This is a genomic window from Flavobacterium jumunjinense (assembly GCF_021650975.2).
GTDB lineage: Bacteria > Bacteroidota > Bacteroidia > Flavobacteriales > Flavobacteriaceae > Flavobacterium > Flavobacterium jumunjinense.
On record NZ_CP091285.1, the window covers coordinates 286,343 to 344,013 of the forward strand.

Here is a 57,671-nt window from a genome sequence, read left to right on the forward strand (position 1 = left end):
CTGCTCCACCTATAGCTATGAAATGTGTTCTCATTAAATCAGACTTTTATAGTTTAAAGAAATAGCTCTCGAAACTTAATTTATTGGTTGTATTTTTTTGATTCTTCCTCTGCGCTTTTTGCTTTTTGAGAAAGTTCCATTTTATTGTATAAATCAATTAAACGTTTATAAGCAGTTTTTGAATGGGTCAAATTCACCCCTTGCAAATAGTATTTTTCTGCGGAATTATATCTTTCAAAATACTCATCGATATGTCCTTTTGCCATAACACCATCAATTTTTGAAATCGCCATTAATTCATCCGCATATTTTTGCGATTTCTTTTCGCTTCCGCCAATTATAGCTGGCAATTCAAGATATAAAATAAGCAAAGCCCATCTTGTATCTGTGTGTTTCGAATCTAATTTTGCCGCTAACTTAAAAGCATCTTCAATATCATCTATCATACCTAAAGCAGTAAACTTATTACTTTCTTTAGCTTTCATTCCCATTGCTCCTCCAAATTTGTAATGATAGTTTGCTGTTTGCGGGAATTTTTCTTTTAGATATTTATATTTTTCAATTGCTTCGTCCCATTTTTTATAGTAACCTGCAATATCTCCTACATATTCCATTGCTTTATAATCGTTTGGACTACTTTTTAAATGTGCTTCAAAATAAACTTTAGCATCATTATATTTTTTCTGATTAAAAAGCTTTTCTCCTTTCTCAAAATTACTTTGAGAAAAAATCACAAATGGTAAAAAAAACAAAATGATTTTATACATAGCAGTAAAATTTATTCAAAATTAAGAAAATACTATGATTTATCCCGAAGTAAAAAAATATTTATCTTAGCAGAAGATTTTTTTCACAAAGTAATCCAACCTTTATCCTTTATTTACACTCTATACTAGTAAAGCTTATTCCATGAAAAAATATTTTATCCTTTTATTTCTTCTTATTTGTACAACTTTATTTTCACAATCCAATTATGATAATGAATGGAAAGAAGTCTATCAACACGAACTAGATGGAAAAACACGTTCTGCTTATGAAAGTGTACAGAAAATTTACAAAAAAGTAAAGCGTAAAAAAGACGATATCCAAATTATAAAGTGTTTTTTCTATACTTCAAAGTTCACACTTGCACTTGAAGAAGAGGCTCAATCTAAAGTAATTCAAAACATTACAAGGGAAATAAATGACGCTAACGGAAACTCGAAAGCCATTTTGAATTACATTTATGCCTCCTTACTAAAAGACTACTACAATCAAAATAGCTATAAAATTAGACAAAGAACGAGCATCGAAAATGAAAACAATGCTAATTTTTTACTTTGGAATGAAGCAAAGTTTGAATCAGAAATCATAAAACAATTTGAATCTAGTTTGCAAAATAAAAACCAATTACAACAGCAAACTATTACTGACTACAATGAAACTTTTATTATTTCTCCAGATATAGATGGTAAAAACTATACCTTATATGATTATTTATGGAATGAATATTTCGACTATTTAAAACGTGAAAATAGAAATTGGGAAATAAAACGTACTGTCGAAAACAATGCTATTATTGAAAAACTATATAGTACTACAGAACACTTTATTACTCTTTCCGCTACTCCATTCAATGAATCAAACTTCAAAAGAATTATTGAATTATTTCAAGAAAAAGAGAAATTGTATGCCATAGATAACATAAAAAAAGCGAATAATACCTATGCTGTCCGATTGAGTTACATTCATACTATTTTCCAGAATAATGATTTGTATATTCAAAATTTAAAATTCCTTGAAGCAATAACGAATAATCAATTCCTTAAACAACAACTTAGAATTGACAGAGCTAAATTTTTGGCTTCAATTACAACTAAAAACAGTACAATTAATCATTATGACGAAGTATTGACTATTTGCGACTCTGTTTTGCAATCGATAACTAACAACAATGCTTTAGCCGATGCGGAAAACTTAAAAAACACCATTCTTCTCAAATCATTTAACTTAAAAATAAAACATACACTTTATGAGAATGAGAACACCAGAGCCTTTGTAGAATACAGAAACATTGATACGTTAACTATTTATTATTATCGTATTCCAAAAGGTATAAATTTCGAAAAAAACTATAATAAAACTGACTCAACTGTAACCGATTACATTTCGAAAAACAAACCATTCAAACAGTTCTTTCGCATTTTACCTAATAAAAAAGATTATTTTGAGACTTCTACCGAAATACTTTTGGAAAATTTACCTTTGGGTGATTATTTAATGGTTATTCAACCCAATAATAAAAAATTAGATAGTACTATCTACAAGTACGAAATGATAACCGTTTCTAATATTATTCACTTAGAAGATGAAAATGAAGAAGAAGATTTGTTCTATGTTTTAGACAGAAGAACTGGAAAACCTTTACAAAATATAATTGCTAAAAATGATGAAGAAACGAAACGGACAGATCAATTAGGTAAGGTTGGATTCAAAAAAAAGAAATATGAAAAGAACACATCCTATTCATCCGATGCCTATTTTATACATAAAAACGATACGCTAGTTGAAAAATACAGTAAAGGATTGCTTCAAGACGAAAGCTACACTACTAATGAAGATGAAGATTTTGCAGCAAAACCTATGCTCTACTTAGACAGAGCCATTTATAGACCAGGACAAAAAGTCTATTATAAAGGAATAATTGCACAAACCAAAAACGAAAAAAGGAGTGTTGTTCCTTTTGTAACGGTTTTAGTAACTATTGAAGATACTAATAACAATACTTTGAAAGAGTATGAAGTGCAAACCAATGATTTTGGCTCTTTTACAGGTGAGTTTGATATTCCTAAGAACATATTAACAGGTGAGTTTACTATTACAATTGATGAACCCGATAATTATGAAAATGACACAAAATATTATAATGAAGAGGAAGATGAACATTCTTTTTGGGACAATGTAGATTTTGACAGCGATGAATTTACCTTTCAAGTAGAAGAATACAAACGACCGACATTTGAAGTTGACTTTAATACTATAAAAGAAAACTATACCATTGGCGATACCTTAAAGATTGTAGGAAATGCAAAAACATTAGCAGGAAGCAACCTAACGAATGCTAAAGTAAAATATACAATTTCCCAAACAACAATGGGTAATAAATTCAACAATAACAACATTGATGATGTAATTGGAAATACTGAAACAAACGAAAAAGGAGAATTTACAATTATAATAACAGCAAACGATAGTCTAATCGAAAACAAAGACATCAATAAAATCACTTACTACATTAAAGCAGAAGTAATAGATAGTAATGGAGAAACTCGAACAACGTCTATCAGTGTATATGTTGGCAAAGAGACATTAGTCCTTAATCTATATACTAATTCTAAACTCTACAAAGAAGACCAGAATACTCTTGAAATTTCAGCCAAAACTTTGAATCATTTTCCAATAGATGCAAAAGGTAAAATTGAAATTTATTATATAGAAAAGAAAAATTTCCTAAAACCTCGATTATTTTATTTTCCTGAAAACCAAAACATTAATGAAGCTACATTTAGAAAACTATTTCCGAATGAACCTTATAATAATGAAGATTCAGAAACTAAAGAAATCCTAGTTAAAACCATAGATTTTAACACTAAAAACGAAAAATCAATAGCCTTTAATTTTCTTAAAGATTATAAAAATGGTAACTATAAAATTACAGCAAAAGCCTTTGATTCCAAAAACAATGCAATAGAAAAAACAACCACAATTCAACTAAAATCGAGAACTGATATTTTTGACGAAACAAAACTTTTTACATTTAAAGACATTACCACAATACAAAGTGATTATTTCGAATTTGAGTTTTTTTCTACAATTCCTAATTTAATCATTTTCTCAAGATCTTACTTAGGTAAAAAACTAGACAATGAGCAAATAATTGAGCTAAAAAAAGGAATTGGAAAAGTTAGAATCAAAAAAGATACAAACACAAAAGAAGACTTTTATTTTCATTTTTCAACATTCTATGATGATGAAATTCAGAATGAAAATCACGAAATCAAAAAAGAAACTGTTGAGAAAAAATTAGAATTCGAAATCCTTAGTCTTCGCAACAAAATAGAACCTGGAAGTAAGGAAAATTGGTCTTTCAAAATTGCTAATCAGGAAACTGAAACAGAAGTTTTAGCGAGTATGTATGACAGCTCATTAGATCAATTTACAGAAAAAAACTGGAACACTAATTTATATTTTCAAACTAATAATTATGGTCCAAAATATCCAAATTATTACAGAAACAAAATCAATACTGTTTATTTTAATAATTTCAGCAAGACACCTAAATACTATCATTACTACATTACAAATCCAAAATTAAACACATTTGGTTTAGATTTTAATAATCGCAACAATCAATATAGTAACGAAAAATACGTAAAAGACATAAAAAGCAAACTGGAAATTCCAAAAAACGCAGTATCTATAACTGGAAAAATTGTTAACATCAATGGGCAATCTTTATCAGGTGTTATCATAATTGTACAAGGAACAAATAGAAGCGCTGAAAGTGATTTTGATGGTAATTTTAGCATTCAAGTTGAAGAAAACGAAACACTAACTTTTTCCTACATTAGCATGATTGATGCTTATTATACCATAAAGAATAAAAATGAGGTGCTACATATAATAATGGAAGAAGATAATACAATACTTGACAATGTAGTTGTAGTAGGTTATGGCATGAAAACTAAAAAAAGCTTAACCGGCTCTTCTTATAAAATCATGAGAATACAAAACAGTTCTTTTTCTAGTGAAGCCGAAACCTTTGCTTATGAAACACTCAATGGACAACATGGCATACAAGTGGTAAATGATAGTGCTCAACCTGGGAGCGCTCCAATAATTAGATTAAGAGGTCCAGCTTCTTTAAAAAACACGAATGAACCCTTGTATATAGTAGATGGAGTTTCTATGAGTACAGAAAATTTTGCCAAAATCAAAACTGAAGATATTGATAACGTTTCCGTTCTTAAAGGAGAATCCGCAACTGCACTATATGGCAGTAAAGCTTCAAATGGAGTAATTATCATTACTACAAAAAAAGCATTACAAGAACTAACACAAGTAAAAACAAGAACTAACTTTAACGAAACCGCTTTCTTTTTCCCACAATTACAAACAGATAAAGAAGGTAAAATAAGCTTCAATTTCACTACTCCTGAGTCTTTAACACGCTGGAAATTGCGTTTATTAGGTCATAATAAAAACTTTGAAACAGGTTATTTCCAAAGCGATATTGTTTCTCAAAAAGACATTATGGTCATGCCAAATTTACCTCGTTTTGTAAGAGAAAAAGATACATTGACTATTACTACAAAAGTAGTAAACATGACCAATGAAACAAAATCAGGTCTTGCAATGCTTCTTTTATTTGACGCAACCAATGGTGTAGCAATAGACAGCATTGCCATGAACAGAAATAATACAAAAAAATTCATCTGTAAACCAAAGGAAAGTGTTTCTGTTTCATGGACAATTACAATCCCTGAAAACCTACAAGGGCTACAGTATAAAATCGTAGCAAAATCGGGCAATTTTTCTGATGGAGAAGAAAATATTTTACCCGTTTTAAGTAACAAAATTTTAATCACTGAAAGTATTCCACTTTGGGTACGAGAAAACAGCACAAAAGAATATGTCTTTGAAAACTTAAAAAACAATACTTCAACTACGCTACAACATCATTCATTCACATTAGAATATACTTCAAATCCAGTTTGGTTTGCATTGCAATCGTTACCTTATTTAATGGAATACGAACATGAATGTGCTGAACAAACTTTTTCTCGTTATTATGCAAATACGCTTGCCTCAGAAATAATCAACAAAAACCCGAACATTGCTGCTTTGTTTGAATCTTATAGAAAAGAAGAAAGTCCAAAAAAAAAATTAGAAATTAATAAAGAATTAAAATCAATTTTATTAGCCGAAACACCTTGGTATTTTGATTCTGAAGATGAAACAACAAAAAACAAACAATTGGCTTACTTGTTTGATTCAGCTACATTAAAAAACACGCAAAACAAAACTTTAGAAAAACTAGAAACTAAACAATTATCTTCAGGTGGTTTCCCTTGGTTTGATGGTGGCGAAGAGAACACATTCATTACACAACATATTCTTTCTGGTATTGGTCATTTAAACAAATTAATTCCAAATACGGAGACAACGTATAAAAACATAACGTCAAAAAGCATTCCTTATTTAGATAGTAATTTTATTAACCGATTTAAAAAAAATAAAAAGCATTTTACTAACTATTCCTATACGGATGTCCATTTTTTATACACAAGAAGTTTTTTTATTGACCAATATCCTTTATCTAAAAAACTAGATTCAATAGTACAACAGCAATTGAAAGAAGTAAAAGAACATTGGCTTAGTTATTCTTTATATCAAAAAGGGCAATTGGCTTTAGTTTTTAATCGCTTTGGTGATGCTAACATGGCTCAAAAAATGATAACTCATTTAAAAGAAACTGCTTCTTTAAATGAAGATTTAGGAATGTACTGGATAGAAAATACTAAAAGTTGGTATTGGTACCAATCGCCTATTGAAACTCAATCAATATTAATTGAAGCTTTTAATGAAGTAACTAAGGACATTACTTCGGTTGATTTAATGAAAGTGTGGTTGTTAAAAAACAAGCAGCATAAAAATTGGTCTACAACCAAAGCAACTACTGAAGCTATTTATGCTATTTTATTACAAGGTAAGAATTGGACAACCATAGAAGAAAAAACCAAATTTAAAATTGGCAATGAAAAAATCTTAAGTCAAAAATTATCTAAAAAGGAAAAAGAAGCTACAACTGGTTATATTAAGATGCATTGGAAAGCAGATGAAATAACAACAGATATGGCAAACATTAGTATTCAAAACAAATCAGACGTTCCAAGTTATGGTGGTGTATATTGGCAATACTTTGAGAATTTGGAAAACATAAAAGAAAGTACAAATGCGGTTTTAAATATTAAAAAGGAATTATTTAAAAAAGAGAATACTCCAAAAGGATCTGTTTTAAAACCAATTGCAAAAAAAAATATAATTATTGGGGATATAATTACAATTCGACTAGAGATTAAAGCTATTGAAGATTTAGAATTTGTTCATCTAAAAGACTTAAGAGCTTCATGTTTTGAGCCAATAGATGTTATTTCTACTCACGAAAGAAGAGATAATCTTTATTTTTATAAAAGTACAAAAGATGTAGCTACACATTTCTTCTTCGACAAGATAAACAAAGGAACATATGTTTTAGAATATGATGTTCGTGTAAATAATTCCGGAAATTTCAATGATGGTATTGCAACTTTACAAAGCATGTATGCTCCTGAGTTTTCAGCTAATTCTAAAAATAATGTCATAAAAGTCTCAAAATAATAACTTTAACATAGTTCTAAAAACTCATTTTTTTTATATATTTGAGTATTAACATTAAAACGAACAACACTATGGGATTATTTTCATTTGTAAAAAATGCTGGAGCAAAACTATTTGGTAAAAAAGAAGAAGAAGCACCAGTTGAAGAAAAAGCAGTATTAAAAGCAGGAGCTTTACTTGCACACATTAAATCCTTAGGATTAGAATATCAATCTATAAAAATTCGACTTACAGGTGATGATGTAATTGTTGAAGGTGATGTTGCACAACAAGCAGATGCAGAAAAAATTGTATTAGCAATTGGAAATGTAGATGGCGTTGACACTGTAGACAATCAAATGACCGTCGTAGAGCCTAAACCAGAAGCAAGATTCCACACTGTTGAAAAAGGTGAATGGTTATCTAAAATCGCTAAAAAATACTATGACGATGCTAACAAATACAATGTTATTTTTGAAGCAAACAAACCAATGTTAGAGCATCCAGATAAAATATATCCAGGTCAAGTTTTACGTATTCCTAATTTAGACTAATTAGTTTTATATAGAAAAAAAGGAACGCAAATGCGTTCCTTTTTTTCTATATAAAACTATTGAATTAGCTACCTTCTTCTTCTACCAAAAAAACTAGTTCCTAAGTTAGATAAGTTTATATTGGACTTTCTTACTGTATCATCTTTATCATCTAAACTATCAACCTCTTGAAGAATTAATTCTTCTTCTTTATCATCAATCTTTTCTTCAACATGACTGTCTTCAATAATTTCATTTTTAATTTCAATTAAATCATTTTCAGTCTCATCAACAACATTATTTTCATCTTTAACATCTATATTTCCGAATCTAATTTTATTAAAAACCTCTAATTTCATTGCTAAAGCATATTGCAAAACTTCAATATCTTTTTGATTTTCCATCCTCATTTATTTTTTACAAAAGTATAGAAATTTTAGCATTAATTACAGAAAAATTATACTAGTTTTAACATTAAAAAAAAAAAACACCCTATCTTTGTAATAATAAATATATGAATTATAATATGTTACAAAAACTAATTGAGGAAACTGCAATCGAATCAGCCTTAATCTTCGACAAAAATGGAAAACTCATTGATTCCTGTAATATTGAAAAACCACAAACTATATCTGCAATGTCTAATACAATATTAGAAATGTGCCAAGGACTAGTTGAGGAATTAAATGAAAAAAAAATAAATCAAATTATTATAAAAGGGAATTCTCTTTTATTAATTGGAAGTACTATAAATAAAAATCAATATCTCATTTCTATATGTAATGATATTAGTAAACTAGGACTATTATTAAAAGTCATAGATAATTTAGAAAAATAATTTAACCCAAAATAACTTAATTTAACATTTATGTCAGATTTTTTAACCCAGTTCGGTGAGGACTTAAAAACCAATATTTCAGGTTTCATTGCTGTTAGTGTAACAGAAATAAAATCAGGAGTTTCTTACTTCTCTTTATCTGTTGATCCTTCTTTCGATCCTGAATTAGCTTCTGCTTATAACCTTGAAGTTGCAAAAGCTAAACTAAGTGCTATTAAAGCATTAAATTTAGATCAAAAAATAGAAAACATTATGATTAACCTAACTTCGCAAATTCATATTATTGATATTTCTGAAGACGGTGAATACTTTATTTACTTAGCAGTTGATTCAAACAAAGCTAACTTAGGAATGACTAAGTCAGTCTTAAATAAATACAAAAAAGATATTGTAGGAAAACTTTAATTTCTTCTTTTATATACAAAAAAAGGAACGCATTAGCGTTCCTTTTTTTGTATATAAAACTATTGAATTAACTATTCAACATTTTCCATAATTTATCTTTTAACTCTTGAAGACCTTGTTGAGCTACTGAAGAAATAAACATATAATCTGTTCCTTTAAAAGCAACATCTAATTCTTGTTTCATTTCTGCTTTCAATTCATCATCTAACATATCCGATTTTGAAACAACAATTAATCTGTCTTTGTCTAACATCTCAGGATTATAACGTCTCAATTCATCCAAAAGGATTTCATATTCTTTCTTAACGTCATCTGCATCTGCTGGAACTAAGAACAACAAAGTCGAATTACGTTCAATATGACGTAAAAAGTAATGTCCTAATCCTTTCCCTTCTGCTGCACCTTCAATAATCCCTGGAATATCTGCTATTACAAAAGATTGAAAATCTCTATAAGCCACAATTCCTAAGTTTGGTTTTAAAGTAGTAAAAGCATAATCAGCAATTTTTGGTTTTGCCGATGTTAATACAGAAAGCAATGTTGATTTTCCTGCATTAGGAAAACCTACAAGACCAACATCTGCTAGTACTTTCAACTCTAAAATCATATCCTCTTCTTGACTAGGCATTCCTGGTTGAGAATATCTAGGCGTTTGATTTGTAGGACTTCTAAAGTGCCAGTTCCCTAGCCCTCCTTTTCCTCCTTTTGCAACAATTCTAGATTCTCCATGCTCTGTTACTTCAAAAAGAACTTCTCCCGTTTCTTTATCTTTCACCACAGTTCCTAATGGCACTTCAATTATCTTATCTTCTCCATCAGACCCTGTACTTCTAGAACTACCTCCATCACCACCATGACCCGCTTTAACGTGTTTTGTATATTTTAGATGATAAAGTGTCCAAAGGTTTTTGTTTCCTACTAAAATAACATGTCCTCCACGTCCTCCATCTCCTCCATCTGGCCCACCTTTTTCAATAAATTTTTCTCTATGTAAATGAGTAGAACCTTTTCCTCCTTTTCCAGAAGCAATATATATTTTTACGTAATCTACGAAGTTACCTTCTGTCATATTATTATTTTTTTGAAACTACAAAATTTAAAAAATACTCGACAACCAATAATTGTCCGCCTTTTAATTTCAAACCCTCAGTCATCTTAAAATTAGAAGTTTGAAACTTGTAACTTATTTATACTATTTATTTTTTGCAAAGGTATAATATATAATTGAATTTACCCATACTTTTAATTGTAGCCAAGATTACTTCAAAGCTTACAAGTTCAATTATCTTCATTTACAACAAAAAACACTATAACAAACCGCAAGGACAAGCCATAAAAAAAGGAGTAACTCAAAAGAAACTCCTTTTTTTATGACAGATAATTTTGTTAAAATCACCTTATAATATGTAGCTGAAATAGTTTTTATAAACTATCTACTACTGTAAATAACCTTTCTGATATTTCATCAATCCCACCAATTCCATCTACTGCTTTAAACTTATCTTGTTTTTTGTAGTAGTCCATTAATGGAGCCGTCTTTTGATTGTACTCATCATAACGATTTCTAATTTTATCAACATCTTGGTCATCTACTCTTCCAGAAGTTTTCCCTCTTTCCAATAAACGTTGTACCAAGATTTCATCGTCTGCTTCTAATGCTACTGTTGCAGTAACCTCCCAATTTTTAGAATGTAAAAAAGTATCAAGAGCACCAGCTTGTGTAATTGTCCTAGGAAAACCATCAAACAAGAAACCTTTTGCTTCTGGATTTTTTTCCACTTCGTCTTGAAGCATTTTTATAGTTACTTCATCAGGTACTAAATCTCCTTTATCTATATAGGTTTTAGCTAATTTCCCTAATTCTGTTTCATTTTTTATATTAAATCTAAAAATATCTCCTGTAGATAAATGAACAAGATTATATTTTTGTTTTAAAACTTCTGCTTGCGTACCTTTTCCTGCTCCTGGCTTTCCAAATAATACGATGTTAATCATTTTGTTGTGTGTGTTTGATAGTTGATAAACTTCTTTTAAATTCCTTCCTAATCCGTCATAATCTAATCCAAATCCAACAATAAATTTATTTGGAATTCGAATCCCTATGTAATCAATTTTAATGTCTTTTGTATAGGCTTGTGGTTTAAAAAACAATGTTGCAATCCTGAAATGCTTTACGCCTTGTGCTTTGAAAATCTTTTTTAATTCTTCTACTGTGTTTCCAGTATCGACTATATCTTCTACTATAACAACGCTTCTTCCTTCTAGGTCTTGATTTAAACCAATCAATTGTTTTACATCGTTTGTTGATGCTGTTCCTTCATAGGATGCCATTTTAATAAAACTCACTTCGCAGGGACGTGAATAATGTTTCATTAAATCAGACAAGAACATAAAAGCACCATTTAAAACTCCTATAAATACAGGAACTTCATCATAAAAATCGTCTTCTATTTGTTTTGCTACGTTTTGTATTGCAAAATTTATTTCTTGTTCAGGAATGAAAGCTTCGAAAGTTTTGTCGTGTAGTTGAATCACTAGGTTTGATTTTAAAAATAAACAACAAATTTAATAAAGTATAAAGTATTACAGTATTAAGTAGCCATATTTTTTTCATTTTTTATTATTTTTAGCATCAGAAATACTTTCAAACAGTTTGAATTAGCTTAAACAAGAAAAGATTAATTCATCCAAACCATAAAAACCCCAGATGAAATCTTCTTTTTATTTACAAATAGAAAACAGCACAGCACATAGACAAAACAGAGATTTAAACTGTGAACTTGCTATGGAGAATACAGAAAACCTAAAAGAACTTTTTGAATTTGCTTTTAACATAAAAGATAAAAATCATTTTAAAGCATGTTGGAGCTTGGAGCTGGTATTAGAAAAAGACATTTCGTTACTTATTCCTTATTTGGATCTTTTTTGTGAAAAAATATCAAAATACAAACATGATTCTGCCAAAAGACCTGTTTCTAAAATTTGCCTCTTTATTACAAAATCAAAACAATTTGATTTGTCTAAAAAACAAGAACAGCAAATTATCGAAACTTGTTTGGATTGGCTCATACAAGAGGAAAAAGTAGCTACAAAAGCATATGCGATGAGGGCTCTTTATAATTTCAGTAAAAAACATCTTTGGATTAAAGAAGAATTGAAGGTAATTTTAAATCAAGATTACAGTTTTCATTCGGCTGCGTACAAAGCTGCTGCTCGAGAACTTTTGAAAAGATTAAAATAAACCGAGGATTTAAATTAATTATCAATTGTTAATTATCAATTGTCTAAGTATCTTTGCAGCACTAACAACTAACCAACTTGATTTTCAAGACATTCTATTCTATATGCTTGAAACAAGTTTATACATAACACAATGAATTATTTCTCGTCCGATTTTAAACTAGGTATACTTGGTGGTGGTCAACTAGGTAAAATGCTATTAACTGAAACTCGTAAATTCGACATTCAAACTTTGGTTTTAGACCCAAATGAAGAAGCTCCTTCTCGTTTTGGATGTAATAATTTCTACAAGGGCAGTTTGATGGATTTTGACACCGTGTATCAATTTGGAAAAATGGTGCACCTTTTAACTATCGAAATTGAAAATGTAAATCTAGATGCTTTAGACAAATTAGAAGAAGAAGGCTTACCTATTTTTCCGTCACCTAAAACATTACGATTAATCCAAAACAAAGGAAAACAGAAAGATTTATATATTCAAAATGGCATTCCTACTTCTAAACATTTACGTTTTGTTGGTTTAGACGATTTAAGAAACAGTATTTCTAAAGACGAATTAGACTTTCCTTTTGTATGGAAAAGTGCCGAATTTGGCTATGATGGAAATGGTGTAAAAATATGTCGTTCTGCCATTGATTTAATGAAACTTCCAGACGTTGAATGTATCGCTGAAGAACTAATTCCTTTCAAAAATGAATTAGCCGTTATAGTAGCAAGAAGTTTTTCTGGCGAAATTAAAACCTATCCTGTAGTTGAAATGGAGTTTCATCCAGAAGCCAATCAGGTGGAATATGTTATTTGCCCAGCTAGAATTAACGAAAGTGTGGCTCAAAAAGCACAAGAAATTGCCTTGAAAGTTTCAGAAACCTTCAACCATGTTGGTCTATTAGCAGTTGAAATGTTTCAGACAGAAGACGATGAAATCTTAGTTAATGAAGTTGCTCCTAGACCACACAATTCGGGTCATTATTCTATTGAAGCTAGTTATACTTCTCAATTTGAAAATCATTTAAGAGCCATTTTAAACCTTCCTTTAGGTAGTACAGACAGTAAAGTAGCAGGAATTATGGTTAACTTAGTTGGAGAAGAAGGTTATGAAGGTCCAGTTTATTACGAAAACATTGGGCAAATTATGGCAATTGACGGTGTTACACCTCATATTTATGGCAAAAGAGAAACACGTCCTTTTAGAAAAATGGGACATGTTACTATTGTAAATGAAGACATGACTATAGCGAGGCAAATTGCACAAGAAGTAAAAAATAGTATTAGAGTGATTAGTTATCAGTAGAAAATATATTTTTTTAGATAGTGTTCTGGATTTAGTCTCAGTTAGCAGATTGTCATGCTGGACTTGTTTCAGCATCTATATTTTAGTTATTCTTTTTTACTTAAATTTGATAAAAAAATAAAACATGAAAATTTCGAAGTTACATATAGAACAATTTAGACATTTAGAAAATCTAACTTTCGATTTCACATATCAAAGTGGTGAGCGAAAAGGACAACCGCTTGATAAAATATGTTTTATTGGTCAAAGTGCTACTGGAAAGACTGGGTTGTTGGAGTTGATAAATAGTCAATTTTCCTTTATTAATAATTTATTTGTTAGTAAAAATTTTTACCACGATGAACCTGGAGAAAAAAAATCATTTTTTGGTAATATAAAATTTAATTGGGAGAATAATTTCATGGAATTAAATGATAAGGAATTAAAATACAATAACAAGACTTATCAAAACAAATTCATAGGTGGAATGTCTGGTGAGCTTCTCCCATTAGAAGATAAAAAACGCCTTTTCTACTTTAAAACAAATTTAATCTCTGAAAACAACTTAGACTTTTTTTACAAAAACCCCATAGATTTAATTGAAAAACACAATGAACAATTGAGTGATCTTTCTCATTATTTCAAATATACTCATAATAGAGAATTTATTTTCAATGAAAATGCTGACCCAAGAATCTGGCTTTTTACAACTCAAGATATTCTAAATTATCGTAAAAAATTTACTCAAAAGATGTCTGAACTTCTACATGAAGGATTACTTTCAAATCCAGAAAAATTAAGTTCAGAATTTGAGAAATGGCAAAAAGATAATCCTAATGAATTGGAAAAGTTTGCCAAAAAATTTAATCCGATTTTAGAAAAATTACATTTAGAAGTAGATTTAGTCAATACAGAATATGTTATTCCTATTGCTAATAAAAGAAATGAAGAAATAATTCCTATCCAAAACACCAGTACAGGAACAAAGGGGTTATTATTATCGTTTTTACCTTTATTTAAACTCGATACCAAAGATTCCATTATTCTAATAGACGAACCCGAACGTTCTTTATATCCAGATATGCAAATGGATTTAATGGACTATTATCAAAATTTAGCTCCAGAAGCACAATTCATTGTAGCCACACATTCTCCTTTTGTTGCTGCTTCTTTTGAACCAGAAGAACGTTTTATATTATATTTTAACAAAGAAGGTAAAGTTGCGGTTAGAAGAGGAACTTCACCTATTGGAGATGATCCAAATGACATGCTTTATAATGATTTTGGTATTAACTACATTAACAAATATGGACAAGAAAAACACAATGAATATAAAGAATTAAAACAAAAAGTGTTTTTTGAAAAAGATGAAAACAAGAAAAGAGAAATTGTAGAAAAACTTGAAAAATTAGGAGAAGAATATAATTTTTAAAGCATGAAGAGAATAATTAAAAATCCTAATTCTAAAATAATAGAAGATAAAATTATTTATAAAAAAGGTAACAACAAAAAGTTAGCTTCAATTCTTTTACAAGAACAAAAAAACTTTTGTGCTTATACCGAAGAATATATAGGTAATAATGATGCTGTTGACATTGAACATTTCAATCCTAATCTAAAATACAAAGTAGAAGATTCCTATCAAAATTGGTTTATGGTAAAACACAAACCCAACAACCTCAAAAGAACAAATTGGATTGAACCTATTTTACATCCTACAGATGAAAAATTCGAAGAAAGATTAATTTATTCTGACGGTTACTTTTTACACGAACCAGAAGATATTGAAACCAAAAATTTAATAGATTTATTAAATTTGAACGATGAAATTTTTGTGAAAAATAGAAAAAAATTCATTGAGAGAAGAAAAGATAGAATCAACGAAAAAAACATGGATTCCAAAACTTATTTTGAAGAAAAAGTTAGTAAAGAAATAGAGTCAATAAAATACCTAAGAGCCATTCAAGAAGAATTCAAAATTCCTATTTGGGAAATGATTCCTGAAATTCAATAACAACAACACAAAACCAATACAAATGAGTAAAGTAGCTATTATAATGGGAAGTATTTCTGACATGCCAGTAATGCAAGAAGCCATTAACATATTAAAAGAATTCAATATAGAAACCGAAGTAGATATCGTATCCGCGCATAGAACTCCCGAAAAATTATTCGATTTTAGCCAAAACGCGCATAAACGAGGAATTGCTGTAATAATTGCTGGTGCTGGTGGAGCAGCTCATTTACCAGGAATGGTCGCATCCATGTCTCCACTCCCTATAATTGGTGTTCCTGTAAAATCAAGTAATTCAATAGATGGTTGGGACTCTGTTTTATCTATTCTTCAAATGCCTGGTGGTGTTCCTGTGGCTACTGTAGCATTAAATGGAGCAAAAAATGCAGGTATTTTAGCTGCACAAATTATTGGTAGCAGCGACAAAGTTGTTTTAGATCGAATTATAGCGTATAAAGAGAGTTTAAAACAAGCCGTTTTAAAAGCATCAGAGAATTTACAATAAAAATCCCGATGCTAGCACATCGGGATAAAAATCTATTCACATTTAAGTGACAACTATAAAAAAATTCTGATTTGGGACAAAAAGGCGTCTATTTTTCGACATCTAATCTGATACAAATATATGCTTTTTACCGAACAAAACAAGCACTTTATCGGTAAAAAATAACATTTTTTCAAAAAAAATGAATGAGCCCAGTAAAATCAAGGGTTTCCAAAGCGCACTATTTTAGTAAAAAAAATAAAAAAAAATAAAAATGTCAGTTTTAACTAGAAAATTCAATACAAAATATAACACAGCACCTTTCTCTAAAATAGAAAACAAGGATTATAAAGAAGCTTTTCTTCAACTCATTAAAGAAGCAAAAAGCGAAATAAATCAAATTATAGAGAATAAAGAAACACCAACATTCAAAAACACCATTGAAGCCTTAGATTTTGCTGGTAATCAATTGGATCGTGTTTCTAGTATTTTTTTTAATTTAAATTCAGCTGAAACTTCTGATGAATTACAAAAAATTGCACAAGAAGTTTCTCCACTATTAACAGAGTTCAGTAATGATATTACATTGAACGAAGACCTTTTTAAAAGAATAAAAGCGATTTATGACAATAAAGAAGAGCTAGAGTTAAGTACAGAACAAGATACGCTTTTAGACAAGAAATACAAAGGCTTTGTCCGAAACGGGGCTTTGTTAAACGATAAACAAAAAACAAAACTTAGAGATATTGACACTAAATTAGCGAAATTAAAGCTAACTTTTGGGGAAAACGTATTAGCAGAAACTAATAATTATCAACTACATATTACAGACGAATCTAAACTTAAAGGCTTACCAGAAGGTGCAAAAGAAGCTGCTGCTGGTTTAGCAAAATCAAAAGAATTAGACGGTTGGATTTTTACACTTGACTATCCTAGCTATATTCCTTTTGTAACCTATCTTGACGATAGAGAATTAAGAAAAGAATTAAGCATCGCAGCTGGAAAGAAAGCTTTTCAGAACAATGAGTTTGATAATCAAGAAAACATCAAAAACATTGTAAAATATCGTCATGAGAGAGCTAACTTATTAGGCTATGATTCTCATGCACATTTTGTTTTAGAAGAAAGAATGGCTCAAAATCCTGAAAAAGTTATTTCATTTTTAAATGACTTACTTTCTAAAGCAAAACCGGCAGCAGAAAAGGAATTCAAACAATTAACAGATTTTGCTAAAGAAATAGATGGTATTGATCAATTAGAAAAATGGGACGGTTCTTATTATTCTGAAAAATTAAAGCAAAAATTATTTAGTCTTGATGACGAAAAACTAAAACCTTATTTCAAGCTTGAAAATGTTCTAAATGGAGCTTTTACAATTGCTGAAAAATTATTCGGACTTAGATTTAAGGAAGTTTTTGATATTGATAAATATCACGAAGATGTTCAAACTTTTGAAGTAGTAGATTCTGAAGATAATTTTGTAGCTCTTTTCTATGCTGATTTTTTTCCTAGAAAAGGAAAACGAAATGGTGCTTGGATGACTTCCTATAAATCACAATATATTAAAGATGGAATAAATGAAAGACCACATATCTCGAATGTGTGCAATTTCACACCTCCTACTTCTACAAAACCCTCATTACTTACTTTCAACGAAGTAACAACGCTATTTCATGAATTTGGACATGGCCTTCACGGAATTTTAGCAAACACTACTTATTCAAGTTTATCTGGAACATCTGTATATTGGGATTTTGTAGAGCTTCCAAGTCAGGTAATGGAAAACTGGTGCTATGAACCCGAAGCATTAGCTTTGTTTGCCAAACATTATGAAACTGGAGAAATTATTCCTCAAGAATATGTAGAAAAAATAAAAGAAAGCGCTAGTTTCCTAGAAGGTATTGCAACGATGCGTCAATTGAGTTTTGGTTTATTAGATATGGCGTATCATGGAAAAACACAAACAATTGAAGATGTAAAAGCTTTTGAAGAAGCTGCTTTTAACAACACAAAACTATATCCAGATATAGCTGAAAATTGCATGAGTACTTCTTTTTCTCATATTTTTCAAGGTGGCTACTCTTCGGGATATTATAGTTACAAATGGGCGGAAGTTTTAGATGCAGATGCCTTTGCCTATTTCCAAGAAAAAGGAATCTTCAACAAAGAGGTTGCTACTAAATTCAAAGAAAATGTTTTATCTAAAGGAGGAACAGAACATCCAATGACATTATATAAAAAATTCAGAGGTCAAGAACCAAAACCAGAAGCATTATTAAAACGTGCTGGCCTAATCGATTAAATAAATAATCGCAAATATAAAATTCAAATAAATAGTATATTTGCAAACTAAATACAGAACAAAATGCAAAATATCATAGATCGCTTTATAAGCTATGTAATTATAGATACAGAATCAGATCCTAATTCTGACACAACACCAAGTACAGCTAAACAATGGGATTTGGCAAACAAGTTGGTAGACGAATTGAAAGCCATTGGAATGCAAAACGTTACCATTGATGAAAATGCATATATTATGGCTACTTTACCTAGTAATGTTGACCATGAAGTACCAACAATTGGTTTCGTTTCTCACTTTGATACGACTCCCGATTTTACAGGAGCAAATATAAAGCCTCAAATCGTTAAAAGTTACGATGGAAAAGATATCGTTTTAAACGCGGAACAAAACATCATTTTATCACCTAATTATTTTGAAGATTTATTGCTGTATAAAGGTCAAACACTTATTACAACAGATGGAACAACACTATTAGGAGCAGATGATAAAGCTGGTATTACTGAAATTGTTAGCGCAATGGAATATTTAATTCAGCATCCAGAAATTAAACATGGAGAAATTAAAGTTGGTTTTACACCTGATGAGGAAATTGGTCGTGGAGCACACAAATTTGATGTTGAAAAATTTGGTTGCGAATGGGCTTATACCATGGACGGAAGTCAAATTGGAGAATTAGAATATGAAAATTTTAATGCTGCGGGTGCTAAAATAACTTTTAAAGGTAAAAGTGTACATCCTGGATATGCTAAAGGAAAAATGATCAACTCTATGCTTTTAGCCAACCAATTCATTGCTGCACTTCCTGCAAATGAAGTTCCAGAAAAAACAACTGATTATGAAGGCTTTTTCCACGTACATCATATAAACGGTACTATTGAAGAAACCGTTTTAGAATTAATAATTCGTGATCATGATAAAGAAATTTTTGAAGCGAGAAAAGAATTAATTCAAATTATTGCAAATCAAATAAACACACAATATGCAAAACAATTTGGCGAAGACATTTGTATTGCTGAAGTAAAAGATCAATATTACAATATGCGTGAGAAAGTTGAACCTTTGTATCATATTGTTGAAATAGCTGAAAAAGCAATGATTGAATTAGGAATTACTCCATTAATTAAACCAATTCGTGGTGGAACAGATGGTTCTCAATTGTCTTACAAAGGACTTCCTTGTCCAAATATTTTTGCAGGTGGACATAATTTTCACGGAAAGTATGAATACGTTCCTGTAGAAAGCATGGTAAAAGCTACAGAAGTAATTGTGAAGATTGCAGAGTTAACCGCTAAACAATAAAACATAAAAAAAGGGATTCGAATGAATCCCTTTTTTTTCATTTACATAATCCTATATTAATCAAAGCATCACCTTGATTTACCATAGGCAAATGGTTATTATTTATAATGTAACCTGAATATTTACTTTTAATTTTCTTTTCAGAAAACCCGAATGGATCTGAAACACTTCCTAGCACATCTCCAATCTCTACTCGCTCTCCTACTTTTATAAAAGAACGATACATTCCAGATTGATCTGCACGAATCCATTTAGAATCTTTAATCACAATAGTATCTGGATTTTTATCCACTAAGTTTTCAGTAAAATCGTTTAGCCCTAAATATTTCATTACTCTCAGTGCTCCATCAATACCATATCGAGTAACATTTCGATCTAAACTTAATGACTTTCCTCCTTCAAAAAGAATAACTTTTTTATTCAATTTAGACATAGCATGTCTAAAAGAACTTTCTCTTTGCTTTGCATACATCATAAATTTAGTACCAAACACTTTTGCCAATTCTGTTAACTCATCATCAGAGTTTTGCAAACGTACATGTGCATAATTAAATCTCATATTTCCTCCTGTATGAAAATCCAAACAATAATCAGCATTAAAAGCTACTTGATTCATGAAGTCATTTGCGAACCTACTTGCTAAGGCACCCGTTTTTGAACCTGGAAACATTCTATTTAAATCTCTTCCGTCTGGAAATTCTCTTGTTTTATTAATAAAACCGAAAACATTCAAAACAGGTACACATATAATTGTTCCTTTTTTAGGTATATGATATCCTTTAGAAACAATTTGACGTACAATTTCGACACCATTCACCTCATCACCGTGTATTCCTGCCAACATCAATAAACAAGTACCATCTTCCTTTGCTCTATTTATAATTATTGGCACTTCTAGTTTTGATTGTGTATACAATCGAGCAATATCCATTTTAAGAGTTAAAGAATCACCAGGTAAAATCTCTTTACCTAAAATTTTAATCTCTTTATACATTTCTTGCAATATATTTTATGATGTCTCTTGCAATATCTCTACCCGTTGCTCTTTCAATCCCTTCCAAACCAGGAGAAGAATTCACTTCAAGAATAAGAGGTCCTCTTGCAGACTGAAGCATATCTACACCAGCTACACCAAGCCCCATTGCTTTTGCCGCTTTTAAAGCAGCAATTTCTTCTTCATCTGTTAACTCAATTAGTTCAGCAGTTCCACCTCTATGCAAATTGGAACGAAATTCTCCTTCTTTTGCTTGGCGTTTCATTGCTCCAACAACTTGACCATCTACAATAAATGCTCTAATATCTGCACCTTTTGCTTCCTTAATAAATTCTTGAACAATTACTCTTGCTTGCAAACCATGAAAAGCTTCTAATACAGATTCTGCAGCTTTATCATTTTCTGCTAGAACAACACCCAAACCTTGAGTGCCTTCTAATAATTTAATTATTAATGGAGCACCACCCACTTCACTAATAACAGCTTCAACATTCTTAGTATCGTTTGTAAAAACTGTTTTAGGCAAACCTAAGCCTGCACGAGATAAAATTTGTAAACTTCTTAGTTTATCTCTTGAGCGAACTAAAGCCTGAGATTCTACAGCGGTAAATAATTTCATCATTTCAAACTGACGAACAACAGCCGTTCCATAAAATGTTACTGAAGCACCAATTCGAGGAATAATAGCATCAAAACCTTCTAATCTATTATTTTTATAAACAATTGAAGGTTGTTTTTTCTCAATAACTAAATCACATTTCAAGTGATCAATTACATGCATCTCATGCCCTAATTTTGTTCCTGCTTCTACCAATCTTTTTGTTGAATACAAGTTACCGTTTCTCGATAAAATGGCTATCTTCATACCTAATTTAAATTATTTTATTTCGATGATAAGGTAGTAAAAAAAAGCACGTACACAAATAAAATGATTTTATATATCTATTAAATTGTAAAGAAGAAAGATAACTAGAGTAACTATTTAAAATGAAATTGATAAATTTTCAAAAATGAAAAAAATCCTTGTTATTGCTTCACAAAAAAAGTTATTAATTCTTTATTACTTGATGAGGAATTTTAAAAAAAACAGCACTAAAGAATGCCTTTCATTTATTCACACCACACAAAAAAAGAGAACTTATTGAGTATATTGAAACCGCGAAACAAGAAAAAACAAAACTTTCTCGGTTAGAAAAAATCAAACCCATGATTATGAAAAATATAGGATTAAATGATAAATATAAGTAAACTTTAAAAAATAATTTAATATTAAATCATTAATTTAGCCGCTTACAAAAACATGTGTATGAGGATAGTAACATTATTAATTTTACTTTATTTCAACCTATTAACCTACGCCCAAACAATAACCTTAAATAATAACGAATATTTAAAACTTCAAGATAAAGCTCGCAGCTGCTTATATATTGATATTGACAGTTCATTATATTATGCCAATAAAATAGAAAAATCTTCTAATACTATTCATAAATCTTTTTCAAATGGATTAAAAGCTTATATTTTTCAATTAAAAAACGACTCTTTAAATGCTAGAACGTTTTTAAAAAAAGCTTATTCCTTCCTTGAAAAAACCCCTAATTCAAAAGAAAAAAAATTCTTAAATGCTTATTTACTAAACTATGACGGTTTAATTGAATGGAGAAAACACAATTTAAACCTTGCCTTAAAAAAGTACCAAGAAGGTAAAATGCTGTCTGAAAGTGTTGAAGACATAATTCAGGTAGTGAAATTTAATGCAAATATTGGGTTAATAAATAAAGAGATAAAAAACTATGATGTTGCTATTTCAACTTTTCAAAACAGTTTAGTCCTAATTAACAAAAACTTAAATGTTTGCCCAAAAGAAGAGTTAAACTCAATCATTAGCAACATTCATTTAAGCATAAGTAATTGCTATGAAAATAAATTCCAAGAAAAGACTGATCTAAAAAAAATAGATTCTGCAATTTATCATACTCAAAAAGCACTACATTACTCTAGAGATAACAGTCTTTTAAAACTACGCTCACTAACAAGTCTTGGTAACATCTACTTTATTAAAGACGATTATAAAAATTCCAAAAATGCATATCAAAGTGCATTAACCATTTCTTTGGAGCTAAATATGCTTGCAGATTACAACACTTTACTTTGTAACCTTGGTCATTTAAATTATTATTACAAAAAAAACAAAGAAGCTCTTATCTATTTTACAAAAGTAGATTCACTCTATCAACTTGGTAAAGAAAACCTAACCGAAGAGTATATTCTCTCTAATTATTATCTCGCAAAAATTTATAGTTTCTTAGGAAAAAAAGAACAAGCCACAAAGTTCTCTAAAAAGTATTTGGATAACTATGAGATAATGGTTTCTAAAGAAATGAAAGAAACATTAGAAGTTAACAACACACTTAATAATCAAGTACTGCAAAAAGAAATGCTTGATTTAAATGAAGAGTATAAAAAAGAAAAAATAGCAACCGTTATTATTTACATTAGCGGTTTAATTTTTATTATATCAATAATTTTATTTTTCAGAAGAAAAAACAAATTAAAAATTGAAAAGGTAAAAAATAGAGCTAAAAAATATCTTTTAGAAATTGATGCTACAAAACAAAAAAACCAACAATTACTAGACGAAATACAAAATAGCAAGGAAGAAAAAAGATCTAATGCTTCCATAAATTTAGATATTGAAAAAGAAAATGAAATTGTAGAAATGTTACTTTCTTTAGAAACAAAAGAAACATTTCTTAATCAAGATTTCACACAACAATATGTTGCAAAAAAGATAAAGACCAACACAACTTATCTTTCTTATGTTGTAAATAAAAGATTTGGAAAAACATTTAGTGAATATGCAAATGATTTAAAAATAAATTATTCTATAAATCAAATGATAACAAACCCAACCTATCGAAAATACAATACCCAAGCTATTGCAGAAAGTGTTGGCTTTAAGAGTGCAATTTCATTTAGAAAGTCCTTTAACAAAAAGACTGGGGTTTCTCCAACTCAATTTCTAAAAAACATAGAGGAAAACTCCTCTAAATAACACTAAAAAAAAATTCTTATTCATTCCCTAAATTTGTAATGTAACTCTCCTAAAATCAATAACATTCCTTGACTTTATGCTTAAAAATAAAGGAGGAATAATTTATAAATTATTCTATTAGAATTTATAAATTATTCCTCCTTCCCATTTATAAACAACTGATTACTAAATAACTTTGCTTTAATAATTCACAAAATATCGAATAGCAATATTCAATTTTTTGTGTCATTTTTTAAACAAAACAAATAAATGAAAAAAAGAAAAACACTGTTAAAAATAGGAGCATGCCTTCTATTTTTAAATGCAAACTGTCAAGAATTAGTTATTTCCAGTCAACAAGGGTTTCTTAATTACAACAGTAAAGAAGAAAAACTAACAAAAGAAGAAAGTAACAAATTCAACTTAGAAACCAACCCACAAAAGGTTACTTACATTGATCAATTAGCCTATTATGCAGATCAAATTTCACCAAATCTTAAAGAAAGTGCAGGATATGATTTCTTTCAAGGCATCCAGAGTCCTTTCGATTCTAAAATATGGATTTACATGGAAAGGCAAAAGATAGGAGGAAACTACATTCTAAATAAAATTAACACTTCTAACGAAAAAATAGAACGTATATTTTCTATTAAAAATGAAAACAGAAATCAACTAGTTTACAAACCTATAGCTTGGACTAATAATCCAAATGAAATATATGTAGAAGGACTTTATTTAGACAGCGCAGAAGAACATGAAGGGATATGGAAACTAAACATTGAAAATGGTAAATTAGACGAGATTAAACTACCATTCAAACTAATGCGAACTCCACTATTCTCTAAAGACAGAGAAACACTTTTTTGTGTAGGAACATTAGATAAAAAAATTAATATACTGCATGGAAACACTGATATTGTTTACAAATATGAAATTGCAACACAAAAGCACAAAGTTGTAAATCAGAATAAAGGCGAATCTTTCATTATTAATGGTTGGAAAAATGATGTAACCAATAAAACAAAAAACCAGAATCAGGCAAAAGCATCAAATATTGATTATTATTTACCATGGGACTACAATAAAGAATTATGTGTTTCTAGACACGGAACTCCTGCACCATCTGGACTGAACAACAATGTTGGTGTTTGTAATATATTTAGCCCAGGCGGACAACATAGTTATGCAGCTATTGACTTTGCGACTTCTACAAACAGTAATGACAATGTTAGAGCTGCAGCTGCTGGTACTGTCTCATTTGCTGGTATTAGTGGGAGTTTATCTACTGGTTATGGTAGACTTGTTATTATAACACATAGTGATGGTACTAGAACTTATTATGCACACAACTCCTCTATTTTGGTCAGCCAAGGAGACAATGTTTCTCAAGGGCAAATAATTGCAAAAGAAGGAACAACAGGAGGTTCAACAGGGGATCATATTCACTTTGAATGGAGAGCTGCTGGAGGAAATGCATCAACTATTGGGAGCTTTAAAGATATTGGACAACCAAGAGTTGATAATAGATATAGATCAAATAACAGTACGTCTACTCCAACTCCAAGCAACACACCAGTACCCGTTTCTCCTGCAAATGGAGCAACAAATTTATCTTTACCAATAAACTTTACATATACTTCTCCTGTAAATGCTGGAGCTTTTAGAATTCAAGTCTCAACTTCTAATTCTGGTTGGAGTGAAACCAATGGTTTTACAACAAATAGTAGCCCTAATGCAACAGTAGTAGTAAATGCGAGTATTACTACAAATAATTATTATTGGAATGAAACTGCTCTAGGTGGTTATGAAGGCCCTAAAGCTGGAAAAACTTATTATTATACTATTAGAAGTTGGGATGCAACTACAGGAACTTCAAAATATTCGGCTGTGAGAACAGTTTCAACTGAATTTGGTGTACAACCTATTGCTCCTACTAATGCTGCTAATGTAAATAGTCCTGCTAATATTTCTTGGGCAAGTTCTGTAAGTGGCGCTTCTTGTAGATTACAAATTTCTAGAGTAAATTCTGGTTGGACTGCAGATAATGGTTTTACAACAGACTCATCTCCCACTACATCTGTCCCTGTTAATTATAGCACAGCTAATTTATTAAACTATACTTGGCCTAATCAATATACTGAATCTCAAGATTTACCTACATCTGGAAACACTTATTATTGGACAGTACGTTTATGGAGTCCTTCAACTGGAAGCTCTAAATATACTCCTGTGAGAAGTTTTACTATTAATGGAACTACTTCTAAAATGACTTTCAATACTTCAGACATCCTTTTGTACCCAAATCCTAGTACTGGTACTTTAAATATTTCGTTTGAATCAAACACAGAAGAAGCAGAAGTAAATATTTATGATATTTCTGGAAACACTGTATTCACTAAAAAATACAAAACAGAAAAAGGAAGCACAACCATCAACGAAGACATTTCTAAATTAAAAGACGGGAACTATTTTCTTTTATTAAATGATGGAGAAAAAATATTAAATCAAAACCTATCAATAAATAATAAACAATAATAAACAAATGAAAAAACACTTAATTATTTTATTCGCACTAGTCTTTCAAATGAGCATTAACGCTCAAGACAACAAGAGTTATGAAAGACTCATGAAATTACCTGTCAAAAAAGTAGCCAGCAAGAATGGTGATATCTATTTGAAAGCAGATTTTACAGAAGTATTAACAGGACAAACTAACAAAAAAGCACTCCAGGAGGAAACTATTGAAATGCTAGATTTCTTAAATGCACCACATCCAAGTGTTGGTACAATTAAAAATCAATTAAAAGAAGCAGCAAATGAATTTAATGTTCCTTTACCTATTTTAGAAGCGATTGCTAAAACATATAATAATTATTGTATGTACGGTCCGTCTGAATATGGAGCTTACGGAGTAATGGGACTAGTTGAAAATGAATCTAATCAACTTTTATCGAAAGCAGCAAGTTTAATCAAAATTGATATTGAAGACGTAAAAACAAATTCACGTCAAAACATTAGGGCTACAGCAGCAATATTAGCTGAATATGGAAAAGACATCAAAGACCCTAAAAATCTAATTTCTTGGTTTGAAGCGGTAAAAGAAGTTACTGGTCTAAGTGATGAATTTACAAAAGAAATGCAAGCCATAGACTACTATAAAGTAATGAACAATGGTCGTAACACAATTACTTTATGGAAAGAAACTGCAGAAATTTCTCCACTTAATGACAATAATATCAATAGATTAATTAAAGATTATAATTCTAGACTAAAACAAACTACTAATAAAGGAGCTACAACGGGAACAGTTGATTATCCTTCTGCAGTGGGTGCATTCACAAATTGTAATTTTTCTAGTAGAGGCGGAAGAGATATTGATACATGGGTAAACCATTATATAGCAGTTGGAACAGTTGCAGGTGCAATATCTCATTTTAGAAATTGTAATGCAGGTGCAAGTGCACATTTTATTATTGCTGTTGACGGAACAGTTTATCAATCTGTTAAAGTAGCAAGTAAAGCTTGGCATTCAGGAGCAACTGGAAAACCTAATAACGAACGTTCTATAGGTACTGAACATGATGTTACAGTCTCAACTCCATCAAATTGGAACAATACAACTATGCTTGAAGCGTCTACAGATTTAGCACGTTATTATTGTAATAAATATGCTATTCCAAAAACTCGTTCTTTACCGGGAATAAGAGGTCATAAAGAAATGCCAGGAACTAGTACAGATTGTCCTTTTACTATTCCTTGGACAACATGGATGAATATGTTGAATAACAATACTCCTCCACCTCCAACTAGTAATACACCAGTACCCGTTTCTCCTGCTAATGGAGCAACAAATTTATCTTTACCAATAAACTTTACATATACTTCTCCTGTAAATGCTGGAGCTTTTAGAATTCAAGTCTCAACTTCTAATTCTGGTTGGAGTGAAACCAATGGTTTTACAACAAATAGTAGCCCTAATGCAACAGTAGTAGTAAATGCGAGTATTACTACAAATAATTATTATTGGAATGAAACTGCTCTAGGTGGTTATGAAGGCCCTAAAGCTGGAAAAACTTATTATTATACTATTAGAAGTTGGGATGCAACTACAGGAACTTCAAAATATTCGGCTGTGAGAACAGTTTCAACTGAATTTGGTGTACAACCTATTGCTCCTACTAATGCTGCTAATGTAAATAGTCCTGCTAATATTTCTTGGGCAAGTTCTGTAAGTGGCGCTTCTTGTAGATTACAAATTTCTAGAGTAAATTCTGGTTGGACTGCAGATAATGGTTTTACAACAGACTCATCTCCCACTACATCTGTCCCTGTTAATTATAGCACAGCTAATTTATTAAACTATACTTGGCCTAATCAATATACTGAATCTCAAGATTTACCTACATCTGGAAACACTTATTATTGGACAGTACGTTTATGGAGTCCTTCAACTGGAAGCTCTAAATATACTCCTGTGAGAAGTTTTACTATTAATGGAACTACTTCTAAAATGACTTTCAATACTTCAGACATCCTTTTGTACCCAAATCCTAGTACTGGTACTTTAAATATTTCGTTTGAATCAAACACAGAAGAAGCAGAAGTAAATATTTATGATATTTCTGGAAACACTGTATTCACTAAAAAATACAAAACAGAAAAAGGAAGCACAACCATCAACGAAGACATTTCTAAATTAAAAGACGGGAACTATTTTCTTTTATTAAATGATGGAGAAAAAATATTAAATCAGAACCTATCAATAAGTAACAAATAATTTTCTACACCTGTAAGACATAAATGAAAAAATGTCTTACAGGTGTTATTATTTAATAACATTAAAAAATGAAAAAAACTTTTTTTATACTATCCCTATTTTTTATCATTCACATGCATGCTCAAAACAATGAAGAATATTCTAAATCAGAAATAGGACAATTCTTAAAAGCCTACAAACAAAGCCTAGATTCTCCATTTGATCTTGTATCATCTATGAAAAAAAATGCGCTTAAAATTAAAATATCCGAAGAGCGTTTATCCGAAATTTTACAATCTCAAGTAAACGGAATAGAATTAGAGCTTACAAATAGTGAAACTTCTGAAATGAACACTCTAAAAGAACTAATGGAATTAGACAAAAAAGAATACGATACGTCATTTGAAAATTATTTAAAGAGTATAAATTTGGATTCTATAAAGTTCTATGAAATGAAAAAATTATTTAATAACAATAAAGATTTTCAAAAAACTGTCATTAACCAAATGAGTACAAATTAATGTAAGAATATAAAACATGAAAATATTAAAAATAAAAAAACACCTACTAAAGTGTTTACTAATAACACTCTCAATTAGCACATATTCACAACAACTCCCTAACAGATATATTGAAAACATTACTCAAAATGTACAAATCACTAAAAATATAATTTTCAGCACTAACATACCAACTGTGAGAACCACAAATCTTTTTGGCAACCATATTGCAAATGAAGACAGCTTTGGAAAAAAAAAGGTAACACTAAAAATGGACATCTACAGACCTTCTGGTGACACATTAACAAAAAGACCAGTAATCATTTTTGCGTTTGGTGGTGCATTTATAAATGGTAAGAAATCTAATAAAGGAATGGTTAAACTTTGTGAAGAATTTGCGAGAAGAGGTTTTGTAACCGCTTCAATAGAATACAGGTTAGGAATGAATATAACCGACCAAGAATTATCAAGAAGAGCTGTTTACAGAGCACTTCAGGATGGTCGTTCTGCAGTACGCTTTTTTAGAAAAAATGCAGCTACTTATGGAATAGACCCAGATCAGGTTTACATATCTGGTCAGAGCTCGGGCGCTATACTTTCGCTTCATAGTGTGTATTTAGACAAAGAGTCAGACAGACCAGCATCTACAAGAGATTATTTTGGAAGACCTGATTTAGGAGGTATAGAAAGCATTGGAGATAATAAAACCTATAATAACGGAAGCGTTGTAAACGGAAAAGCAAACGGAGTTATGGCTTTTGCTGGAGCACTTGGAGAAATTGATTACATTGAAAATGCAAACGATGTTAAAGCTATTTACTTCCATAGTACGGATGACAACATAATTCTTTATGATTCAGGAGAACCTTTTAAAAATTTTAATTGGATACCTGGTTTTAATTTACCAACACTTTATGGAAGTAAACCATTAAGCATACGTTCATCTAATGTAAACCTAACTAATGCTTTATACACATACTCTAATAGAGGACATGCAGTTCATTTGGATGGCAATTCTATTTACCCAGATATAACTCCAAAAGGTAGCCAATACTTTTATGATAATTTTTTAAAACCAAACAACGTTACTATTTCAGGAAACAATTTAGGTTGTTCTAATTGTATCGAAACGTATTCTGTTCCTAATAATTCGTTTTATTACGATTGGGAAGTTATAGGTGGTTCAATCATTAATCAATCACCTTATTCAAATAACGTTACTATACAATGGAATAGCACTTCTACAAAACAAATTACAGTAACCAATTACAGTAGACAACTAGCAAGAGGTAACGTTACATCGCTAGTAATTAATAATCAATTAAAGAACTTCGTTCAACCTGTAGTTACAATTAGTCCAAATCCGTTCAAAGAGAACTTAAATATTGAACTAAATGAAGCTTTTAATGGCGAAATTAGAATTGCTATATTCAATATAAATGGAGAAGAAGTACTAAACACGCACTCTACCAAGAATAATCCTACTATCATTGAGACTATAAACACAAGTAATTTAATTTCTGGTTTCTATTTTATTAAGATCATTGATGAGAAGAATAGTGTGGTTAAAAAATTAATAAAACAATAAAAAACTTAGACATAATGAAAAACTTTTTTTTATACTTAGCAATGCTTTCTATAATATCTTGTTCTCAAAATGATGATGAAAAGGTTATTGACGTGAGCAAGAAAGACACCAATACTAGCAATCGTTCTCCAACTTCAGCTTCTTGTGATACTTCTCCTTACACTGTTAATCATTCGTTTGGCAACACATGGAGTAGAACACTTCAATTACCAGCTACTGGAAAATTCGTACAAGAAAGTCATTATGTAACAACAGAAGATAACTTTCCTGGAAGTAGATTATTTGCAAATACAGTAACTGAAAATATAAATTCTCATTTACAAAGATCTTTTAATTCATATAAGGCTTATGACCCTAACAAAACCTATTCGCAGTTATACGCTTCGAGTTTTCAAAGAGAATGGACTCCTGCAGAAGCCGGAGCAATTGGACAAGGATCGATAGGAAATATTCAAACACAATATTTAACTCCTGAAAAAGAAATGTGGTTCATGACAATGATGTGGTCACCAGGAACTAGACCTGCAATAGATACCAAATTTTTATTAAGTGCTAATGGAAAAAAAGTTGTAGTTGTTGCAGGCTATGAAACTGGACCAAGATCGCAATCTTTTATAGGTGGATTAACTCCAGAAACTCATGCTTGGCTAGGAACAAATAATAGTTCTCAAATAACAGTTTCATATTTAACAAATCAATCTACACCTATTGGGCCTATAGATTGTGTTTCAGCAACCGCTAACACTCCTATACCGGTTTCTCCTGCAAATGGAGCCACAAATTTATCTTTACCAATAAATTTTACGTATACTTCTCCTGTTAACGCTGGAGCTTTTAGAATTCAAATTTCAACATCTAATTCTGATTGGAATGAAACTGATGGGTTCACTACAAATAGTAGCCCAAATGCAACAGTAATAGTAAATGCGAGTATTACTACTAATAATTATTATTGGAATGAAACTGCATTAGGAAGTTATGAAGGTCCTAAAGCTGGAAAAACTTATTATTATACTATTAGAAGTTGGGATGCGGCTACAGGAACTTCAAAATATTCGGCTGTAAGAACTGTATCAACAGAATTTGGAGTGCAACCTATTGCTCCAACAAATGCTACAAATGTAAATAGTCCTGTGAATTTATCTTGGGCAAGTTCAGTAAGTGGTGCTTCTTGTAGATTACAAATATCTAAAGTAAATTCTGCTTGGACTGAAGATAATGGTTTTACAACAGCATCTGGATCTACTTCAATAGTGCCCGTTAATTATAACACAGCCAATTTATTAAATTATACATGGCCTAATCAATATACACAAGCCCAAGACTTACCTACTGCTGGAAACACTTATTATTGGACAGTACGCTTATGGAGCGCTTCAACAGGAACCTCAAAATATACTCCTGTGAGAAGTTTTACCGTTAATTAGCGTACATTTTGGTTGATTTTTATAAAAATCCCCAACTAACATTAATTTGAAAGTTGGGGATTCTATTTTTTAAACATTTAAAAAAATTACTTCTTCTCTTTCTCAACAAGTTTTGCACTCATTTCTAAAGAAATAGCCGATTTTTCCATTTTAATTTTTCCTGCCATTGTTTCAACAACCACAGTAGCATCAGATTGCTCTGCTATTTTACCATGAATTCCAGATTTCGTGATTACTTTATCGCCTACTTTTAAACCTGCTTCAAACTCTTTTTCTTTTTTTGCTCTTTGTTGATTTGGTCTAATCATTAAAAAATAAAATATTGCAATCATCAACAATATTTGTATGGCTAACTGATAAGTCATGTTCTTCTAATTTAATTTTATTATTTATTTTTTGAAAGGAGGAATTCCTTCTTTTGTTAAAACATTTGCTCTAATATTAAATGTTTCACTTGCTTTTTCTGTATTCGTAGTTAACGTAACTGTTTTACTTTGATTTCCAGATTTTCCAGTAGAGTCAAAAGTTACCTTGATTGGTGCAGATTCTCCAGATTTTAAAGGGTGCTTTGGATATTCTGGCACTGTACAACCACAAGTTGCCTTTGCATCTGAGATTATTAAATCTCCTTCACCAATGTTTTTCACTATAAACTCGGTCGTAACTTTATCACCTGCGTTTATTGTTCCAAAATCGTGATCTATTTTATCAAATTCTACAACTGGCATTTTACCAGCTTTTTCTTCTGCTATTTTAGTAGCAACTTCAACTGCTTCCATATCTGCATCAGTAATTTTCATTGTTGCATTATCTTTACAAGATGTAACAGAAAATAAAAATGACAAGGTTACTAGGGTTAACGTTTTTTTTAACATAACTATAAATAATTAATGGGTTTATAATAATCCTCTTCCCGCTTTATTCAAACGGTTTTCTTTTTCAAATTCTTTAACTAAATTATCCAAAATTCCATTGATAAAAATACTACTTTTTGGGGTAGAATATTCTTTTGCAATTTCTAAATATTCGTTAATTGTAACTTTTGTTGGAATTGAAGGAAATTTTAACAACTCACAAATTGCCATTTTCAAGATAATTGTATCTATTTCTGCAATTCTATCGGTGTCCCAATTTGGAGTTTTATCAATATATTCTTTAGAAAGTTCTGTTTCGTTTAGAATTGTCTTTCTAAATAAACTTTTCACATAATCTTTATCATCCAGATCTTTATACAATCTTGTAATTAAAAAACTTTCATCGTTTTCATTACATTGCTTTAATTGTTTTAAGATTAATGTGTTTACAGATGGTAAATCGTCTAACCAAGTTAACTTATGTTCTTCCAAATAGTCATACAGTCTTTCATTTGGCGCAATCACTTCTGTAAATAAATCGGAAATAAAGTTCTTATCATCTTTAAAAGTTACTTTAGGCAAATCCATATATTCTTTATATAGTTCGCTTTCCTTAATAACTTCTAAAAGAAATAAAATGATATCATCATTATGTTTCCAATTCGTTATAGATCTTTTGTCTATTGCTTCAGTTAATGAATCACTACGCAATAATAGATTCAATACTTTGTTTTCAACAAATCTTTTGCTTGGATTTCGTTCTTCTTTAGTTGCTAAATGCTTTTTAGATGCTAACTCTAAATACTCTTCTTCTTTTTCACGAATTTCTATCAATGCAGACAATATCAAAAGATACAAATCGTGCATATTATCAATACTTTGAAACAAGAATTTTTCCTCTTTATCAAGATTTTCTCCTTGATGTTGGTGCATCGCATAGATACCTTGCATCACCTTCACTCGTATATGTCTTCTATTTAACATACTAATTTAAGAACTTTTAAAAATTAAGAAAGCGAAAGAAAATCTTTCGCTTTGCAAAAATACATTTTTTTTTTATTTTAGATAATAACTGTTTACAATTTAAAGTCTAAATAAAAATTTTATTATGAATTCTCATTCTTTTTATCATCAATACGCTTTTGTGCAATAGACATAGCCGCTTGATGTGTTGTAATATTGTTTTTACTAGCAAAATCGAAAATCTCAAGAGATGTATTATAAATATTTTCGGTCTTCTCCATCACTTGTTCTTTTGTCAAATTAGCTAATTCCGAATAGACATTAATTACACCACCTGCATTAATAAGGAAATCTGGAGCATATAAAATACCTTTATCCTTTAAGATATTTCCATGAACTACTTCATTAGCTAATTGATTATTAGCTGCACCAGCAATAATTTTTGCTTTAATTTGCCCAATAGTTTTGTCGTTAATAGTTGCACCTAATGCACAAGGAGCATAAATATCAACGTCTGCACTATACAAATCGTCTCCTGTATAAATTTTTGCTCCATATTTAGCACCAACATCATGAAGACGTTGTTCGTTAATATCAGAAATTGAAACAATTGCTCCATTTTCTGTTAAATGTTGTACTAAAACTTCACCAACATGACCAATTCCTTGTACTAAAACCTTTTTACCATCTAAATTATCTGAACCAAATTTGTATTTAGCTGCAGCTTTTAGCCCCATATAAACACCATAAGCTGTTATAGGTGAAGGATTCCCTGAACCTCCTTTTTCTTTAGAGATACCAGTTACATATTTAGTTACTTCACGAACCGTATCCATATCTTTCGTTTCCATTCCAACATCCTCTGCTGTAATATATTTTCCTGATAAAGAATCTACAAACTCTCCAAATCTTCTCATTAATTCTGGAGTTTTTTGCGTTTTTGCATCCCCAATAATAACAGCTTTACCTCCTCCAAGGTTTAAACCAGAAATTGAAGATTTAAAAGACATTCCTCTAGACAAACGTAAAACATCATTCAATGCTTCCCATTCGTTAGAATAATTCCACATTCTTGTTCCACCTAAAGCTGGCCCTAAAACTGTGTTATGAATTCCAATAATTGCTTTTAATCCTGTATCTTTGTCATGGCAAAATACAACTTGCTCATGTCCGTCAAATGAGATTTGACCAAAAACGGGATCAACTTTATGTAGCTCTTTTGCTAGTAATAGTTCTGTTGACATATAACTTTGTGTTGAAAATTATTCAATAATTAGTCACAATATTACGAATAAAAATAAAATAATTGAAAAATTTATCTTTTTTTTACAGATTTCATAATTAATTATTACATTTAAAACAATTACAGATTTCTGAAAAAATCATAAAATTTTGCTTTTTTAATAAAAAAAAATACAACTTTGAATTTTTAAATGAAAGAATTACAATACTTAAACAAATATTTTGCAAAATATAAATACCGTTTTTTTTTCGGAATTATTTTTACTATTGCAGCACAAATTTTCTCATTATTCACTCCTGAACTAATTGGGAACTCAATAAGTGCGATAAAAGAACTTACTCAAAACAAGAATCTAACCATTGAACTCATAACCTCAGCACTTTATAAGAATATTCTTCTAATAATTGGAACCACAATTATAGCTGGTTTTTTTACCTTCTTAATGCGTCAATCTATTATCGTAATGTCCCGATATGTAGAATTCGACTTAAAAAATGAAGTTTTCAATCACTATCAAAGACTTACTCAAAGTTTCTACAAGAAAAACAGAACTGGAGATTTAATGAGTCGTATTAGTGAAGATGTTGGAAAAGTACGTATGTATGTTGGTCCAGCAGTTATGTATTCCTTAAACACAATAATACGTTTCACTGTTGTTATTATTTATATGTATAACATTTCACCCAAACTGACATTATACACATTACTTCCTTTACCTTTATTATCGTATGGTATCTTCAAAATTAGTACTGTAATTAATAAAAAAAGTGGTCTTTTTCAACAAAATTTATCTACTTTATCCTCTTTTACTCAGGAAATGTTCTCAGGAATTAGAGTAATTAAAGCCTACGCAATAGAAAATTACAAAACAGAAGAGTTTTCAAAGTTAACTAAAGACAGTAATGAGAAAGCAATGAGTTTAGCAAAAACACATTCTTTATTTGGGCCTTTAATGATTCTTTTAATAGGCTTAAGTAATTTAGTTGTTATTTATGTTGGGGGAATGATGTATATCAAAGGTGATATTCCTGATATTGGTATTATTGCGCAATTTATCCTCTACATTAACATGCTAACTTGGCCTGTAGCATCACTTGGTTGGGTTTCATCACTTGTTCAAGAAGCAGAAGCCTCACAAAAAAGAATCAATGAATTTTTATTAATTCAACCAGAAATAACAAATCAGGTAGAAGAGCATACTGAAATTGTTGGAAGAATTGAGTTTAAAGATGTTTCTTTCACTTATGAAGACACGAATATTGAGGCTTTAAAGCACATCAATTTCACCGTTAATCCTGGAGAAACACTTGCCATACTTGGAAAAACAGGCTCTGGAAAATCGACAATACTTTCTTTAATTAGTAGACTGTATGATGTTTCTTCTGGAGTTATTAAAATCGATGAAAATCCAATTCAAAAAGTACACTTAGATGATTTAAGAAACAATGTAGGTGTTGTTCCGCAAGATGCATTTCTATTTTCTGACACTATTAAAAACAACATTAAGTTTGGAAATGAAAACGCAACTGATGAAGAAGTAATTGAAGTCGCTAAAAAAGCAGTTGTTCACCACAATATTGTTGATTTTACGAACCAATATGAAACAATTCTTGGAGAAAGAGGAATTACTTTATCTGGTGGACAAAAGCAACGTGTTTCAATTGCAAGAGCTTTAATAAAGAATGCACCTATTTTATTACTAGACGACTGCTTGAGTGCAGTTGATACTGAGACCGAAGAACAAATTCTTAACAATTTAATGGCGTTTTGTGATAATAAAACCACTGTTATTGTGAGTCATAGGATATCATCTGCTAAAAATGCAGATAAAATAATCATACTAGAAGACGGTAAAATAATACAAAAAGGTACTCATAATCAATTAGTAGTTGAAGATGGTTACTACAAAGACCTTTATTTTAAACAGCTATCGGAAAAAGAAATCGTATAAACTATTGCTTTATACGATTTTTTTTTAGACTTTTGGGAAACTATAAAACAATAAATCGACCGTTGGATTATGAGAGAAAATGAAATGTTAGAAAAAGAAGATATCTTTTCTAAAGTATTAAGAGCTGGAAGAAGAACATATTTCTTCGATGTGAGAGCAACAAAAGCTGATGATTACTACATAACCATTACTGAAAGTAAAAAATTTACAGAAGAAGATGGTTCATACCATTTTAAAAAGCATAAAATTTACTTATACAAAGAAGATTTTGTAGCTTTTAAAGAAATTTTAGATGAAATGACTGATTTTGTAGTATCTCAAAAAGGTGAAGAAGTGATATCTGAAAGACATCAAAAAGATTTCAAAAAAGAAACTTATACTGACTCTGATGATTCAACTCCTTCAACAGAAAGCTTTACAAATGTAAGTTTTGAAGATATTTAATCGAAAGTTAAAAAATATTAAATTAAACCTAGAATCAATTCTAGGTTTTTTTTATGTCATTTTCATTCCGTTTTTCACCTGAATATCTGGAGACAACAATACTACTCCACCTTCATGTCCGTCTAAACCTAAGACAAGACATTCACTCATAAATTTTCCAATTTGTTTTCTAGGAAAATTAACAACAGCCATGATTTGCTTTCCTTTTAGTTCCTCTTTAGTATAATGCGTTGTAATTTGAGCTGATGATTTTCGAATTCCAATCTCTTCTCCAAAATCAATTTGCAATTGAAACGCTGGCTTTCTAGCTTCAGGGAAATCATTTACTTCTAAAATTGTACCTACTCGAATGTCTACTTTTTCAAAATCATTCCAAGTTATTGTATTATTTCCCATTAAAAACTGAATGTATAACCCAAGCTGGGCCAATTAATAAAAATTGTAAATCTTTTAAAAATGAAGGCTTTTTACCTTCTATCTTATGTCCATAAAATTGTCCAATCCATCCAATTACAAATACTGATAACGAAAACCAAAAAACAGCCAATAATAAAGATAGCCAATAATTAACAACAAGACAAATAAAAGTAAACATAAACATTTTGATTCCCATTGAAAAAGAGAGTTTAAAATAAAACAATGACACCAAAATCATAGCTATAAATCCCCAATTCCCTAATATTGGATGAATTTTATCTAATGGAATAAGCAACTTACTTGGAATACTCATAATCATTCCAACAACAGAGAAAAAAATTAAAGGAACACAAACATAGTGTATCTTCTTATTTGTCATATTTTGATGACTTACGCTATACTCTTCAAACCATTCTCTTAGTGTTTTCATCTAAGAATCTTATATTATTACAATTTTCAATTTAAATCTAAACATTTTGTAACAAATTAGCAAGTTTCAACGTATAATAATTAGAGGTAAGTCTTTTCTTTCCTTTCTAAATTTCATACTCACTATGGCACAAACAGCTTCAAACATGTTAGCGTTAGGAACAAAAGCTCCTGATTTTTTATTACCTGCTACAAATTTCAATACTACATTTAATTTTGAAGAATGCAAAGGCAGCAAAGGCACATTAGTAATATTCATTTGTAACCATTGTCCGTTTGTAATTCATGTTATTGACGAAATAGTTATGATTGCAAATGATTATCGCGTGCAAGGATTAGGAATTGTTGCCATTTCTAGTAACGATATAGTGAAATACCCTCAAGATAATCCAGAAAAAATGGCTGATTTTGCATTAGAAAACAAAATGGATTTTCCGTACCTATTTGATGAAACTCAAAACACAGCAAAAAGTTATAGCGCAGCTTGTACACCCGATTTTTATTTATTTGACAATCAGAATAAATTAATATACCGTGGACAATTAGATGATTCTCGTCCTTCGAATGGTATTCCTGTTAGCGGAAGCGATTTAAGAAATGCTATTGATAGTGTCATTTATAATCGTCATTTGAATGAAGTACAAAAACCGAGTATTGGTTGTGGAATCAAGTGGAAGTAGTGTTATAGTATTCAGTAAATAGATAGTTATTTTATGATTCTAGATGATTTTTTAAAGAAACACGAACTAAAAGAGGTTTTTAATACAGAACTCAAAATAGAAAGAGAAAAATTCATTGAAAAAATGAAAGAGATATCTGACATAAGTTTCAAAACAAAATTTTCATTAATTGCAGATAATTTTTTACCCGAAAAAATTAAATATGTTGGTAATTTTTCAAGAAGTTTTATAGAACTTAGAGAAAGGACATTCCCGTTCAAACGATATAAAGCAGAAAGCATTATAAAATTAAATTTAAATTCTCAAAACGAAATACTCTTTATTAAAACAAGTATTCAAGGAATTTCATACTTTAGGTTTATTTTAAGCGCATTAATTTTATCTGTTTTATCATTACTTTGTATTTTACTTTTATTTGAATTAGCATTTCTGCCTATACTATTAATTGTATTAATTAGTTATTTTTATTTATTTATAACTTTTAAAAACTCAAAAACTAATGTACAGAGAATAAAAAAAGAATTATCAAACTATTACAAAACAATTGAAAATGAACTGCAATAAAAAATAATTAAAACTTTAATTACAACAAAAGCAAAGTGTTAGATCAAAACCATTTCCCACTATTCATCGGCTTTTTAAGCATTTCTTTTACCGCATTTAATGACTCTCCGTTACCGAATTTTCTTTTAAAATTTTAAGCCCCTTTAAGATTCTCTTGTGTTACTTTTCTTTGATTATTTTCTGCAATCTTGCGCGCAAACCAATATTGCTTTCTTATTTGTATTCTTGTTTGCAAGCTTTCAGCAATATTCAAATCGTCAATAGTTAATAGTGCTTTATTGAAAATAATCTCAATTGGTTCATCAATGAGTATTTCAATCAATTCTTTTTGACAATCATCACTTAGCAACATCAAATTTTCAGCAATTTGCATTCTGTTTTTGTAATGTCCTTTTTTGAGAATAGATCTCAAAATTATTACTTTCTCTTTTTTATAAAAGAAAAAATCCAACTTTCAGGAAGCTTAAAATAAAAAAGAGAATAAATCAATCTTAAGAGCATAATATTTTTTTAAAGAAACAGAATAGAAATTATAACATTATTTACGTTCCAAAACAACATCAATTGGTCGATTTGTTCTTGGTCCGAATTGTCTAGATTGTTTTTCGTTTTCACTTGAGCAAAGTACGTATAGATTGAAGCTTTGCAATGGTATGACTTGTGGTTTAAAAACACCAGATGGATCTTCAATTTTTATACTGAAATTTTCAGCAGGAAAAGTGTTTGCTACTGATATAAAATAATTATCTTTTGCGTAGGGAAAGAAATAACGTTCTTTTTCTCCTTCTTTATTAATTAAATAGTTTTGTTGAAATACAAGTGGTTGATTACTATTACTCCAACTATACATGTTATTTATATTGATAACAACAGTTTCATTTGGATTGACTACTGTTATTTTTAAATTTTTCAGATTTTCAGACTTTCCATTCTCATGTGCATTAACCACTACATAAGAAGTAAAATCGTAGCCGCAATGTTGAATTTGGCTGAAAGAAAAGAAAGAGAAAAGTAAAAAGAGAAAAGCATATAGGTTTTTCATAGATTTGATATATAATTGTAAAAATACAAAATCAAAAACAATACCAATAACTACTACCTTACTTTAAATTCTTTATACTTCCTGCAGTATTCATTATTTTTAGCATTACACAGTTCCTGATAACAAACAAGGAGTTTGTATTTCAATTGTTTTGTTTGTTTAATAGCATAAGCCAACTCTAGCTCTTTCGAAGCTTCAGAATAGTCTCCTTCATTATAATACGCTGTTCCTTGATTGATTAAGATTTCATATGACTTATTTTCAAAAGCAACTTTACTTTCTAATTGCGATTTCTTATTTAAAGCTTCATAGTTACTAAATCGTATTGAAAAGTAATACCCTAAACCACCCAATGCAATTATTATAGCAAACAATGTCAATAAATCAAACCTTCTTCTGTTTGAAATATTCGCTAAAGCTTCATCCTTTTCATAAGCTCCAAACGAAGCATTAAAATTATTCGAAAACTCAGAGTTCCCTGCTACTCCATTTCTAGAACGCGTAAATGGCTTTCTCGCTTTTTGCTTATATATCCATTTTTGCAACCCAAAACCACCATAGCCCATAGCAACATCATTTTAATAAAGATACAATAAATGCTTATTTTTTCAAAACAAAAAAAGCCTCGAAATTTTTTATTCGAGACTCTCTTCATTTTATTTTATAAGCTACAAAATCACTAAACTGTAGCGTATTCTAAAACTGGTTTGTAACGTCTAAATGTTTGTCCTAATAAAACTTTTGCCATATGAGTAGTAATTGCACCGTCTACTAATTTATCTAACCAATAGAATTCTCCCGCCGAATTAATCTCTAAGAAATAATGATCTTTCTCTGGTGTAACAATTATATCTATAGCTCCATAATTGATTTGATAAACATCCATCATTTCAAGTATTTTGTTTTTAACATCTAATGGCAACTCATAAGGAACCCAATCATTAAGCAGAGTTGTTCCTTCTCTTCTCCAATCGATTTTAGCATTTGATAACTTTTGAGAATCTACGGCAAAAGCAAAAATTTCATCTCCAACAACCGTTACCCTTAACTCTACCTCTTTTTCTAACTTTTCTTGAAATTGCATTGGACAATATTGCAATGTATCTATAGATTCTAAATCTTCTTCTTTAATAACATTCGTAAAAACAACATTTTCAATTCCGTCTTTATAAATCGCAAAAGAACTTTGCATTTTTGCTATCGCTCCATTCGGATGTGCTTTTACAAATCTTTTTGCTTCTTCTGGACTGTTTGTAATACAGGTTTCTGGTATTAGCATTCCTAAAAATGAAGCAATTTTCATTTGTTCTTCTTTACTATCTAATCTTCTGTAAGAACTATACTTCCCTATTTGAAAACAATTCAAACTTTCAAGCATTCCATATAATGTTGTACGCACTTCGCCATGAGCACTACTTAAAAATTCTCCTGATAATACAGATTTTAATCCATCTGCTAAATGATGACTCCTTCTATACCATAACGCCTCAATATCATGAAGTGCTTCTCTATGTCCTTCATAATCTAAGAAAACTTTCCATTGTTTTTCCTCATAACAAGAACTTAATGAATATTTCGTAGGATATTCATCTACATTAAAACGAATAGGATGTCCTCCCATTTCTTTAATTTTATCTGAAATAACAGTTATGCATTCATTATCCCTGCTATGGGTTATAATCAATACTTTTTTCATATGTTTAAATTTTATTTGTTATAACTAATCTATGTTATCGACTTATAATGGTTTACTTTCAATACACAAACTCATTGTTAAAAGTGATTTCAATAAATTAAATATTATTCTTTCTATTTTTTCTTTCTACTAACTTATTTGCAATTGTTTCTCCTATAGGATATCCCAAATCGCGTTGAAGCATTCCCCATTCTCCTTGTGGGTTTACTTCTAAAAAAACATACTGACCGTCTTTTTGCTTAATAACATCAATAGCTCCAAAAACGAGTCCCATTGTATTCATCATTTTTGTAATAGAATGGGTGATTTTTTCAGGTAATTCATAAATTGCCCAACCAACATTCCCTTCTTTTGTTGCTCTCCAATCTGTTTTTCCTGTTTCAGATAATGTTGCATTTATTTTCCCCGCATAGAATATTCCATCAATATAGATAACTCTTAATTCATATTCTTTCTCTATTTTTCTTTGAAATATCATTGGGCAGTAAGCCAAAGTAGCCTTTAATTCTTCTATTTGATCTTCTTCTACTAAGGTTGTAGGAAAAAAAGAAGCCGATCCGCTCATACTTCTAGACAATGATCCGTTTAGTTTTGCTATGAGTTCTTTTTTACAAACGTCATAAAAAAAACGCTCAACAGTTGCTCCATTATTGGTAAAAATAGTTTCTGGAATAGCTAATCCAGATTGTTTTGCTATTCTTAATTGTTCGAATTTATTCTCTCCTATACTATGATCTGTTTCAATTAGATTTATCCAATCCTTATTTTTTAAAGATTCGAAAAACATATTTCTCATAGCACTATATTCTTGAACATATATTGATCTATACGCTTTATCTAAATTTTCAGGTATCTCAATTGGCCATATTTTTCGATACCAAACTGCTTTTATATCATCAGCTGTAAAACGAATATCACCATCTATAATTTCAAGTAGTGGTTCTCCAGCTATATTTTGATAGGAAAATGATAACTTTTCAGAAAAATTATCGGAATTTAATCTATAAACATCTTCGCCTAATTCTTTTAATCTTTTTATTACACTATCAATTGTATAATAATCTTTACTATGGCTTATGCATAAAATCATGTTTTCTATTTAAATTCAGGAAAATCTATTTTCATTTTTTTCTATAAAAAAACAATAAAAATTAAGGAGTAACAGTTAGACCGTTACTCCCTATTATTTCTAGATTTCGTCTAGTGGTCCTGACTCATCATTATCTGATGGGTATTTCATAGTGTGAACATTATCTGAAATTGGATTTGTAGTATCATCATCACTATCAGAAGGGAATTTTAAAGTATGATCTCCATCCTTTAATTTTGAAGTTAGTGCTCCACCTTGTACTTCATTAGACTCTCCTTGAGTTAATTGATTTTCTAAAAAATTTGCGAAAAAAGGTTTTTTCAATTCTTGATTTTTCATTTTTGTTGATTTTAATTTTAATGTTTTTGTTTTGTTGTATTTGCAAATAACGAACACCCGAATTTAACAATTTTTACGGAAAAACCCCACATTAAATTGTGAAAAAATTGTTAAAAAATAAAAAACCCAGTAACCATTAGCCTTTCCAAGCTAAAAAAAATATTTTTAAAATATATTTTCTTAAACAAAACCATAAAAACTATTTCCATAAAAAAATCCCGAAAAAATTCGGGATTCATTGTAGTATAACTTTGTATTACTATATAGACATAGTATTATTTTACGTCCATCAATTCAACATCAAAAACTAAAGTTGCATCTGGTGGAATTACTCCTCCAGCTCCTTGAGAACCATATCCTAAAAATGAAGGAATAACAAAACGTGCTTTATCTCCAACATTCAACAATGCAATACCTTCGTCCCAACCTTGAATTACTTGACCAACTCCTAATTGAAATTCGATTGGTTGTTTTCTTTTATATGATGAGTCAAAAACTTGACCATTCTCTAAAGCTCCTTGATAATGAACTGATACTTTTTTTCCTTTTTCAGCTTGTTTACCACTTCCTTTTTGGATAATTTGGTAACGCAATCCGCTTTGTGTTTTTTGAAAACCAGCTGCTATTTTTTCCAATGCTTCTTCAGCTTCTTTCTTTTGTTCAGCTAATCTTTTCTCTCTAGATCCTTCAAAAGTTCTGAAAGCTTCGATAGCATTCCAATTTTTAGCTTCGTCTCCTACCCTAACAATTTCAACTGACTCTAAAGCATCTTCTTGAGCAACTGCATCAACAACTTCTTGCCCTTCAACTACATGTCCGAAAACTGAATGTTTCCCATCTAACCAAGGAGTTGGAACATGTGTAATAAAAAATTGTGTTCCATTTGTTCCAGGTCCTGCATTTGCCATAGATAAAACACCTGGCTTATCATGCTTTAATTCTGGGTGAAATTCATCATCAAATTTATAACCACCATCACCTGTACCTGTACCTTGTGGACAACCACCTTGAATCATAAAATCAGGAATTACACGGTGAAATTTTAATCCGTTGTAATATGGAGTTCCCATTGATTTTACTGAATTTTCTAACTGTCCTTCAGCTAGTCCTACAAAATTACCAACAGTTCCTGGAGTCTTATCATGTGTTAGCTTAACTAAAATACTTCCTTTAGAAGTATTAAACTTTGCGTAAATTCCGTCTTGCATTTTATTGAATTTAAATTATATCTCACAAAATTAGTGATTTTATTACAGAAAAAAAATTACATTTTAAGATATAAAACCACATCTCAATCAGCAACAAACCGCTTTATTTACAGAAAATTCACATAACTTTAAGAACCTACATCATTTCGATTGCATCCAAATACTTATTTTTGCAGCACTAAAACAAATTACAATGGAAAAATTAAACGGAAAAAAGGCAATCATAACAGGAGGAAGTAGAGGTTTAGGAAAAGCAACTGCAATTGCTTTTGCAAAAGAAGGAATTGATGTTGCTATTACCGGAAGAAACGAGACTAAATTAATTGAAACTGTAAATGAATTAAAAGCATTAGGCGTAAATGCGACCTATGCAGTTTTCGATGTTAGCAACTATGAGGAAGTTAAAAACGGAATAAAAAAAATAATCACATCTCTTGGCTCAGTTGACATTCTAGTAAACAATGCTGGTATTGCGGCTTTTGGTTCTTTTAACGATATGGAAGTAAACCAATGGACAGAAATCATTCAAACCAATGTTATGGGAATGTATTATGTTACAAAAGAAGTACTTCCTTTCCTGATTGAAAAAAATCAAGGAGATATTATCAATGTTTCTTCGACAGCTGGCTTAAATGGAAACCCAAATACTTCTGCTTATTCTGCGTCTAAGTTTGCTGTTATCGGAATGTCTGAATCACTAATGAAAGAAGTACGCAAAAACAATATTAGAGTTTGTACTTTAACACCAAGTACAATTGCTTCTGATATGTCGATTGAATTAGGAATTGCAAACAAAGATTCGGTTGATAGTGTATTACAACCTGAAGATTTTGCAGAATTAATTGTTACTAGTCTTCAATTACCTAGAAGAGCAATGCTTAAAAATGCTTCACTTTGGTCTACTAATCCATAGTTTACAAAGAACTACTTCTATTAAATGCATAATTGAAACTTTTTTGATTATGCATTTTTTAGTATATTTAATCCATTCTATAATCTTTAAAATAAGATTAGACAAGACAATAATTTAACTTCAGAGTCAAAAGCAGTTTGGGGTAAAATGTCTGTTAACCAAATGTTATCACATTGTGTTTCTCCAATCGCAGTAGATTTAGGAACGGAAACATTAAAAATTCCTTTCGCAATGAGAATATTAGGTCGAATGAAGAAAAACAAATGGTTAAACACCCCTGAATTCAAGAAAAATAGCCCAACAGCCAAAGAATTTATTCGTACAGAACATTATGAATTTGAAACTATCAAAAATGAGTTAACACAAAAAGTTCAAAAATTAGGTAAAGGTTTTCAAGTAATTCAAATTAAAACACATCCTTTTTGGGAAAAATTAAGTGAATCAGACTGGAAGAATCTACAATCGAAACATTTAGATCATCATTTGTGACAGTTTGGAGTGTAAACCAAAAAATAATTATACAAAAGCAAAAAACCTTCAATTGCAATTAATTGAAAGTTTTTTTGCAATATTATTGTTCATTATAATTTTTTCATTGGAGGCAAATCAAATGCTTTTGCTTCATGATCAAAGTTATTACGATGCGAACCATCGCAAAATGGTTTATTGCCTGACATTCCACAACGGCAAATACCTAAAGTAGTTCTCCCTTCTAATCCGTATGTATTTCCTTGGCTATCTACTATTTCAAAATCACCTTCAATCTTCAAAGAACCATTGCTATTAACTGTTAGTTTAGTCTTACTCATTATACATTTTTTTATTAAGTTCAAAGATTACAAAATATATTTTAATTTGGTACATTTTTACGTCTAAAGTTAATCATAAAACGACAAACACCTATAGAGGATGATATCTAAATTTAAAACAAATTTATTATGTAAAAACCACCTAGTGTTCATTTGAAAAAAAGTAAATACGGTTTTTTGTAAAATTTGAATACGGATTTTTATTACGAATTAAGTAATTGTGAGTTTCAGATTCAAAATATAATAAAGCACTTTACACTTTTAAACTTTTAAAGTACTTTTGCAAAAAACATTCCAATGCGTATTGATATTATTACCGTATTACCTGAACTTATAAAAAGTCCGTTTGAAGCTTCAATATTAAAGAGAGCTATTGAGAAAGGATTGGTTGAAGTACATTTTCACAACTTAAGAGATTATACTACAAACAAACAAAAGAGTGTAGATGATTATCAATTTGGTGGTGGTGCTGGAATGGTTATGAATATCCAACCTATAGATGATTGCATTGCCAAATTGAAAGATGAACGCGATTATGATGAAATTATTTATATGACTCCAGATGGCGAAACTTTAAATCAGAATATGGCAAATGGAATGTCATTATTAAAAAACATAATTATACTTTGCGGACATTACAAAGGAGTAGATCAACGTGTGCGTGACCATTTTATTACTAGAGAAATTTCTATAGGTGACTATGTTCTTTCTGGTGGTGAACTTGGAGCGGCTATACTTTGCGATAGTATTATTCGTTTAATTCCTGGTGTTTTAAGTAATGAAACTTCTGCATTAACAGATAGTTTTCAGGACAATTTACTTTCTCCTCCAATTTATACGCGTCCCGCAGATTATAAAGGTTGGAAAGTTCCAGAGATTCTACTAAGCGGAAATTTCCCTAAAATTGAAGAGTGGAGAGAACAAAAAGCCTACGAACACACCAAAAACAGAAGACCCGATTTATTAGAAGAATAAAATTCAAGTTAATAAGTCATAAATTATTAACAATTAGTAATTAATAATTCATAATTAATTTTTACATTTGCACCCATATTTGGACCAACCTCTAGCGATAGACGTGTATGTTGTTCTAAATCAAATAATTATATCATTAACAATGGCTAATTTAGTAGATTTCGTACAAAGCGAATTTGTAACAAAAAAAGATTTCCCAGAATTTGGAGCTGGAGACACAATTACTGTGTACTATGAAATTAAAGAGGGTGAAAAAACTAGAACTCAGTTCTTCAAAGGTGTAGTAATACAAAAAAGAGGTACTGGAACAACTGAAACTTTCACAATTCGTAAAATGTCTGGTGCAATTGGTGTTGAGCGTATCTTCCCAGTTAACATGCCAGCTTTACAAAAAGTTGAAGTTAACCAAAGAGGTAAAGTTCGTAGAGCTCGTATTTTCTACTTCAGAGAACTTACTGGTAAAAAAGCTAAAATTAAAGAAAAAAGAAGAAGATAATCTTCCTATTCTAAAGAGTGAGATAGTTTATTTCTATCAAACCGAAATAACTAAAAAGCAGTTACATTTTTTTGTAACTGCTTTTTTTATATTGGGCGCAAATATCTTTCTTATCAATTTCTATTGGAACAGTTATAAAAATTTATTTATTGTATAAAAAAAGCGGGTTCCTATTGACGAACCCGCTTATTGATATAGTACTAATACTTAATTACACATGTAATGGTCTATTATCTGTAGCAGCCATAGCAGCTTCTTTAATTGCTTCTGCAAATGTTGGATGCGCATGTGACATTCTTGAAATATCTTCCGCACTAGCTCTAAACTCCATTGCAACAACTGCTTCTGCAATTAAATCTGCACAACGTGCTCCAATCATATGCACACCTAAAACTTCATCCGTTTTAGCATCAGCCAAGATTTTAACAAATCCATCTGTATCTCCACCTGCTCTAGCTCTTCCCAAAGCTTTAAAAGGAAAGCTTCCCGATTTATAAGCTACACCAGATTCTTTCAATTGCTCTTCTGTTTGACCAACAGCAGCAACTTCTGGCCAAGTATAAACAACACCAGGAATCAAATTATAATCAATATGTGGTTTTTGACCTGCTAAAATTTCAGCAACCAAAACACCTTCTTCTTCCGCTTTATGTGCCAACATCGCTCCACGAACAACATCACCAATAGCATAAATATTAGAAACAGATGTTTGTAAATGATTATTCACTTCAACCTGACCTCTATCTGTTAACTTAACACCCGCATTATCTGCATTTAATCCATCAGTATATGGACGACGTCCAACAGAAACTAATGAATAATCTCCTTCTAAAGAAACAACCTCTCCTTTTGTATTTTCAGCTTCTACTGTTACTACATCTCCTGCTCTTTCTACAGATTTTACCTTATGCGATGTATAAAATTTCATTCCTTGTTTTTTCAACACCTTTGTCAATTCTTTAGACAAAGAAGCATCCATTCCAGGAATAATTCTATCCATATATTCAACTACAGAAACTTTCGCTCCTAATCTTAAATATACCTGACCTAATTCGATACCAATAACCCCACCACCAATAATTACCAAATGCTTAGGAACTTCTGGTAATTTTAATGCTTCTGTAGAAGTAATCACTCTTTCCTTATCTAATTTAATAAACGGTAAAGATGATGGTTTAGAACCTGTAGCAATAATTATGTTTTTAGACTCAATCACTTCTGATGAACCATCATTTTTAGTAACTTTTACAGTTGTTGCACTTTCAAAAGAACCAATTCCTTCAAAAACTTCAACTTTATTTTTATCCATTAGATATTTAACTCCACCAGATGTTTGATCAACAACAGCTTGTTTTCTAGCTATCATCTTTTCTAAGTTAACTTTAACATCTCCAGAAACCTCGATACCGTGATCTGCAAAGTGTTGCAATTCTTGATAATGGTGAGAAGATGCTAATAACGCTTTCGAAGGAATACATCCTACATTTAAGCAAGTACCTCCAAGTGAAGAATATTTCTCAATAATAGCTGTTTTCATTCCTAGTTGTGCGCAACGAATAGCTGCTACATATCCACCAGGACCTGAACCTATAATAACTACGTCAAATGAACTCATAGAATATATTTTATTTATGTTGTGTATTTAAAAATAATAAGATACAAAATTAAGGAATTATGTTTACAACATTTTAGTTTATTTGGAAAATATATCCATTTCAACTTTTTATCACATTAGAAACTTTTTTATATAAAAAAAATAGCCTTAATTTTCATTAAGACTACTTCTTCTATTTTCTTTTAAAATCTACTACATTTCTTCATTACAAGTATAAACTTGTAAACAAGCCATGTACATTTGGCAATAAGCTGGACCTGTTACAGAACCACTACATGAACATCCACACTTTGACATATCTATTTTTGCACTTCCTTCAATATTCTTTAAATTTTCTCTTGATAAAATTTCTACTCCAGAAATATTCAATAATTTACTTTTCATCTGTATTTGTTTTTTTTGTTAAAATTTTATCAAATATAACAAAAAATAAATACAAAACAAATAATACATCAAACTATTATTATCTAAATTAGACTATACTTATTTCAACAAATAAGCCACCTAGTAAACTAGATAGCTTATTACATTTATTATGTTGATAACTATATTGAAACATTATCGTCACAAGTATACACCTGAGGACATGCAAAATATCTACTACAGTAAAACGGACCTGTTACAGAACCACTACATGAACATCCGTATTTTGATAAATCTACATTTCCAGAAACACCACCTAAAATATTTTTTTGATTCTCTCTATTTAAGGTTACTACACCTTCAATTTTTAATAATTTACTTTTCATGATATAATTTGTTTATTGTTAATACTTTCAAATACAAACAATTAATTCAACTTATAATTTAAAAGCAGTTGTGTTTTTTACTTCTCCAATCATAAATGTACTATGTGTACTACCAATATGTTGTATCGTTGTTAATTTAGTAACCATAAATTCTCTATAAGCTTCCATATCTTTAACATAGATTTTCAAAATGTAATCATAATCTCCACTAACATGAAAACATTCCAAAACCTCATCTAGTTTTACAACTTCTTTCTCAAATTGAGAAATCAGATCAATATTATGCTGCGTTAGTTTTATATGACAAAAAACTACGAAATTTTTATCTACCTTTGATTTATCTAAAAGTGCAACATATTTATTAATTACTTGCTCTCGTTCTAGTTTTTTAATTCTCTCATAAACAGCTGTTACAGAAAGATGTAACTTTAAAGACAATTCTTTTGTTGTCCTTTTTGTATCTAACTGCATCAACTCCAAGAGCTTCTTATCAATGTCGTCTAGTTTCATTTGTTTATATTTTTAGTAAAAATACAAAAAAAGACTCTTCAAACAGAATAAACAACAACTATATCACAAAAAACCAGTTTATAAAACTGAAATTTAACTTTATCATTGATAAATATTCCTTTATTACATTAATTTGTAATAAAAAAAACAATGAATACTGCTTTTTCTTTTCTTTTCTTATGTTTGACTTCGTTTTTCACTCTAATCAATCCTCTAGGAACGATGCCTGTTTTTCTGGCTATGACATCTGACCTACCAAAAGACGAAAGAAACAAAACAGCAAAAAAAGCAACCTTATACTCCTTTTTCATCCTTTGTGGTTTTGCTTTTTCAGGACAACTACTATTTTCATTTTTTGGCATTTCTATAAATAGTTTCAAAATAGTTGGCGGTGCAATATTTTTCCTAATGGGAATGGATATGCTTCAATCAAGACTTAGCCCTTCAAAAATAAAAACCGAAGAAATAAATAGCTATGTAAGCGACATAACAATAACACCACTAGCAATACCAATGATATGTGGACCAGGAGCAATTACTAATGCAATTGTATTAATGGAAGAAGCAGACTCCATTTTAAAAATCGTCTTCTTATTTTCTTCCATATTAATTATAAGTTTCTTTACCTACCTTATTCTATTAAGCTCTTCAAGAATTATAAAAATAATTGGTCAAACAGGCATTAATGTAATGATGCGATTAATGGGACTAATTGTAATGGTAATTGCGGTAGAGTTCTTTTTTAGCGGTTTAATTCCAATTATCAATCAAATTAATTTTAAATAAAAATATATGAAATTCAATCCAGCAGACAAAATTCAAGATTTACAATACTTTGGAGAATTTGGAGGAGTTAACCCTTCAATTTCTGATTCATCAACCTATACTTTCTTATCAGCAAAAACAATGTTCGATACATTTGAAGGAAACGCAGAAGGTTGCTATCTATACTCTCGTCATTCTTCACCTAGTAATTTATACTTAGACAGAGCATTAGCCGCTATGGAAGGAACAGAAACAGCAAATGTTTCCGCTTCTGGAATGGGAGCAATAACACCAACTCTATTACAATTATGCGGAAATGGAGACCATGTTGTTTCAAGCAGAACTATATACGGTGGAACATATGCATTCTTAAAAAACTTTGCTCCGCGAATGGGAATACAAACATCATTTGTAGATATCACAAAATTAGATATCGTTGAATCTGCTATTACACCAAACACTAAAGTACTATACTGCGAAACAGTAAGCAACCCATTATTAGAAATTGCCGATTTAGCCAATCTCTCAAAAATTGCAAAAAAACATAATTTAAAACTAGTTGTTGACAATACCTTTTCACCTTTATCTGTTTCTCCTATTAAATTAGGAGCCGATATTGTTATTCATAGTTTAACAAAGTACATTAACGGAAGCAGCGACACTGTAGGCGGTGTTGTTTGTGCGTCGCAAGAATTTATTAATGACTTGAAAAATGTTAATTCTGGAGCAAGTATGCTTTTAGGACCAACAATGGACAGCATGCGTTCTGCTTCAGTAATGAAAAACCTAAGAACACTTCATTTACGCATCAAACAACATAGTTACAATGCTACTTATTTAGCAGAAAAATTTGAAAAAGACGGTTTAAAAACAGTTTATCCAGGACTAAAAAGTCACCCAAGTCATGAAGTTTACAAAAAAATGATTAATCCTGAGTATGGTTTTGGTGGAATGATGACAGTTGACGTTGGAAATTTAGACAAAGCAAACGCTTTGATGGAACTAATGCAAGAGCGTAACTTAGGATACTTAGCCGTAAGTTTAGGATTCTACAAAACGTTATTTAGCGCACCAGGAACTTCTACTTCTTCTGAGATTCCTTTAGAAGAACAAGTAGAAATGGGATTGACCGATGGACTAATACGTTTTTCTATAGGATTAGACAACGACATCGAAAGAACCTATCAAATGATGAAAGATTGCATGAAAGAAATTGGCATTTTATAATAAACACAACCTTATTTGTGATAAAATCCGATTACGAAAATGAACATGCCCCAAAAAGTTAGACACTATTTGGGGCATTTTTTATGGAAAGAAAAGTCAAGTATTCTTATGCATTTAAGTTAGAATGTGTAGAATTAGTATTAAAGAAACATTATTCAAATTTATATGTTTCAAAGTTAAAAGGTCCAGACGAATCTAATATTCGTAAGTGGATTAGATTTTATAAAAGCTATGGAAAAGAGGGTTTATTACCCAGGAGAAATCAAAGTTATTCAGCTGATTTTAAGCTAAAAGTATTAAAAACTATAGAAAAGGAATCACTTTCATTAATAGATACTTGTTTAAAGTTTAATATTCCTGATTTAGCTATTATTGTAAAATGGAAAAAAGATTTTGTTAACTTTGGTTTTGAAGGACTACAACCAAAAATTAAAGGAAGACCAAGATCTATGAATTTTAAAAGCAAAAAAAGCAAATCAGCTAAGCCACTAACCAGAGAAGAAGAACTTCTTAAGGAAAATGAAGCATTACGTTGTGAGAATGATTATTTAAAAAAGTTACAAGCCTTAATTCAGGCGGAAGAAAGAGCCAACAAGCGCTAGTCATAATGGAATTAAGGCATAAATATGATTTAAAAGTACTTTTAAATTATACAAATATGGCAAGAAGTAGTTTTTATTATCATCAAAAACAAAGTAAATTAAGTGATAAATATAGAGTAGTTAAAGAACTGATTAAATCGATTTATCACAAACATAAAGGTCGTTATGGTTATCGAAGAGTAACTGATGAACTTCAAAATAAAGGAATAATTATTAATCATAAAACAGTTTTCAGGTTAATGAAATTATTAGGATTAAAAAGCGTCATTAGAGTTAAAAAGTATAGATCATATAAAGGAGAGCATGGTAAAATAGCTCCTAATATTTTAGAAAGAAATTTTAAAGCAACAGCACCAAATCAAAAATGGGCAACTGATGTTACCGAGTTTAATGTCTCTGGAAAGAAGCTATATTTATCACCGATAATTGACTTATTTAATCAAGAAATTATTAGTTATGAGTTAACAGAACGACCTGTATTTAATCAGGTAGTTATGATGCTTAAAAAAGCATTTAAGAAAATACCAAATAAGACTAATTTAATTTTACACTCTGACCAAGGTTGGCAATATCAAATGAAGCACTATCAATATTTATTGAAACAAAAAGGGATTACACAAAGTATGTCTAGAAAAGCAAATTGTTTAGACAATGCCATTATTGAAAACTTCTTTGGAATATTAAAATCAGAGCTGTTTTATCTAAAAAAATACAAGTCTATTGAAGAATTAAAAAAGGAGATAATAGAATATATAAGTTATTATAATAATGAAAGAATTAAATCAAATTTAAACAAAATGAGCCCGATAAAATATCGAGCTCATTATTATCAAAATTAATTATAAATTTGTCTAACCTTTTGGGTGCAGTCTAAATTTAGTCAAACGGTTTTTTTTATCTTTGAAAAAATGCAGACTATGAAAAAAACCAATCTTATAGTATTATTACTTTTTTCCTACTTAGGACATACTCAAACCGATTCGAAAATTTACAACATCATTGATGAAGTTTCAGTAGAAAGAATAAAAAAAGACATTACAAAACTTACGAACTTCGGAACAAGAAACACTTTTAGCGACACCGTTTCTAACACACGAGGTATTGGAGCAGCAAGAAGGTGGATTAAAAAAGAATTCGAAAACATTTCAAAGAATTGCACAAACTGTTTAGATGTTTTCTATCAAAAAGATTTCGTTACTACCAATGATGGAGAAAGAGTCCCTAAAGATACTTGGATTGTAAATGTTGTTGCGATACAAAAAGGAACAAAATACCCAAATCGATTTGTTATTATGAGTGGTGATATTGATAGTAGGAATTCTGACACTATGGATTTTTCTACTGATGCACCTGGCGCAAATGATAATGCTACTGGTATGGCAGGAACAATAGAAGCAGCAAGAGTATTATCTAATTACAAATTCGAAAACAGCATCATTTATCTAGGACTTTCAGGTGAAGAACAAGGATTATTTGGAGGAAAAGGCTTTGCAACCTATGCCAAAAACAAAGGATGGGAAATTATTGGGGTTTTAAACAACGATATGATTGGAAACATTGAAGGAGTTGATGGTATTATTGACAATAGAACATTTCGAATATTCTCTGAGCCAACTCCAACAAACGAAACAGACAAAGAACGTAATCTAAGACGCTTTTATGGTGGAGAAGTTGACGGTATTTCAAGGCAATTAGCACGCTACATTGAAAAAACAACCAAAACATATATGCCAGAAATGAATCCAATGATGATTTATCGTTTGGATCGATTTGGAAGAGGCGGACATCATCGTCCTTTTAATGATTTAGGCTTTGCAGGTGTTAGAATTATGGAAGCACACGAAAATTACAACCGTCAACATCAAAACATTAGAGAAGAAAACGGTATAAAATATGGCGACATTTTAGAGGGCGTAAATTTTGAATACACAAAAAAGCTCACAACGGTTAACGCAATAAATCTAGCAGCATTAGCTTGGTCACCACCAGCACCTGAAAATGTTTTAATTGGAGGAATTGTTGAACCAAATGTAAAATTAAGATGGAAAAAAAGTGAAGACACAACCATAAAAGGTTATAAAATTTATTGGAGGCTCACCACTTCTTCACAATGGGAACACAGCAGATTTGTAGGAAATGTTGATAATTTCGAATTAAAAGGTATTATAATTGACAACTATTTCTTTGGTGTTGCAGCAGTTGGAGAAAACAATCATGAAAGTATTGTTGTTTTCCCAAATGACATCATAAAAAACACATTTAGAAAAAAGTGATTTTCACATATATACAAAAAATTAAGAAAAAAATCTAAATAATGAAAATTAAGTCATTTTTGAAGCTAGACATCTTTGTCATTACTAACTCTTTTTTCTATCTTGCATCCTCAAAAAACAATAAATGGATACTAAAATAAATTCAAATAAAGAATTAAGCATTTGGGAAGCTCTAATTCCTGTTTTTGCATTAATAGCAATGCTAGGTTATAACGTTTACATATTTGGTGACGATGCGCTAGGCGGAAGCAATCAATTTGTCTTACTATTAGGTGCTTCAGTTGCTGCAATCGTAGGCTTTTTCAACAAAGTATCTTACCAGAAAATGATTGATGAAGTTGCTGAAAACATAAAATCTACTGCTGGTGCCATTTTAATCTTACTAATGGTCGGTGCACTTGCAGGAACATGGTTAGTAAGTGGTATTATTCCATCGATGATATATTATGGTCTACAAATTTTAAGCCCTGCAATATTTCTACCAGCTACATTAGTTATTTGTGCAGTAATATCTATCGCGACAGGTAGTTCTTGGACTACTTCTGCCACTGTAGGTATTGCGCTTATTGGAATTGGAGGAGCACTTGGTTTTCCTCTTGGAATGATTGCTGGTGCCGTAATCTCTGGAGCTTATTTCGGTGACAAATTATCTCCAATGTCAGACACTACAAATTTAGCTCCCGCAATGGCTGGAACAGATTTATTTACCCATATTAAATATATGGCTTTAACAACTACTCCTACTTTTATCATCACATTAATTTTATTCATAATTTTAGGACTAACCGTTGATACAAATGGAATTGCAGATTCTTCAGGTTTACTTTTAGACATAGAAAAATCTTTCAACATTACCCCTTGGTTATTTTTAGTCCCTGTCGTTGTTATAGGTTTAATTATTAAAAAAACTGAACCTCTAGTTGCATTATTGGTTGGTACATTATTAGCAGGTATTTTTGCTATTATTTTTCAACCAGAAATTGTACTCATGCTTTCTGGTGGTAAAAACCTAAACTTTGCAAATGCATACAAAGGGATTCTAAATGCTATAACTACTGATTCTGTAATTCCAACAGAAAACGAAACCCTACAAGACTTATTTAAATCTGGAGGAATGCAAAAAATGCTTGGTACTATCTGGTTAATTGTTTGCGCAATGGTATTTGGAGGAATTATGGACGCAATTGGAGCATTAGCAAGAATAAGTCAAACTTTATTAAAAATGGCTAAATCTGTATTCGGATTATTCGCAGCAACTGTTGGTAGTTGTTTAGCATTAAACATTACCGCTTCAGATCAATATTTAGCAATAGTAGTTCCTGGGAAAATGTTCTCAAAAGCTTATGCAGACAAAGGTTTAGCTCCGGAAAACTTAAGTAGAACATTAGAAGATTCTGGAACTGTTACTTCCGTATTAATTCCTTGGAACACATGTGGTGCTTATCAATCTGGAACGCTTGGAGTAGAAACCTTAGACTATCTTCCATATGCCTTCTTCAACATATTAAGTCCATTCATGACATTAATTTTTGCAGCTTTCAATATAAAAATAAAACAATTAGTTTCAACTATTAAAGAATAATAAAACTATAACTAAAATCTATTTTAAAATAAAAATTAACCATTACTTAAAAGAAGTAGTGGTTTTTTTATTTGTATTTTTGGTAAACAAACAATTGATTTTCAAATCATTTATTAAAAAATATAAATTAGCACAATTATGGAACATTCA

The 57,671-nt window shown here is 30.3% G+C and carries 57 protein-coding genes (2 of these 57 running past the window's edge); 32 read left to right on the forward strand and 25 right to left on the reverse strand.

Annotated elements, in window-relative coordinates; genetic code table 11:
* Positions 1-34 carry the start of a UDP-N-acetylmuramate--L-alanine ligase gene (locus tag L2Z92_RS01415; protein WP_236457072.1) on the reverse strand. The gene continues 1,322 nt to the left of window position 1, outside the view, so 34 of the gene's 1,356 nt are visible here — the first part of the coding sequence; it begins with the start codon at positions 32-34; the stop codon falls past the left edge of the window.
* Between the two features lie 46 nt (positions 35-80).
* Complete coding sequence (locus tag L2Z92_RS01420) at positions 81-767, reverse strand: tetratricopeptide repeat protein (protein WP_236457073.1); 687 nt, start codon at positions 765-767, stop codon at positions 81-83.
* A gap of 142 nt (positions 768-909) precedes the next feature.
* On the opposite strand from L2Z92_RS01420, the gene L2Z92_RS01425 reads away from it, so the two are divergent.
* Together L2Z92_RS01425 and lysM are read left to right on the forward strand one after the other, a co-directional pair.
* Entirely contained in the window at positions 910-7,419 is a 6,510-nt protein-coding gene (locus tag L2Z92_RS01425) for an alpha-2-macroglobulin family protein (protein ID WP_236457074.1), read from the forward strand.
* A 71-nt stretch (positions 7,420-7,490) separates the two neighbouring features.
* A complete protein-coding gene (gene lysM, locus L2Z92_RS01430; RefSeq protein WP_236457075.1) occupies positions 7,491-7,952 on the forward strand; it encodes a peptidoglycan-binding protein LysM in 462 nt (153 codons plus the stop codon).
* A gap of 68 nt (positions 7,953-8,020) precedes the next feature.
* On the opposite strand, the gene L2Z92_RS01435 is transcribed toward lysM, so the two are convergent.
* Positions 8,021-8,335: a hypothetical protein gene (locus L2Z92_RS01435; protein ID WP_236457076.1), complete on the reverse strand. Its 315-nt coding sequence runs from the start codon at positions 8,333-8,335 to the stop codon at positions 8,021-8,023.
* Between the two features lie 122 nt (positions 8,336-8,457).
* Here L2Z92_RS01435 and L2Z92_RS01440 point away from each other — a divergent pair, with 122 nt between their 5' ends.
* Together L2Z92_RS01440 and L2Z92_RS01445 are read left to right on the forward strand one after the other, a co-directional pair.
* The gene (locus L2Z92_RS01440) at positions 8,458-8,769 is read left to right on the forward strand and encodes a roadblock/LC7 domain-containing protein (protein ID WP_236457077.1); all 312 of its coding nucleotides are present in this window, start codon (positions 8,458-8,460) and stop codon (positions 8,767-8,769) included.
* A 30-nt stretch (positions 8,770-8,799) separates the two neighbouring features.
* A complete protein-coding gene (locus L2Z92_RS01445) occupies positions 8,800-9,174 on the forward strand; it encodes a hypothetical protein (RefSeq protein ID WP_236457078.1) in 375 nt (124 codons plus the stop codon).
* A gap of 67 nt (positions 9,175-9,241) precedes the next feature.
* Here the strand turns inward: L2Z92_RS01445 and obgE are convergent, their stop codons facing one another.
* The gene (gene obgE / locus L2Z92_RS01450) at positions 9,242-10,243 is read right to left on the reverse strand and encodes a GTPase ObgE (protein ID WP_236457079.1); all 1,002 of its coding nucleotides are present in this window, start codon (positions 10,241-10,243) and stop codon (positions 9,242-9,244) included.
* Positions 10,244-10,596: 353 nt separating this feature from the next.
* A complete protein-coding gene (locus tag L2Z92_RS01455) occupies positions 10,597-11,709 on the reverse strand; it encodes an adenylate kinase (RefSeq protein WP_236457080.1) in 1,113 nt (370 codons plus the stop codon).
* 172 nt (positions 11,710-11,881) lie between these two features.
* On the opposite strand from L2Z92_RS01455, the gene L2Z92_RS01460 reads away from it, so the two are divergent.
* From L2Z92_RS01460 to pepT, 7 genes are all read left to right on the forward strand, one after another.
* Positions 11,882-12,415: a hypothetical protein gene (locus L2Z92_RS01460; protein ID WP_236457081.1), complete on the forward strand. Its 534-nt coding sequence runs from the start codon at positions 11,882-11,884 to the stop codon at positions 12,413-12,415.
* A 132-nt stretch (positions 12,416-12,547) separates the two neighbouring features.
* Positions 12,548-13,705: a 5-(carboxyamino)imidazole ribonucleotide synthase gene (locus tag L2Z92_RS01465; RefSeq protein WP_236457082.1), complete on the forward strand. Its 1,158-nt coding sequence runs from the start codon at positions 12,548-12,550 to the stop codon at positions 13,703-13,705.
* Positions 13,706-13,829: 124 nt separating this feature from the next.
* Positions 13,830-15,116 carry an AAA family ATPase gene (locus L2Z92_RS01470; RefSeq protein WP_236457083.1) on the forward strand — a complete coding sequence of 429 codons (1,287 nt, stop codon included), beginning with the start codon at positions 13,830-13,832 and terminating at the stop codon, positions 15,114-15,116.
* A 3-nt stretch (positions 15,117-15,119) separates the two neighbouring features.
* A complete protein-coding gene (locus tag L2Z92_RS01475; protein WP_236457084.1) occupies positions 15,120-15,698 on the forward strand; it encodes a hypothetical protein in 579 nt (192 codons plus the stop codon).
* 22 nt (positions 15,699-15,720) lie between these two features.
* Positions 15,721-16,203, forward strand: coding sequence for a 5-(carboxyamino)imidazole ribonucleotide mutase (gene purE / locus L2Z92_RS01480; protein ID WP_236457085.1), 483 nt, complete (start codon positions 15,721-15,723; stop codon positions 16,201-16,203).
* Positions 16,204-16,456: 253 nt separating this feature from the next.
* Positions 16,457-18,484: a M3 family metallopeptidase gene (locus tag L2Z92_RS01485; protein WP_236457086.1), complete on the forward strand. Its 2,028-nt coding sequence runs from the start codon at positions 16,457-16,459 to the stop codon at positions 18,482-18,484.
* Positions 18,485-18,547: 63 nt separating this feature from the next.
* Positions 18,548-19,786, forward strand: a complete 1,239-nt coding sequence (gene pepT / locus L2Z92_RS01490; RefSeq protein WP_236457087.1) for a peptidase T — start codon at positions 18,548-18,550, stop codon at positions 19,784-19,786.
* 37 nt (positions 19,787-19,823) lie between these two features.
* Here pepT and L2Z92_RS01495 read toward each other — a convergent pair whose 3' ends face one another.
* Together L2Z92_RS01495 and rimK are read right to left on the reverse strand one after the other, a co-directional pair.
* On the reverse strand, positions 19,824-20,780 hold the full coding sequence (locus L2Z92_RS01495) for a succinylglutamate desuccinylase/aspartoacylase family protein (RefSeq protein ID WP_236457088.1): 957 nt from the start codon (positions 20,778-20,780) through the stop codon (positions 19,824-19,826).
* The gene (gene rimK, locus L2Z92_RS01500; protein WP_236457089.1) at positions 20,773-21,645 is read right to left on the reverse strand and encodes a 30S ribosomal protein S6--L-glutamate ligase; all 873 of its coding nucleotides are present in this window, start codon (positions 21,643-21,645) and stop codon (positions 20,773-20,775) included. The genes L2Z92_RS01495 and rimK overlap by 8 nt, the downstream gene beginning before the upstream one ends.
* 275 nt (positions 21,646-21,920) lie before the next feature.
* On the opposite strand from rimK, the gene L2Z92_RS01505 reads away from it, so the two are divergent.
* The 7 genes from L2Z92_RS01505 (at position 21,921) to L2Z92_RS01535 (ending at position 32,085) form a co-directional block, all read left to right on the forward strand.
* Positions 21,921-22,028, forward strand: a complete 108-nt coding sequence (locus L2Z92_RS01505; RefSeq protein ID WP_236458895.1) for a YdeI/OmpD-associated family protein — start codon at positions 21,921-21,923, stop codon at positions 22,026-22,028.
* A 58-nt stretch (positions 22,029-22,086) separates the two neighbouring features.
* Positions 22,087-23,835, forward strand: coding sequence for a helix-turn-helix domain-containing protein (locus tag L2Z92_RS01510; protein ID WP_236457090.1), 1,749 nt, complete (start codon positions 22,087-22,089; stop codon positions 23,833-23,835).
* Between the two features lie 249 nt (positions 23,836-24,084).
* On the forward strand, positions 24,085-26,349 hold the full coding sequence (locus L2Z92_RS01515) for a peptidoglycan DD-metalloendopeptidase family protein (protein ID WP_236457091.1): 2,265 nt from the start codon (positions 24,085-24,087) through the stop codon (positions 26,347-26,349).
* 7 nt (positions 26,350-26,356) lie between these two features.
* The gene (locus L2Z92_RS01520; RefSeq protein ID WP_236457092.1) at positions 26,357-28,591 is read left to right on the forward strand and encodes an N-acetylmuramoyl-L-alanine amidase; all 2,235 of its coding nucleotides are present in this window, start codon (positions 26,357-26,359) and stop codon (positions 28,589-28,591) included.
* 68 nt (positions 28,592-28,659) lie between these two features.
* A complete protein-coding gene (locus L2Z92_RS01525) occupies positions 28,660-29,091 on the forward strand; it encodes a hypothetical protein (RefSeq protein WP_236457093.1) in 432 nt (143 codons plus the stop codon).
* Positions 29,092-29,107: 16 nt separating this feature from the next.
* Positions 29,108-30,658: a T9SS type A sorting domain-containing protein gene (locus L2Z92_RS01530; RefSeq protein WP_264554465.1), complete on the forward strand. Its 1,551-nt coding sequence runs from the start codon at positions 29,108-29,110 to the stop codon at positions 30,656-30,658.
* A gap of 14 nt (positions 30,659-30,672) precedes the next feature.
* Positions 30,673-32,085, forward strand: coding sequence for a hypothetical protein (locus tag L2Z92_RS01535; protein WP_236457095.1), 1,413 nt, complete (start codon positions 30,673-30,675; stop codon positions 32,083-32,085).
* 86 nt (positions 32,086-32,171) lie between these two features.
* On the opposite strand, the gene yajC is transcribed toward L2Z92_RS01535, so the two are convergent.
* The 4 genes from yajC to L2Z92_RS01555 all read right to left on the reverse strand — a co-directional run bounded on the left by yajC (position 32,172) and on the right by L2Z92_RS01555 (position 35,146).
* Entirely contained in the window at positions 32,172-32,450 is a 279-nt protein-coding gene (gene yajC, locus L2Z92_RS01540; protein ID WP_236457096.1) for a preprotein translocase subunit YajC, read from the reverse strand.
* 24 nt (positions 32,451-32,474) lie between these two features.
* A complete protein-coding gene (locus tag L2Z92_RS01545; RefSeq protein ID WP_236457097.1) occupies positions 32,475-32,960 on the reverse strand; it encodes a DUF1573 domain-containing protein in 486 nt (161 codons plus the stop codon).
* 21 nt (positions 32,961-32,981) lie between these two features.
* The gene (gene nusB / locus L2Z92_RS01550) at positions 32,982-33,923 is read right to left on the reverse strand and encodes a transcription antitermination factor NusB (RefSeq protein ID WP_236457098.1); all 942 of its coding nucleotides are present in this window, start codon (positions 33,921-33,923) and stop codon (positions 32,982-32,984) included.
* 122 nt (positions 33,924-34,045) lie between these two features.
* Entirely contained in the window at positions 34,046-35,146 is a 1,101-nt protein-coding gene (locus L2Z92_RS01555; protein ID WP_236457099.1) for a Glu/Leu/Phe/Val dehydrogenase dimerization domain-containing protein, read from the reverse strand.
* Positions 35,147-35,335: 189 nt separating this feature from the next.
* On the opposite strand from L2Z92_RS01555, the gene L2Z92_RS01560 reads away from it, so the two are divergent.
* Together L2Z92_RS01560 and L2Z92_RS01565 are read left to right on the forward strand one after the other, a co-directional pair.
* Entirely contained in the window at positions 35,336-37,096 is a 1,761-nt protein-coding gene (locus tag L2Z92_RS01560; RefSeq protein WP_236457100.1) for an ABC transporter ATP-binding protein, read from the forward strand.
* A gap of 69 nt (positions 37,097-37,165) precedes the next feature.
* On the forward strand, positions 37,166-37,540 hold the full coding sequence (locus L2Z92_RS01565; protein ID WP_236457101.1) for a PUR family DNA/RNA-binding protein: 375 nt from the start codon (positions 37,166-37,168) through the stop codon (positions 37,538-37,540).
* Positions 37,541-37,591: 51 nt separating this feature from the next.
* On the opposite strand, the gene L2Z92_RS01570 is transcribed toward L2Z92_RS01565, so the two are convergent.
* Positions 37,592-37,936, reverse strand: coding sequence for a tRNA-binding protein (locus tag L2Z92_RS01570; protein WP_236457102.1), 345 nt, complete (start codon positions 37,934-37,936; stop codon positions 37,592-37,594).
* Complete coding sequence (locus tag L2Z92_RS01575; RefSeq protein WP_236457103.1) at positions 37,926-38,387, reverse strand: Mpo1 family 2-hydroxy fatty acid dioxygenase; 462 nt, start codon at positions 38,385-38,387, stop codon at positions 37,926-37,928. Before L2Z92_RS01575 ends, L2Z92_RS01570 begins: the two co-directional genes overlap by 11 nt.
* Before the next feature lie 124 nt (positions 38,388-38,511).
* On the opposite strand from L2Z92_RS01575, the gene L2Z92_RS01580 reads away from it, so the two are divergent.
* Together L2Z92_RS01580 and L2Z92_RS01585 are read left to right on the forward strand one after the other, a co-directional pair.
* Positions 38,512-39,066, forward strand: a complete 555-nt coding sequence (locus tag L2Z92_RS01580) for a thioredoxin family protein (RefSeq protein WP_236457104.1) — start codon at positions 38,512-38,514, stop codon at positions 39,064-39,066.
* 33 nt (positions 39,067-39,099) lie between these two features.
* Positions 39,100-39,630 (forward strand): hypothetical protein, encoded by a 531-nt coding sequence (locus tag L2Z92_RS01585; RefSeq protein ID WP_236457105.1) that lies wholly within the window; start codon positions 39,100-39,102, stop codon positions 39,628-39,630.
* Positions 39,631-39,763: 133 nt separating this feature from the next.
* Here L2Z92_RS01585 and L2Z92_RS01590 read toward each other — a convergent pair whose 3' ends face one another.
* The 7 genes from L2Z92_RS01590 to L2Z92_RS01620 all read right to left on the reverse strand — a co-directional run bounded on the left by L2Z92_RS01590 (position 39,764) and on the right by L2Z92_RS01620 (position 45,005).
* Positions 39,764-40,042 carry a hypothetical protein gene (locus L2Z92_RS01590; RefSeq protein ID WP_236457106.1) on the reverse strand — a complete coding sequence of 93 codons (279 nt, stop codon included), beginning with the start codon at positions 40,040-40,042 and terminating at the stop codon, positions 39,764-39,766.
* 126 nt (positions 40,043-40,168) lie between these two features.
* Positions 40,169-40,672 (reverse strand): hypothetical protein, encoded by a 504-nt coding sequence (locus L2Z92_RS01595; protein ID WP_236457107.1) that lies wholly within the window; start codon positions 40,670-40,672, stop codon positions 40,169-40,171.
* A gap of 53 nt (positions 40,673-40,725) precedes the next feature.
* Positions 40,726-41,238, reverse strand: coding sequence for a hypothetical protein (locus L2Z92_RS01600; RefSeq protein WP_236457108.1), 513 nt, complete (start codon positions 41,236-41,238; stop codon positions 40,726-40,728).
* A 113-nt stretch (positions 41,239-41,351) separates the two neighbouring features.
* Positions 41,352-42,368, reverse strand: coding sequence for an MvdC/MvdD family ATP grasp protein (locus L2Z92_RS01605; RefSeq protein ID WP_236457109.1), 1,017 nt, complete (start codon positions 42,366-42,368; stop codon positions 41,352-41,354).
* 97 nt (positions 42,369-42,465) lie between these two features.
* Entirely contained in the window at positions 42,466-43,458 is a 993-nt protein-coding gene (locus tag L2Z92_RS01610) for an MvdC/MvdD family ATP grasp protein (protein WP_236457110.1), read from the reverse strand.
* A 99-nt stretch (positions 43,459-43,557) separates the two neighbouring features.
* On the reverse strand, positions 43,558-43,797 hold the full coding sequence (locus L2Z92_RS01615; RefSeq protein WP_236457111.1) for a microviridin/marinostatin family tricyclic proteinase inhibitor: 240 nt from the start codon (positions 43,795-43,797) through the stop codon (positions 43,558-43,560).
* Positions 43,798-44,072: 275 nt separating this feature from the next.
* The gene (locus tag L2Z92_RS01620) at positions 44,073-45,005 is read right to left on the reverse strand and encodes a peptidylprolyl isomerase (RefSeq protein WP_236457112.1); all 933 of its coding nucleotides are present in this window, start codon (positions 45,003-45,005) and stop codon (positions 44,073-44,075) included.
* A 193-nt stretch (positions 45,006-45,198) separates the two neighbouring features.
* On the opposite strand from L2Z92_RS01620, the gene L2Z92_RS01625 reads away from it, so the two are divergent.
* Together L2Z92_RS01625 and L2Z92_RS01630 are read left to right on the forward strand one after the other, a co-directional pair.
* The gene (locus L2Z92_RS01625) at positions 45,199-45,918 is read left to right on the forward strand and encodes a 3-ketoacyl-ACP reductase (protein WP_236457113.1); all 720 of its coding nucleotides are present in this window, start codon (positions 45,199-45,201) and stop codon (positions 45,916-45,918) included.
* A 162-nt stretch (positions 45,919-46,080) separates the two neighbouring features.
* Positions 46,081-46,407, forward strand: coding sequence for a hypothetical protein (locus L2Z92_RS01630; RefSeq protein WP_236457114.1), 327 nt, complete (start codon positions 46,081-46,083; stop codon positions 46,405-46,407).
* 92 nt (positions 46,408-46,499) lie between these two features.
* Here the strand turns inward: L2Z92_RS01630 and L2Z92_RS01635 are convergent, their stop codons facing one another.
* Positions 46,500-46,727: a CDGSH iron-sulfur domain-containing protein gene (locus L2Z92_RS01635; protein WP_236457115.1), complete on the reverse strand. Its 228-nt coding sequence runs from the start codon at positions 46,725-46,727 to the stop codon at positions 46,500-46,502.
* A gap of 297 nt (positions 46,728-47,024) precedes the next feature.
* Between L2Z92_RS01635 and trmD the strand changes: the two genes are divergently transcribed.
* Together trmD and rplS are read left to right on the forward strand one after the other, a co-directional pair.
* Positions 47,025-47,702 (forward strand): tRNA (guanosine(37)-N1)-methyltransferase TrmD, encoded by a 678-nt coding sequence (gene trmD / locus L2Z92_RS01640; protein ID WP_236457116.1) that lies wholly within the window; start codon positions 47,025-47,027, stop codon positions 47,700-47,702.
* 142 nt (positions 47,703-47,844) lie between these two features.
* On the forward strand, positions 47,845-48,198 hold the full coding sequence (gene rplS, locus L2Z92_RS01645) for a 50S ribosomal protein L19 (protein ID WP_236457117.1): 354 nt from the start codon (positions 47,845-47,847) through the stop codon (positions 48,196-48,198).
* Between the two features lie 211 nt (positions 48,199-48,409).
* On the opposite strand, the gene lpdA is transcribed toward rplS, so the two are convergent.
* From lpdA to L2Z92_RS01665, 4 genes are all read right to left on the reverse strand, one after another.
* Positions 48,410-49,813, reverse strand: a complete 1,404-nt coding sequence (gene lpdA / locus L2Z92_RS01650; protein WP_236457118.1) for a dihydrolipoyl dehydrogenase — start codon at positions 49,811-49,813, stop codon at positions 48,410-48,412.
* A gap of 192 nt (positions 49,814-50,005) precedes the next feature.
* Positions 50,006-50,197: a hypothetical protein gene (locus L2Z92_RS01655; protein WP_236457119.1), complete on the reverse strand. Its 192-nt coding sequence runs from the start codon at positions 50,195-50,197 to the stop codon at positions 50,006-50,008.
* A gap of 161 nt (positions 50,198-50,358) precedes the next feature.
* The gene (locus L2Z92_RS01660; protein ID WP_236457120.1) at positions 50,359-50,562 is read right to left on the reverse strand and encodes a hypothetical protein; all 204 of its coding nucleotides are present in this window, start codon (positions 50,560-50,562) and stop codon (positions 50,359-50,361) included.
* A gap of 51 nt (positions 50,563-50,613) precedes the next feature.
* Positions 50,614-51,072, reverse strand: coding sequence for an Lrp/AsnC family transcriptional regulator (locus L2Z92_RS01665; RefSeq protein WP_236457121.1), 459 nt, complete (start codon positions 51,070-51,072; stop codon positions 50,614-50,616).
* Positions 51,073-51,222: 150 nt separating this feature from the next.
* Here L2Z92_RS01665 and L2Z92_RS01670 point away from each other — a divergent pair, with 150 nt between their 5' ends.
* From L2Z92_RS01670 to katG, 6 genes are all read left to right on the forward strand, one after another.
* On the forward strand, positions 51,223-51,858 hold the full coding sequence (locus L2Z92_RS01670; protein WP_236457122.1) for a MarC family protein: 636 nt from the start codon (positions 51,223-51,225) through the stop codon (positions 51,856-51,858).
* Positions 51,859-51,864: 6 nt separating this feature from the next.
* Positions 51,865-53,064, forward strand: coding sequence for an aminotransferase class I/II-fold pyridoxal phosphate-dependent enzyme (locus L2Z92_RS01675; RefSeq protein ID WP_236457123.1), 1,200 nt, complete (start codon positions 51,865-51,867; stop codon positions 53,062-53,064).
* A gap of 83 nt (positions 53,065-53,147) precedes the next feature.
* Positions 53,148-54,505, forward strand: a protein-coding gene (locus L2Z92_RS21430; protein ID WP_407647538.1) for an IS3 family transposase whose coding sequence is annotated in 2 segments (ribosomal slippage) — positions 53,148-53,628 and positions 53,628-54,505 — 1,359 coding nt in all. Because the reading frame shifts where the segments join, the coding sequence is not laid out codon by codon here.
* Between the two features lie 78 nt (positions 54,506-54,583).
* The gene (locus L2Z92_RS01690; protein ID WP_236457124.1) at positions 54,584-55,939 is read left to right on the forward strand and encodes a M28 family peptidase; all 1,356 of its coding nucleotides are present in this window, start codon (positions 54,584-54,586) and stop codon (positions 55,937-55,939) included.
* A gap of 124 nt (positions 55,940-56,063) precedes the next feature.
* Positions 56,064-57,521, forward strand: coding sequence for a Na+/H+ antiporter NhaC (gene nhaC, locus L2Z92_RS01695; RefSeq protein WP_236457125.1), 1,458 nt, complete (start codon positions 56,064-56,066; stop codon positions 57,519-57,521).
* Between the two features lie 138 nt (positions 57,522-57,659).
* Positions 57,660-57,671, forward strand: the 5' end (the start) of a protein-coding gene (gene katG / locus L2Z92_RS01700; RefSeq protein ID WP_236457126.1) for a catalase/peroxidase HPI. It continues 2,172 nt past the right edge of the window; 12 of the gene's 2,184 nt are visible here — the first part of the coding sequence; it begins with the start codon at positions 57,660-57,662; its stop codon lies beyond the right edge, outside the window.

Excerpts from the sequence above, each read along its gene's own strand:
- yajC (WP_236457096.1), bottom strand. The coding sequence starts at position 32,450 with ATGACTTATCAGTTAGCCATACAAATATTGTTGATGATTGCAATATTT.
- lpdA (WP_236457118.1), bottom strand. The coding sequence starts at position 49,813 with ATGAGTTCATTTGACGTAGTTATTATAGGTTCAGGTCCTGGTGGATAT.
- L2Z92_RS01555 (WP_236457099.1), bottom strand. The coding sequence starts at position 35,146 with ATGTCAACAGAACTATTACTAGCAAAAGAGCTACATAAAGTTGATCCC.
- L2Z92_RS01535 (WP_236457095.1), top strand. The coding sequence starts at position 30,673 with ATGAAAAACTTTTTTTTATACTTAGCAATGCTTTCTATAATATCTTGT.
- nusB (WP_236457098.1), bottom strand. The coding sequence starts at position 33,923 with ATGTTAAATAGAAGACATATACGAGTGAAGGTGATGCAAGGTATCTAT.
- obgE (WP_236457079.1), bottom strand. The coding sequence starts at position 10,243 with ATGACAGAAGGTAACTTCGTAGATTACGTAAAAATATATATTGCTTCT.
- rplS (WP_236457117.1), top strand. The coding sequence starts at position 47,845 with ATGGCTAATTTAGTAGATTTCGTACAAAGCGAATTTGTAACAAAAAAA.
- L2Z92_RS01560 (WP_236457100.1), top strand. The coding sequence starts at position 35,336 with ATGAAAGAATTACAATACTTAAACAAATATTTTGCAAAATATAAATAC.
- L2Z92_RS01580 (WP_236457104.1), top strand. The coding sequence starts at position 38,512 with ATGGCACAAACAGCTTCAAACATGTTAGCGTTAGGAACAAAAGCTCCT.
- L2Z92_RS01585 (WP_236457105.1), top strand. The coding sequence starts at position 39,100 with ATGATTCTAGATGATTTTTTAAAGAAACACGAACTAAAAGAGGTTTTT.
- L2Z92_RS01625 (WP_236457113.1), top strand. The coding sequence starts at position 45,199 with ATGGAAAAATTAAACGGAAAAAAGGCAATCATAACAGGAGGAAGTAGA.
- pepT (WP_236457087.1), top strand. The coding sequence starts at position 18,548 with ATGCAAAATATCATAGATCGCTTTATAAGCTATGTAATTATAGATACA.
- L2Z92_RS01655 (WP_236457119.1), bottom strand. The coding sequence starts at position 50,197 with ATGAAAAGTAAATTATTGAATATTTCTGGAGTAGAAATTTTATCAAGA.
- L2Z92_RS01565 (WP_236457101.1), top strand. The coding sequence starts at position 37,166 with ATGAGAGAAAATGAAATGTTAGAAAAAGAAGATATCTTTTCTAAAGTA.
- L2Z92_RS01605 (WP_236457109.1), bottom strand. The coding sequence starts at position 42,368 with ATGAAAAAAGTATTGATTATAACCCATAGCAGGGATAATGAATGCATA.
- L2Z92_RS01660 (WP_236457120.1), bottom strand. The coding sequence starts at position 50,562 with ATGAAAAGTAAATTATTAAAAATTGAAGGTGTAGTAACCTTAAATAGA.
- L2Z92_RS01620 (WP_236457112.1), bottom strand. The coding sequence starts at position 45,005 with ATGCAAGACGGAATTTACGCAAAGTTTAATACTTCTAAAGGAAGTATT.
- L2Z92_RS01615 (WP_236457111.1), bottom strand. The coding sequence starts at position 43,797 with ATGAAAAATCAAGAATTGAAAAAACCTTTTTTCGCAAATTTTTTAGAA.
- L2Z92_RS01420 (WP_236457073.1), bottom strand. The coding sequence starts at position 767 with ATGTATAAAATCATTTTGTTTTTTTTACCATTTGTGATTTTTTCTCAA.
- L2Z92_RS01470 (WP_236457083.1), top strand. The coding sequence starts at position 13,830 with ATGAAAATTTCGAAGTTACATATAGAACAATTTAGACATTTAGAAAAT.
- L2Z92_RS01460 (WP_236457081.1), top strand. The coding sequence starts at position 11,882 with ATGAAATCTTCTTTTTATTTACAAATAGAAAACAGCACAGCACATAGA.
- L2Z92_RS01435 (WP_236457076.1), bottom strand. The coding sequence starts at position 8,335 with ATGGAAAATCAAAAAGATATTGAAGTTTTGCAATATGCTTTAGCAATG.
- L2Z92_RS01675 (WP_236457123.1), top strand. The coding sequence starts at position 51,865 with ATGAAATTCAATCCAGCAGACAAAATTCAAGATTTACAATACTTTGGA.
- L2Z92_RS01465 (WP_236457082.1), top strand. The coding sequence starts at position 12,548 with ATGAATTATTTCTCGTCCGATTTTAAACTAGGTATACTTGGTGGTGGT.
- purE (WP_236457085.1), top strand. The coding sequence starts at position 15,721 with ATGAGTAAAGTAGCTATTATAATGGGAAGTATTTCTGACATGCCAGTA.
- L2Z92_RS01530 (WP_264554465.1), top strand. The coding sequence starts at position 29,108 with ATGAAAATATTAAAAATAAAAAAACACCTACTAAAGTGTTTACTAATA.
- rimK (WP_236457089.1), bottom strand. The coding sequence starts at position 21,645 with ATGAAGATAGCCATTTTATCGAGAAACGGTAACTTGTATTCAACAAAA.
- L2Z92_RS01635 (WP_236457115.1), bottom strand. The coding sequence starts at position 46,727 with ATGAGTAAGACTAAACTAACAGTTAATAGCAATGGTTCTTTGAAGATT.
- L2Z92_RS01425 (WP_236457074.1), top strand. The coding sequence starts at position 910 with ATGAAAAAATATTTTATCCTTTTATTTCTTCTTATTTGTACAACTTTA.
- L2Z92_RS01510 (WP_236457090.1), top strand. The coding sequence starts at position 22,087 with ATGAGGATAGTAACATTATTAATTTTACTTTATTTCAACCTATTAACC.
- nhaC (WP_236457125.1), top strand. The coding sequence starts at position 56,064 with ATGGATACTAAAATAAATTCAAATAAAGAATTAAGCATTTGGGAAGCT.
- lysM (WP_236457075.1), top strand. The coding sequence starts at position 7,491 with ATGGGATTATTTTCATTTGTAAAAAATGCTGGAGCAAAACTATTTGGT.
- L2Z92_RS01495 (WP_236457088.1), bottom strand. The coding sequence starts at position 20,780 with ATGTATAAAGAGATTAAAATTTTAGGTAAAGAGATTTTACCTGGTGAT.
- L2Z92_RS01665 (WP_236457121.1), bottom strand. The coding sequence starts at position 51,072 with ATGAAACTAGACGACATTGATAAGAAGCTCTTGGAGTTGATGCAGTTA.
- L2Z92_RS01610 (WP_236457110.1), bottom strand. The coding sequence starts at position 43,458 with ATGATTTTATGCATAAGCCATAGTAAAGATTATTATACAATTGATAGT.
- L2Z92_RS01475 (WP_236457084.1), top strand. The coding sequence starts at position 15,120 with ATGAAGAGAATAATTAAAAATCCTAATTCTAAAATAATAGAAGATAAA.
- L2Z92_RS01570 (WP_236457102.1), bottom strand. The coding sequence starts at position 37,936 with ATGGGAAATAATACAATAACTTGGAATGATTTTGAAAAAGTAGACATT.
- trmD (WP_236457116.1), top strand. The coding sequence starts at position 47,025 with ATGCGTATTGATATTATTACCGTATTACCTGAACTTATAAAAAGTCCG.
- L2Z92_RS01525 (WP_236457093.1), top strand. The coding sequence starts at position 28,660 with ATGAAAAAAACTTTTTTTATACTATCCCTATTTTTTATCATTCACATG.
- L2Z92_RS01520 (WP_236457092.1), top strand. The coding sequence starts at position 26,357 with ATGAAAAAACACTTAATTATTTTATTCGCACTAGTCTTTCAAATGAGC.
- L2Z92_RS01440 (WP_236457077.1), top strand. The coding sequence starts at position 8,458 with ATGTTACAAAAACTAATTGAGGAAACTGCAATCGAATCAGCCTTAATC.
- L2Z92_RS01515 (WP_236457091.1), top strand. The coding sequence starts at position 24,085 with ATGAAAAAAAGAAAAACACTGTTAAAAATAGGAGCATGCCTTCTATTT.
- L2Z92_RS01690 (WP_236457124.1), top strand. The coding sequence starts at position 54,584 with ATGAAAAAAACCAATCTTATAGTATTATTACTTTTTTCCTACTTAGGA.
- L2Z92_RS01600 (WP_236457108.1), bottom strand. The coding sequence starts at position 41,238 with ATGGGCTATGGTGGTTTTGGGTTGCAAAAATGGATATATAAGCAAAAA.
- L2Z92_RS01630 (WP_236457114.1), top strand. The coding sequence starts at position 46,081 with ATGTTATCACATTGTGTTTCTCCAATCGCAGTAGATTTAGGAACGGAA.
- L2Z92_RS01485 (WP_236457086.1), top strand. The coding sequence starts at position 16,457 with ATGTCAGTTTTAACTAGAAAATTCAATACAAAATATAACACAGCACCT.
- L2Z92_RS01445 (WP_236457078.1), top strand. The coding sequence starts at position 8,800 with ATGTCAGATTTTTTAACCCAGTTCGGTGAGGACTTAAAAACCAATATT.
- L2Z92_RS01670 (WP_236457122.1), top strand. The coding sequence starts at position 51,223 with ATGAATACTGCTTTTTCTTTTCTTTTCTTATGTTTGACTTCGTTTTTC.
- L2Z92_RS01595 (WP_236457107.1), bottom strand. The coding sequence starts at position 40,672 with ATGAAAAACCTATATGCTTTTCTCTTTTTACTTTTCTCTTTCTTTTCT.
- L2Z92_RS01575 (WP_236457103.1), bottom strand. The coding sequence starts at position 38,387 with ATGAAAACACTAAGAGAATGGTTTGAAGAGTATAGCGTAAGTCATCAA.
- L2Z92_RS01545 (WP_236457097.1), bottom strand. The coding sequence starts at position 32,960 with ATGTTAAAAAAAACGTTAACCCTAGTAACCTTGTCATTTTTATTTTCT.